64 protein-coding genes, 1 tRNA gene and 1 pseudogene (1 of these 66 running past the window's edge) are annotated in these 55,499 nt (G+C 50.4%); 6 read left to right on the forward strand and 60 right to left on the reverse strand.

Annotation, left to right across the window (positions count from 1 at the left end; genetic code table 11):
* Positions 1-314 precede the first annotated feature (314 nt).
* From ABD931_RS13700 to ABD931_RS13725, 6 genes and pseudogenes are all read right to left on the reverse strand, one after another.
* Positions 315-1,514, reverse strand: a complete 1,200-nt coding sequence (locus ABD931_RS13700) for a DNA cytosine methyltransferase (protein WP_345268022.1) — start codon at positions 1,512-1,514, stop codon at positions 315-317.
* Positions 1,515-1,706: 192 nt separating this feature from the next.
* Positions 1,707-1,973 (reverse strand): annotated as a pseudogene (locus ABD931_RS13705) (transposase); the annotation flags it as partial.
* A gap of 49 nt (positions 1,974-2,022) precedes the next feature.
* Positions 2,023-3,033, reverse strand: coding sequence for a restriction endonuclease subunit S (locus ABD931_RS13710; RefSeq protein WP_345268026.1), 1,011 nt, complete (start codon positions 3,031-3,033; stop codon positions 2,023-2,025).
* Positions 3,030-3,938 carry an Abi family protein gene (locus tag ABD931_RS13715; protein ID WP_345268028.1) on the reverse strand — a complete coding sequence of 303 codons (909 nt, stop codon included), beginning with the start codon at positions 3,936-3,938 and terminating at the stop codon, positions 3,030-3,032. Before ABD931_RS13715 ends, ABD931_RS13710 begins: the two co-directional genes overlap by 4 nt.
* A gap of 207 nt (positions 3,939-4,145) precedes the next feature.
* Positions 4,146-5,906: a type I restriction-modification system subunit M gene (locus tag ABD931_RS13720; RefSeq protein WP_345268030.1), complete on the reverse strand. Its 1,761-nt coding sequence runs from the start codon at positions 5,904-5,906 to the stop codon at positions 4,146-4,148.
* A 97-nt stretch (positions 5,907-6,003) separates the two neighbouring features.
* Positions 6,004-7,905 (reverse strand): malate synthase, encoded by a 1,902-nt coding sequence (locus ABD931_RS13725; RefSeq protein WP_345268032.1) that lies wholly within the window; start codon positions 7,903-7,905, stop codon positions 6,004-6,006.
* Between the two features lie 269 nt (positions 7,906-8,174).
* On the opposite strand from ABD931_RS13725, the gene ABD931_RS13730 reads away from it, so the two are divergent.
* Positions 8,175-8,594 carry a hypothetical protein gene (locus ABD931_RS13730; RefSeq protein WP_345268033.1) on the forward strand — a complete coding sequence of 140 codons (420 nt, stop codon included), beginning with the start codon at positions 8,175-8,177 and terminating at the stop codon, positions 8,592-8,594.
* A gap of 74 nt (positions 8,595-8,668) precedes the next feature.
* Here ABD931_RS13730 and ABD931_RS13735 read toward each other — a convergent pair whose 3' ends face one another.
* Both ABD931_RS13735 and ABD931_RS13740 read right to left on the reverse strand, forming a co-directional pair.
* Positions 8,669-10,021, reverse strand: a complete 1,353-nt coding sequence (locus ABD931_RS13735) for a Gfo/Idh/MocA family protein (RefSeq protein ID WP_345268034.1) — start codon at positions 10,019-10,021, stop codon at positions 8,669-8,671.
* A 106-nt stretch (positions 10,022-10,127) separates the two neighbouring features.
* Positions 10,128-10,700, reverse strand: a complete 573-nt coding sequence (locus ABD931_RS13740) for a hypothetical protein (protein WP_345268036.1) — start codon at positions 10,698-10,700, stop codon at positions 10,128-10,130.
* 177 nt (positions 10,701-10,877) lie between these two features.
* Here ABD931_RS13740 and prfA point away from each other — a divergent pair, with 177 nt between their 5' ends.
* On the forward strand, positions 10,878-11,951 hold the full coding sequence (prfA, locus tag ABD931_RS13745) for a peptide chain release factor 1 (protein ID WP_345268038.1): 1,074 nt from the start codon (positions 10,878-10,880) through the stop codon (positions 11,949-11,951).
* 29 nt (positions 11,952-11,980) lie between these two features.
* On the opposite strand, the gene ABD931_RS13750 is transcribed toward prfA, so the two are convergent.
* Positions 11,981-12,769 (reverse strand): SDR family oxidoreductase, encoded by a 789-nt coding sequence (locus ABD931_RS13750; RefSeq protein ID WP_345268039.1) that lies wholly within the window; start codon positions 12,767-12,769, stop codon positions 11,981-11,983.
* 85 nt (positions 12,770-12,854) lie between these two features.
* Here ABD931_RS13750 and ABD931_RS13755 point away from each other — a divergent pair, with 85 nt between their 5' ends.
* The 4 genes from ABD931_RS13755 to ABD931_RS13770 all read left to right on the forward strand — a co-directional run bounded on the left by ABD931_RS13755 (position 12,855) and on the right by ABD931_RS13770 (position 15,751).
* On the forward strand, positions 12,855-13,616 hold the full coding sequence (locus tag ABD931_RS13755; RefSeq protein WP_345268041.1) for a DUF547 domain-containing protein: 762 nt from the start codon (positions 12,855-12,857) through the stop codon (positions 13,614-13,616).
* Between the two features lie 212 nt (positions 13,617-13,828).
* Positions 13,829-14,410 carry a LemA family protein gene (locus tag ABD931_RS13760; RefSeq protein WP_345268043.1) on the forward strand — a complete coding sequence of 194 codons (582 nt, stop codon included), beginning with the start codon at positions 13,829-13,831 and terminating at the stop codon, positions 14,408-14,410.
* Between the two features lie 103 nt (positions 14,411-14,513).
* A complete protein-coding gene (locus ABD931_RS13765; protein WP_345268045.1) occupies positions 14,514-14,951 on the forward strand; it encodes a TPM domain-containing protein in 438 nt (145 codons plus the stop codon).
* Positions 14,948-15,751 (forward strand): TPM domain-containing protein, encoded by an 804-nt coding sequence (locus tag ABD931_RS13770; protein WP_345268047.1) that lies wholly within the window; start codon positions 14,948-14,950, stop codon positions 15,749-15,751. Before ABD931_RS13765 ends, ABD931_RS13770 begins: the two co-directional genes overlap by 4 nt.
* 101 nt (positions 15,752-15,852) lie before the next feature.
* On the opposite strand, the gene ABD931_RS13775 is transcribed toward ABD931_RS13770, so the two are convergent.
* The 51 genes from ABD931_RS13775 to tuf form a co-directional block, all read right to left on the reverse strand.
* Entirely contained in the window at positions 15,853-16,419 is a 567-nt protein-coding gene (locus ABD931_RS13775; RefSeq protein ID WP_345268048.1) for a hypothetical protein, read from the reverse strand.
* Between the two features lie 91 nt (positions 16,420-16,510).
* Positions 16,511-18,043: a 2,3-bisphosphoglycerate-independent phosphoglycerate mutase gene (gpmI, locus tag ABD931_RS13780; protein ID WP_345268049.1), complete on the reverse strand. Its 1,533-nt coding sequence runs from the start codon at positions 18,041-18,043 to the stop codon at positions 16,511-16,513.
* Positions 18,044-18,118: 75 nt separating this feature from the next.
* Positions 18,119-18,652, reverse strand: a complete 534-nt coding sequence (locus ABD931_RS13785) for a low molecular weight protein-tyrosine-phosphatase (protein ID WP_345268050.1) — start codon at positions 18,650-18,652, stop codon at positions 18,119-18,121.
* Positions 18,653-18,703: 51 nt separating this feature from the next.
* Complete coding sequence (locus tag ABD931_RS13790) at positions 18,704-19,015, reverse strand: FtsB family cell division protein (protein WP_345268051.1); 312 nt, start codon at positions 19,013-19,015, stop codon at positions 18,704-18,706.
* Between the two features lie 74 nt (positions 19,016-19,089).
* Entirely contained in the window at positions 19,090-20,367 is a 1,278-nt protein-coding gene (gene eno / locus ABD931_RS13795; protein ID WP_345268052.1) for a phosphopyruvate hydratase, read from the reverse strand.
* Positions 20,368-20,476: 109 nt separating this feature from the next.
* On the reverse strand, positions 20,477-21,580 hold the full coding sequence (gene carA / locus ABD931_RS13800; RefSeq protein WP_345268053.1) for a glutamine-hydrolyzing carbamoyl-phosphate synthase small subunit: 1,104 nt from the start codon (positions 21,578-21,580) through the stop codon (positions 20,477-20,479).
* 87 nt (positions 21,581-21,667) lie between these two features.
* Positions 21,668-22,339, reverse strand: coding sequence for a 50S ribosomal protein L17 (rplQ, locus tag ABD931_RS13805; RefSeq protein ID WP_345268054.1), 672 nt, complete (start codon positions 22,337-22,339; stop codon positions 21,668-21,670).
* Between the two features lie 65 nt (positions 22,340-22,404).
* Positions 22,405-23,394 (reverse strand): DNA-directed RNA polymerase subunit alpha, encoded by a 990-nt coding sequence (locus ABD931_RS13810; RefSeq protein ID WP_345268055.1) that lies wholly within the window; start codon positions 23,392-23,394, stop codon positions 22,405-22,407.
* Positions 23,395-23,491: 97 nt separating this feature from the next.
* The gene (rpsD, locus tag ABD931_RS13815; protein ID WP_345268056.1) at positions 23,492-24,097 is read right to left on the reverse strand and encodes a 30S ribosomal protein S4; all 606 of its coding nucleotides are present in this window, start codon (positions 24,095-24,097) and stop codon (positions 23,492-23,494) included.
* Between the two features lie 97 nt (positions 24,098-24,194).
* Positions 24,195-24,590 (reverse strand): 30S ribosomal protein S11, encoded by a 396-nt coding sequence (gene rpsK, locus ABD931_RS13820; protein ID WP_345268057.1) that lies wholly within the window; start codon positions 24,588-24,590, stop codon positions 24,195-24,197.
* Between the two features lie 85 nt (positions 24,591-24,675).
* Positions 24,676-25,053, reverse strand: a complete 378-nt coding sequence (gene rpsM, locus ABD931_RS13825; protein ID WP_345268058.1) for a 30S ribosomal protein S13 — start codon at positions 25,051-25,053, stop codon at positions 24,676-24,678.
* 6 nt (positions 25,054-25,059) lie between these two features.
* Positions 25,060-25,176, reverse strand: a complete 117-nt coding sequence (gene ykgO, locus ABD931_RS13830) for a type B 50S ribosomal protein L36 (protein WP_018618719.1) — start codon at positions 25,174-25,176, stop codon at positions 25,060-25,062.
* Between the two features lie 11 nt (positions 25,177-25,187).
* Complete coding sequence (gene infA, locus ABD931_RS13835) at positions 25,188-25,406, reverse strand: translation initiation factor IF-1 (protein ID WP_345249131.1); 219 nt, start codon at positions 25,404-25,406, stop codon at positions 25,188-25,190.
* 7 nt (positions 25,407-25,413) lie between these two features.
* A complete protein-coding gene (gene map, locus ABD931_RS13840) occupies positions 25,414-26,226 on the reverse strand; it encodes a type I methionyl aminopeptidase (RefSeq protein WP_345268059.1) in 813 nt (270 codons plus the stop codon).
* Positions 26,227-26,240: 14 nt separating this feature from the next.
* A complete protein-coding gene (gene secY / locus ABD931_RS13845; RefSeq protein ID WP_345268061.1) occupies positions 26,241-27,554 on the reverse strand; it encodes a preprotein translocase subunit SecY in 1,314 nt (437 codons plus the stop codon).
* Positions 27,555-27,587: 33 nt separating this feature from the next.
* Positions 27,588-28,067 carry a 50S ribosomal protein L15 gene (gene rplO, locus ABD931_RS13850; RefSeq protein WP_345268063.1) on the reverse strand — a complete coding sequence of 160 codons (480 nt, stop codon included), beginning with the start codon at positions 28,065-28,067 and terminating at the stop codon, positions 27,588-27,590.
* 11 nt (positions 28,068-28,078) lie between these two features.
* Positions 28,079-28,258, reverse strand: a complete 180-nt coding sequence (gene rpmD / locus ABD931_RS13855; protein ID WP_345268065.1) for a 50S ribosomal protein L30 — start codon at positions 28,256-28,258, stop codon at positions 28,079-28,081.
* 15 nt (positions 28,259-28,273) lie between these two features.
* Positions 28,274-28,789 carry a 30S ribosomal protein S5 gene (rpsE, locus tag ABD931_RS13860; protein ID WP_345268067.1) on the reverse strand — a complete coding sequence of 172 codons (516 nt, stop codon included), beginning with the start codon at positions 28,787-28,789 and terminating at the stop codon, positions 28,274-28,276.
* A gap of 8 nt (positions 28,790-28,797) precedes the next feature.
* Entirely contained in the window at positions 28,798-29,151 is a 354-nt protein-coding gene (gene rplR, locus ABD931_RS13865) for a 50S ribosomal protein L18 (RefSeq protein WP_345268069.1), read from the reverse strand.
* A 33-nt stretch (positions 29,152-29,184) separates the two neighbouring features.
* Positions 29,185-29,742 carry a 50S ribosomal protein L6 gene (gene rplF, locus ABD931_RS13870; protein WP_345268071.1) on the reverse strand — a complete coding sequence of 186 codons (558 nt, stop codon included), beginning with the start codon at positions 29,740-29,742 and terminating at the stop codon, positions 29,185-29,187.
* A gap of 15 nt (positions 29,743-29,757) precedes the next feature.
* Positions 29,758-30,156, reverse strand: coding sequence for a 30S ribosomal protein S8 (rpsH, locus tag ABD931_RS13875; RefSeq protein WP_345268073.1), 399 nt, complete (start codon positions 30,154-30,156; stop codon positions 29,758-29,760).
* 110 nt (positions 30,157-30,266) lie between these two features.
* Entirely contained in the window at positions 30,267-30,536 is a 270-nt protein-coding gene (rpsN, locus tag ABD931_RS13880) for a 30S ribosomal protein S14 (protein ID WP_345268076.1), read from the reverse strand.
* Between the two features lie 30 nt (positions 30,537-30,566).
* Entirely contained in the window at positions 30,567-31,124 is a 558-nt protein-coding gene (gene rplE / locus ABD931_RS13885) for a 50S ribosomal protein L5 (protein WP_345268077.1), read from the reverse strand.
* A 41-nt stretch (positions 31,125-31,165) separates the two neighbouring features.
* A complete protein-coding gene (gene rplX, locus ABD931_RS13890; protein WP_345268079.1) occupies positions 31,166-31,501 on the reverse strand; it encodes a 50S ribosomal protein L24 in 336 nt (111 codons plus the stop codon).
* Positions 31,502-31,503: 2 nt separating this feature from the next.
* Positions 31,504-31,872, reverse strand: coding sequence for a 50S ribosomal protein L14 (gene rplN, locus ABD931_RS13895; RefSeq protein ID WP_345249105.1), 369 nt, complete (start codon positions 31,870-31,872; stop codon positions 31,504-31,506).
* Positions 31,873-31,875: 3 nt separating this feature from the next.
* Positions 31,876-32,136 carry a 30S ribosomal protein S17 gene (gene rpsQ / locus ABD931_RS13900; protein ID WP_345268082.1) on the reverse strand — a complete coding sequence of 87 codons (261 nt, stop codon included), beginning with the start codon at positions 32,134-32,136 and terminating at the stop codon, positions 31,876-31,878.
* A gap of 27 nt (positions 32,137-32,163) precedes the next feature.
* Positions 32,164-32,367 (reverse strand): 50S ribosomal protein L29, encoded by a 204-nt coding sequence (rpmC, locus tag ABD931_RS13905; protein ID WP_345249101.1) that lies wholly within the window; start codon positions 32,365-32,367, stop codon positions 32,164-32,166.
* 29 nt (positions 32,368-32,396) lie between these two features.
* The gene (rplP, locus tag ABD931_RS13910) at positions 32,397-32,825 is read right to left on the reverse strand and encodes a 50S ribosomal protein L16 (protein ID WP_345268084.1); all 429 of its coding nucleotides are present in this window, start codon (positions 32,823-32,825) and stop codon (positions 32,397-32,399) included.
* Between the two features lie 40 nt (positions 32,826-32,865).
* Entirely contained in the window at positions 32,866-33,717 is an 852-nt protein-coding gene (gene rpsC / locus ABD931_RS13915; RefSeq protein WP_345268086.1) for a 30S ribosomal protein S3, read from the reverse strand.
* 6 nt (positions 33,718-33,723) lie between these two features.
* Positions 33,724-34,113: a 50S ribosomal protein L22 gene (gene rplV / locus ABD931_RS13920; protein ID WP_345268088.1), complete on the reverse strand. Its 390-nt coding sequence runs from the start codon at positions 34,111-34,113 to the stop codon at positions 33,724-33,726.
* An 82-nt stretch (positions 34,114-34,195) separates the two neighbouring features.
* Complete coding sequence (gene rpsS / locus ABD931_RS13925) at positions 34,196-34,474, reverse strand: 30S ribosomal protein S19 (RefSeq protein WP_345249093.1); 279 nt, start codon at positions 34,472-34,474, stop codon at positions 34,196-34,198.
* A gap of 7 nt (positions 34,475-34,481) precedes the next feature.
* Positions 34,482-35,306: a 50S ribosomal protein L2 gene (rplB, locus tag ABD931_RS13930; protein ID WP_345268090.1), complete on the reverse strand. Its 825-nt coding sequence runs from the start codon at positions 35,304-35,306 to the stop codon at positions 34,482-34,484.
* A 31-nt stretch (positions 35,307-35,337) separates the two neighbouring features.
* On the reverse strand, positions 35,338-35,625 hold the full coding sequence (rplW, locus tag ABD931_RS13935) for a 50S ribosomal protein L23 (RefSeq protein ID WP_345268092.1): 288 nt from the start codon (positions 35,623-35,625) through the stop codon (positions 35,338-35,340).
* A gap of 2 nt (positions 35,626-35,627) precedes the next feature.
* The gene (gene rplD, locus ABD931_RS13940; RefSeq protein ID WP_345268094.1) at positions 35,628-36,257 is read right to left on the reverse strand and encodes a 50S ribosomal protein L4; all 630 of its coding nucleotides are present in this window, start codon (positions 36,255-36,257) and stop codon (positions 35,628-35,630) included.
* A gap of 4 nt (positions 36,258-36,261) precedes the next feature.
* Entirely contained in the window at positions 36,262-36,882 is a 621-nt protein-coding gene (rplC, locus tag ABD931_RS13945) for a 50S ribosomal protein L3 (protein ID WP_345268096.1), read from the reverse strand.
* A 268-nt stretch (positions 36,883-37,150) separates the two neighbouring features.
* Positions 37,151-37,456 carry a 30S ribosomal protein S10 gene (rpsJ, locus tag ABD931_RS13950; RefSeq protein WP_345249083.1) on the reverse strand — a complete coding sequence of 102 codons (306 nt, stop codon included), beginning with the start codon at positions 37,454-37,456 and terminating at the stop codon, positions 37,151-37,153.
* 120 nt (positions 37,457-37,576) lie between these two features.
* Positions 37,577-39,679 (reverse strand): elongation factor G, encoded by a 2,103-nt coding sequence (gene fusA, locus ABD931_RS13955; RefSeq protein ID WP_345268098.1) that lies wholly within the window; start codon positions 39,677-39,679, stop codon positions 37,577-37,579.
* 245 nt (positions 39,680-39,924) lie between these two features.
* Positions 39,925-40,392, reverse strand: a complete 468-nt coding sequence (rpsG, locus tag ABD931_RS13960; protein ID WP_345249079.1) for a 30S ribosomal protein S7 — start codon at positions 40,390-40,392, stop codon at positions 39,925-39,927.
* Positions 40,393-40,460: 68 nt separating this feature from the next.
* Positions 40,461-40,892, reverse strand: a complete 432-nt coding sequence (gene rpsL / locus ABD931_RS13965; RefSeq protein ID WP_345249077.1) for a 30S ribosomal protein S12 — start codon at positions 40,890-40,892, stop codon at positions 40,461-40,463.
* 112 nt (positions 40,893-41,004) lie between these two features.
* The gene (locus ABD931_RS13970; protein WP_345268100.1) at positions 41,005-41,325 is read right to left on the reverse strand and encodes a DUF3467 domain-containing protein; all 321 of its coding nucleotides are present in this window, start codon (positions 41,323-41,325) and stop codon (positions 41,005-41,007) included.
* 121 nt (positions 41,326-41,446) lie between these two features.
* Positions 41,447-45,772 (reverse strand): DNA-directed RNA polymerase subunit beta', encoded by a 4,326-nt coding sequence (rpoC, locus tag ABD931_RS13975; protein ID WP_345268102.1) that lies wholly within the window; start codon positions 45,770-45,772, stop codon positions 41,447-41,449.
* 35 nt (positions 45,773-45,807) lie between these two features.
* On the reverse strand, positions 45,808-47,556 hold the full coding sequence (locus ABD931_RS13980; RefSeq protein ID WP_345268104.1) for a hypothetical protein: 1,749 nt from the start codon (positions 47,554-47,556) through the stop codon (positions 45,808-45,810).
* Positions 47,557-47,639: 83 nt separating this feature from the next.
* Positions 47,640-51,485 (reverse strand): DNA-directed RNA polymerase subunit beta, encoded by a 3,846-nt coding sequence (rpoB, locus tag ABD931_RS13985; RefSeq protein ID WP_345268106.1) that lies wholly within the window; start codon positions 51,483-51,485, stop codon positions 47,640-47,642.
* A gap of 211 nt (positions 51,486-51,696) precedes the next feature.
* Positions 51,697-52,080: a 50S ribosomal protein L7/L12 gene (rplL, locus tag ABD931_RS13990; RefSeq protein ID WP_345268108.1), complete on the reverse strand. Its 384-nt coding sequence runs from the start codon at positions 52,078-52,080 to the stop codon at positions 51,697-51,699.
* A 63-nt stretch (positions 52,081-52,143) separates the two neighbouring features.
* Positions 52,144-52,680 carry a 50S ribosomal protein L10 gene (gene rplJ / locus ABD931_RS13995; protein WP_345268110.1) on the reverse strand — a complete coding sequence of 179 codons (537 nt, stop codon included), beginning with the start codon at positions 52,678-52,680 and terminating at the stop codon, positions 52,144-52,146.
* Between the two features lies 1 nt (position 52,681).
* Positions 52,682-53,380, reverse strand: a complete 699-nt coding sequence (gene rplA / locus ABD931_RS14000; RefSeq protein WP_345268112.1) for a 50S ribosomal protein L1 — start codon at positions 53,378-53,380, stop codon at positions 52,682-52,684.
* Between the two features lie 27 nt (positions 53,381-53,407).
* A complete protein-coding gene (rplK, locus tag ABD931_RS14005; RefSeq protein ID WP_345268113.1) occupies positions 53,408-53,854 on the reverse strand; it encodes a 50S ribosomal protein L11 in 447 nt (148 codons plus the stop codon).
* A gap of 85 nt (positions 53,855-53,939) precedes the next feature.
* On the reverse strand, positions 53,940-54,497 hold the full coding sequence (gene nusG / locus ABD931_RS14010) for a transcription termination/antitermination protein NusG (RefSeq protein ID WP_345268115.1): 558 nt from the start codon (positions 54,495-54,497) through the stop codon (positions 53,940-53,942).
* A 24-nt stretch (positions 54,498-54,521) separates the two neighbouring features.
* Complete coding sequence (gene secE, locus ABD931_RS14015) at positions 54,522-54,713, reverse strand: preprotein translocase subunit SecE (protein WP_345268117.1); 192 nt, start codon at positions 54,711-54,713, stop codon at positions 54,522-54,524.
* Positions 54,714-54,726: 13 nt separating this feature from the next.
* Positions 54,727-54,800 (reverse strand) — tRNA-Trp (locus ABD931_RS14020).
* A 176-nt stretch (positions 54,801-54,976) separates the two neighbouring features.
* Positions 54,977-55,499, reverse strand: partial view of an elongation factor Tu gene (gene tuf, locus ABD931_RS14025; RefSeq protein ID WP_345268118.1) — the end only. Its footprint extends 665 nt past the window's final position; the window shows 523 of its 1,188 coding nt (coding positions 666-1,188); its start codon lies off the right edge, out of view; it ends in the stop codon at positions 54,977-54,979.

Genomic DNA, 55,499 nt, shown 5'->3' on the forward strand with positions numbered 1-55,499 from the left:
CTTACATTCGGGACTGGGGTATCAATGTCCGGCCAGTTTCTTATCGAAGCAGGGCATAAGGCTGCCTAGACTCAAAATAAAATCCGTAATAATAGAATCTGTGTCCAACTTATAGGGGGCTAAACCAAAATTATTTAATCTATGTTCCAGCTATTATAAAAGCTGAGGCCCCTAATAGTTTCAGCCTTCAACCATTTATAAATATAGAAGGGCCAATATCAAAAGAAAGATTACCTACTAATGATAAGTTATGGCCAAATCCTGACTACATAAGGGAATACAATAGAATAGCCCCTTAACAAGAAGCTATTCTATTAGGCCAACTCTGTTTCTAAACGCTCACTACTTTTAGTAACCGTTTGATCCACTGAGTTAAGGTATGCTTTTATACGTTGAGCAAGCCAATAAGCAACAGGCGGAGTTACGGCGTTTCCTAAGGCATGATAGCGGGCAGAATCAAGTTGATCTTGGTCAAGATGCAGCTCATTTAATTTTGTCCAGTTCTCAGGAAAAGCCATTACTCCTTCGCACTCTGCAGGTGTAAGCCTTCGGATTTTCCCTACACTTGGGTAGCAGACATAATTACGGCTCCAGTCAGTTCCTGTATGCCTAGCCGATGTAGCATACAAACAATATGCTATCGATTGAATTACTGGTCCTGTTCCGCCAATATCTCCAATGACTTCCTGAAATGGGGACGAAGGTTTCGGCCCATCCTGTCTGCTCTCCTTAATATTCCCCTCGCTGCGTTCGGGCTCAAAAAGTATCGATCCGGGACCTCGTTGGTCTCTATAACACCCGATAATGTACACTCTTTGGCGTGATTGGGGAACTCCGAAGTATCTGCTGTTAAAAGTACGCCATCCAACTGCATACCCGAGTTGGGCCAACGTTTGAAGGAGAACTCCAAAATCTCGTCCTCCATGGGAGCTGAGTAAACCCGCAACGTTTTCGATAACAAGAACTCTGGGCTTGTTTTCTCCAACCAGTCTAGCAAACTCATGAAAGAGTCGAGACTTAGATCCTCTAAGTCCTTCTCTTTTACCCATTCTCGCAAGAGAGAGGTCTTGACACGGGAAGCCTCCGACCCATACATCGGAAATAGGGATTGTTGCATGATCTAAGGTTGTTATATCTGACCACTTAGGCACATCTGGCCAATGTTGTTTTAGAATACTTGTACAAAATGGTTCAACTTCACATTGGAAATTTATTTGGTATCCAGCCTGCTGAAACCCTAAGTCAAAGCCACCAATTCCACTAAAAAAAGAAGCTAATGAGTATCCGCACAACTCTTCAAAAAGGTTAGGTTGTTGCTTAAGACCATTGTCAGGATAATTGATGCTATCGGCGTAAAGCCTGATCCGGGCAATATCTGAATCTGTAAAAACCCGCCATCCATTTCTATCCCGGCCCACATCTTCTACCTTCCCGTCCTTTATCCAGCGATCTAGAGTAGCATATGAAATACCTATCTTCTTTGCCGCTTCTCTAAGAGTATGGCCTTTATTCATATATTATGACTTAAAGTTTTAGCAACCTTTATCAACTTACTCCAGCAAACATACAAAAAAGCCTTACAGTTAATTGAAACGCCGATTTTTTATTTTTTTTTGGTCGCCAACGGGAACATTCATAAGGTCTGATTTTCATAGGTTTAGGAACTTAAAATTTTATGGTTATAGGGTAAATTTTACTTTTCTTCTACCTGTACGGTCGCGTGGTGTTTGCAGATCAAGCAAGCCAGCGCTACTTTTGACGCGCTTAGTGGTCTTGCCGTTACGCCGGTTCTGTTGAGTCGAGCGAGTTTCGCTTAGGTGCTTGTCCATCTCGCCCTCTAGAGCAGACTCCAAGAAGTGCTTAAGCAGGGGAGCGAACAGGCCGTTTTCGCCCGTCAGCGGCTTACCCTCATAGAGGCCCTTGATGGCTGCCTGCTTGAAGGCGTCGAAATCAAAGTTGTTGTGATCAGTCATAGTGGTGAATATAAGGTTTGTTTTTATTCACCCGCAGACCTGACACAGTTCAGCGTGCAGCCTCTTTTCCAGGCCCAAAGCCATCAGGGATGAAGTAACAACGCCCGATTGATGCACCTGTTATATTGATCAATACGTCTCCTGCCTGAACGCGACTGTTCCGCATGGATTCATCTACCTCTTCGGTTATATAGGCTACATCATCCAGCCGTAACCCATCAAAGTGAATATTCTGGCTACGTAACAAAGGAATGCCTTCTGTTTTGTAAACAGACGCCCCGCCTGAAGGTGTTACTCCACTGCCTACTTTCAACACTACATACCTCAGCTTCTTCAGATTCCAATGAGCTGGTATATCCCCCAGCCACTCAATGCCGGATGGCTTCATCGGGACGTCAGGGTTGATGCCTTTGGTAACGGCTTCGTTGATGAGGGTGGCTTTCTCCTCCCGCAGCAGGTCAATCAGCCGCCGTTTGCGGTCGATGAGCGTGTCGATTTTGGCGGTTTTGTCATCAAGGTAAGCGGCAATGGCGGTTTGTTCACCTTCACCGGGCAAGACCACTCTCAGGTTTTCCAGTACGTTCATTCCAATATTAGGTTGTGTACCGAATGACCAAGAAAGTTGAATATTCTTCTGAAAGTACTCTGATGAAAGTGCGTAGAATATAAATGCTGAACTATGCTCTGGCTTCACTCTTACTAATGCCAAGGGAGACCATATGTTAAAGTCATCATCAAAATCAACCAACGCAATTTTACCAGTTGTAGAACCTGATTTCACGATGAAGATGTCACCCCGCTTAGGTTTACACTTTTTGGCATAGAGCGCGTCTACGTCCGGTTTGATATTGCCGCGACGATAATTGAAGTTGATACGCCCTTCTTTTACAGCCTCTGCCGAGACAAATGGTACACCTTCTTCAACAAACTCAGGAGTCTCATGTGGCCCGTCTGTTATCTTTGTTTCCACAACATATTTTAAGGCTACTGCTCTCCAACCGGCCGGAATCTCGCCGAGCCAGTCGATGCCAGTGGGTTTATAGGTATCGTATGTAGTCATGATTGCCAAAGAGGTTCATTTTGCCAACTGGACGGAAGGCCCAGCGCGTTGATGTCAATATTTGGGTATTTGCTCAGCAACCCGGAAAGCTTCTGCGTGAAGCGATTCCCGGGAACGATTACGTTCAACATGTACTTCATGCAACACAGGTGAACATACAGCCTGTGGTGTTCGGTGACGGGTGGCACCCACGTCAGCCAGGGTGCCGGCGGTTTCGGCAACAGTTTGGGCCGTCCGGGCAGATTCTTGTTCCACAGCCTGCCGTGATGGGCGCAAATATTACGAATTTGCGTAAACGTCTGCATCCAGCTCGGCATAAAGGTCTGATTAACCAGCTTCAGGTCTGCCGCAATCCGGTCCTTCGAGCGTACCGATGATTTCAGGTTGCCGTACAGCTTGGACAGATTCCCCAGGCTCACCACCTCCAGCGACTTCCAGGCGGGTGGCAGCCGGGAGTCGGTATTGTATGTCTGGCGGTGATGTACCAAGAATGTATCTTCTGAACGAGCTATCTCTTTGCGGATGGATTCAAGCGTCCTTTGATGCGCGGATACGTCTTTAAATAACTTCGGATCAGTAAACCACCAGGGGTCAAACTCATGCGAAAGCTGGTAGATCATTCGGGTTCGTACCCCAATCTCAATCCGTTCGATGATGCCGAAGACCAGCAGCCGTAGCTCCCGGTCGAAGTTGTACAGACTGACAGCGTTTTCGAAAGTACTGCCCGGCTTAAAGGTATGCTGTTGTTTATCGTCCTGCATGGCCCACCAGTACCCGGCCAGCCGGTAGTAGCTGATGTTCAGAAGCTGGCGTTCGGCCTCCGCTATATCTGTTATTAGCAGGCCCCGTTGCTTGAGCTGCTGTATTTGTTGTGGTATGGTAAGGGCAGGTTTTGTGTATTTCATCGACCCAATACGGCATAAAAAAAGCCCCCTGAGGTGCTCATGTACGAGCCTGGGAGGCTGATAGTTTCAATCGAAAAACCTTATAAAAGCAAAAGACTCGCCCTGGGACGCTGATCTGACGGGTAGCGTGGCGAGTACTGTTGATGCAAAAGTACAACGTTTTCCGGAATAAACCAAGTTCACCTGCATCTTTTTCATGTGTTACACTTATTGCGTGTCCAGAATCGTGTGAATCAGGCCTTCTGTCTCTTCCTCCAGGGCCAGTATATCCGCCCGGATGTCGGCCAGGGACCGCAGCGGCTTGTACTGGTAGAAGTACTTGGTAAAGTTGATTTCGTAGCCCACCTTCGTCTTGCTGTGGTCAATCCAGGCATCTGGTAGGTGTAGTAATACCTCACTCTGGAAATAGAGGTCAATGTCGTCCAGGAGGGGCACGTTCTCGGCATCACGCAGGTTCGCATCCGGCTCGTACTGTACGGCAGCACCGGTACCGTCAAACAGGCTGGGCTGGTTCTTTTTGCCTTTCTTCACCACGGGCCTGCCGTGTTCATCACGCAGCGGCCGTTCTACCGTAATGCGGCTGTAGCCAAAGAAGGCGTTGGGGTAGATCTTGACGTAATCACTCTCCTGAAAAGCTCCATAGAGTTCGGTGATCTGCCGGATCTGCGCCGGTGAAATCTCGTTGCGCTTGTTGCCCAGGCTGCGGCTCATCTTCTGGAAGAAACCGGTGGCGTTGATAAGCTGCACTTTACCCTTGCGCCGGGGCGTTTTGTGGTTGGTGACAATCCAGATGTAGGTACTGATGCCGGTATTGTAAAAGAGCTGGTCGGGCAGGGCGACAATGGCTTCCAGCATATCGTTCTCGATAATCCACTTCCGAATCTCGCTTTCTCCGCTACCGGCTCCACCGGTAAACAAAGGCGAACCGTTAAGCACAATACCCAGCCGGGAGCCGCCTTCCGGTACAGCTTTCATCTTGGAAATCATATGCAGCAGGAACAGCAGCGATCCGTCGTTGATCCGGGGTAAACCCGGCCCAAAGCGGCCTGCGAAACCCCGCTTTTCGTGCTCGGCTTTAACCACCTTCTCCGTTTTCTTCCAATCTACGCCAAACGGCGGATTCGCCAGCATAAAGTTGAACCGCTCGTCGGGGTGCTGATCGTCCTTCAGCGTATCCCCGAAGCGAATGTTGCCGGGCTCCTGCCCCTTGATGAGCATATCGGCTTTACAGATGGCGTATGACTCCGGGTTGATTTCCTGCCCAAACAGTAGCAGTGTGGCATCGGGGTTCTGGCGTTTGATGAAGGCATCGGCGGTAGAGAGCATTCCACCAGTACCGGCAGTGGGGTCGTAGAGGGTTCGGATGGCTCCTTTCTTGTAGATGTCCTGCTCGTCCATGAACAGCAGATTTACCATCAGCTCAATGACCTCACGGGGCGTAAAGTGCTCCCCTGCGGTTTCGTTGGAGATTTCGGCAAACTTCCGGATCAGCTCTTCAAAGATGTATCCCATCGTGAGGCTATCCACCCCAGCCAGGTCGATCTCCGAGAACCGCCGAACGACGATATACAGCAGGTCGGCCTTATCCAGCCGCTCGATCTGCTCGTCAAACCGAAACTGCTCCATGATGTCGCGGACGCTGGTGGAGAAGCCGTTGATATACGTCCGCAGGTTAGCGGCTATGTTGTCCGGGTCTGCTATTAACCGACGGAAGGTGTAAAGACTACGGTTGTGGAACTTGTAGCCGGTGGCACGGTTCAGCACCCGGTCGATGATATCGTCGGATTGTCCTTTGTATTTATCGTATTGGGTTAATACTTCGTCTTTGGTGGGTTCCAGCAGGCCATCCAGTCGCCGTAGGATGGTGAGCGGCAGGATAACCTTGCCGTACTCGGCCTGTTTGTAATCGCCCCGCAGCAGATCGGCTACGGACCAGATGAAGTTCGCTTTCTCGCGGAAGTTTATCATAAATCAGAGGGTATGTCTATTCAGGCTGTCCTTGCCCTAACGGGTGCAGCCGTGAGACAGAGACAGCCCGCAATATACCTGTATTTGGGCGTACGTCTCAAACCACCCGCCCCGCCGGCCTAAAGTCCAGATTCTCGGTGATTCGTTTGCCCTCCTGGTTCAGTGTCTCCATATACAGGCTGATCCGCCGTTTGGCCTCGGCCAGATCCCCGTTGTTGAGGTTGATGTTCAACAGGTCGATGAACCAGGGCGGTTTTACCCCACTCAGAATGTAGGTATCGGCTATCGCCCGCGCAATGGGCAGCGTGGTGGTCTTGGAAGAGTCGAACACGTCTTTGCCGGATGCCTGCAAGAGCTTATCGTACTCCTCCTCCAGCAGCCGGCGGTATAGCGACTCGGTAAAGACATCCCCCGCCTGAACACCGGTGGCTGGGTCCGCTTCGGTTAGCCTGGCCTCTTTGTGCAGCCACTCCCAGAGGATGCTCAGCCGGATCTCGCCCGTGGCCATGTCTTCCATCAGGTACAGTATATCGTCGTTGCCGAAGAAGTCGGCCGGCTTCAGGGCGGCCGCCTGCATGCCCTGCCCAAAGGCGTTGCCGTACTGCAGGGCCACACTCAACAGGTTACGCGCTCCCCGGATGTCTCTGGGGGCCGGCTCCAGTTGGATCAGCCCGTCGGCATCCGCCTGCGTGTAGGTCAGCGGGGGGAACTGACGGCCAAGTTGATTGGCCTCACCCACCTTCTCCCAGACCGGCCTAACGATATGCACCATCTTCCAGTGAGCTACCCACTTGCCGCTGGCTCCTTCGCGCTGCTCCCGCTCGGCACCGGCCACGGCTTTGGCCATACTGGCGGCTACGCCTTCTGTGGAGCCTACGGGTATGTTGGGCTCCATGCCGCCCTGCCAGAGCGCATAGTTCCCGTTGCGGTCGGGCGTGTTCACCGCCCGGCGCACCCGGTCCTCGTAGTGGCGCATGTAGCCGTAGGTCATGGTGATGGCTTCGATGTTGGGGTTGATGAAGCTATCGTCCCAGGCCAGCGCATCCGACACGCTGTTGATGTAATCCCAGCGACCGGTGTTGAAGCCCACAAAGTGCGGGCTCAGTGCCGCCCGGATCTCCATCAGTTGGTAGGTGGCTTCCAGTTGCTCCACCAGCACGTAGACCTTGATGGTTCCCTCAGCCAGGCCCAGGTGCTGCTCCAGGGCCGTCAGCATCTGGTTCCACAGGGCCGCTTCGCCGGCGGTCTGGATCTTGGGCAGGTAGAGCACCACCGAAGAGCCGGCCTGTTGCAGGGCCCGGTAGTTGTTGGTCACGTACAGCGTCAGGTCCACGATGGAAGCGGCCATCGCCACTCCCTCGGCATCGCGGATGTGGCGGTCGTCGAGGTGCAGGCCGCGGGCGCGGAAGATTTTGGTGGTGAAGTCCAGTTGTGCCTGCCAGTCGGTGATGGTCTCGCGACCCAGGAAGCCTCGTGCCCAGGTGTTCATCTCCCCGGCCACCTGCTCGGCTACCTTCAGGAACAAGGGGTCGCGGTGAATAGCGAGCTTGAGGTTGCGCTGGTTGTCGAGGGACATGGTAGTAATCTGGCCCAGGGCATCTTCGCCGTCGAACATCCAGCCGTCGGCGCCGGAGAGCAGGGCGTAGGCCACGTTGCGGATGCTGTTTTCGACGGGGGCGTTGGGTTTGGTGGCCGGACCGGTGCCCTGAATCCACTGGCGCTGCAAATCGGGGGGGATCAGGGCGCCGTCGAAGTTGCCGTCGCGGGCATCCTGCACGCGGATCTGGGTGTGGGGTATGAAGCGCTGCGGGTCCAGAAAAGCAATGCGCTGGTTGAGTCGCCGGCGTTCGGCCCGGCGGTGCAGGCGATCGGCCATGGCGGCTTTGATGCGCTGGTTAAAGGGGGCTAATGCGGATAAAGCCGCCAGGGCTTCAGACGTATACACGTCTGCATAAGTCTGGTTCAGATTGTCACGAATCGTAAGAGCAACGTCAGCCATATTGAGCAGGTAAGGGAATAAGGGATTAGATAAAAACAGGTAGGGGTTACCAGAAACGCTTGCTAAAAAAGCAATAACTAATCAGAAACTATTCATGCCGCCCAACAAATGGGCAGGCGCTAACCCTGGCCGGATACGTGTTGGACTAATTATGTTTCTATTTAGGATTATTCGATAAAAAATTTTTCGATTAGCAGTGTATTTTGTTTTAATCAGTTTACTAAAAAGTATATTTGCTTGAATTTGTTATAACCTACCGTACATACTTCATGAAAACCATTGTTTGCCTATTGCTCATAGGCATAGCCGTATCGGGTTGTGCCCCCTCTCACTACTATATTGCAACCGCTCCGGTACGTATCTACGCCGACGATCACATGACCAGTCGGCGGCTACAGGACATTCCGGCGGGTGCCACCCTGTCGGTTTCTGATAAGTCTCTCTTCCGCTCAAGGTACCTGATACCGGTTCAATACAGTGGATTCCGGGTATATGCCTATCTGCCGGAAGCCGAATTTCAGCGCACCGAACGGGGGAAAATGACCATGTATAAATCAGCGAAACACTTCCCGTCTTATACCGAGCCGATTGCCAATTCGGCAAATGCCCAGAAGCACAAAGCATCTGTATACCGGAGCTATCCGGGCGGGCGTGTATTTTACAGCAGCACCCCGGAGATCAACCGGTAAGCGTTGTCTGTCTTTCCTGTAAAACCAAAAGGCCGCACCCGATCAGATGCGGCCTTTTGGTGGATAAACCTATACTACATGGCCCACCCCTGACGGTATTCGCGTTTCAGGTATTGATTCAGTTCCGGGGCGTTGGGAAACTGCATTGCCTGCGGATCCCAATTGATTTTAGTGCCCTGCTTGTAGAGTGCCACCACCCCGAGCACCATGGTTTCATTTAGTGGACCGGCGTACTCAAACGGGCATACGGCCTTTCCGTTTCCTTTGCAGGCTTCGGCCCAGTTGCGCTCGTGGCTCATGCCTACGCGGGGGATAGTCTGCGCCGGTTTTTTGTAAGCATCCATCCGCTCCTTAGGTAGCAACCGTGGCTTGGCTCCGTAGGTTTCGTGCATCAGTTTGCCTTTGGTACCCACGTACAATACACCACCGCCTTTATTTACCGGCTCGTCGCCCAGTTCCAGCGGCTTGGGCGGCAGAATACCGCCATCGTACCAGGTCATGGTGATCACCGGATTTTTTTTATCGTTGGTTGCAAATTCATACGTCACCATAGAGGCCAGCGGGTAACTCTGCGCCGGACCTTTCGGATCGTTTTTACCAAAGGGTGTCGACGAGGCTTCTATACTGATGGGAGCCGTCAGCCCCAGCGCCCAGTACGGGTGGTCGATTAGGTGAGCGCCCATATCGCCCAGCGCTCCTACGCCGTAATCAACCCAGCCGCGCCATTTGAACGGGGTGTAGGCGGAGTGGTAGGGCCGGTACTGAGCCGGTCCTAGAAACTTATCCCAGTCCAGCGTATCGGGTACGGGCATAGCTTCGGTAGGTGCCGGCAGGCCCTGCGGCCAGATGGGTCGGTTGGTCCAGACATGTACTTCCTTTACTTTACCAATAGCGCCGTCGGCAATCCACTCGTTAATGGAGCGGGCATCGTCGCTGGAGTGGCCCTGATTTCCCATCTGCGTCACCAGCTTCGGGTTTTCTCTGGCCAGCCGCGCCAGTTCACGCGATTCCCATACGGATGTAGTCAGGGGCTTCTGCACATATACGTGCTTGCCCAGCTTCATGGCCGTAGAGGCCTGAATGGCGTGCAGGTGGTCGGGCGTGGCAATAATTACGCCTTCAATATCCTTTTGCTCCTCCAGCATTTTGCGGTAGTCTTTCCACCGTTTAGCATTCGGGTAGGTATTATATACAGGTCCGGCATAGGCATCGTCGATGTCGCAGAGCGCCACAATATTTTCGGTGGGTGCCAATGCCCGGATATTGCTTTTACCCATACCGCCGATACCAATAGCGGCTACGTTCAGCTTGTCGGAGGGAGCGATAAACCCTTTGCCGCCCAGCACGTGCCGGGGCAGAATGGTAATACCGGCAAAAGCCAGCGAGGCTCCTTTGACGAAGTCCCGGCGTTTGATGTTGTTCTTCATGGTCAGTTAGCTAAGGAGAATGGATTCTAAGCAGAAAAGGAATAAAGGCGAAATCTATACTCCTATCTAAGGTAGACAGAAACCACCGGCAAACCCATAGCCCGTCTTACTTTTTTATGGTGATATGCCTGACTACCTCCCGCTTGGGGAACGCGATGCGCCAGACCGCCAACGGCTGCGTTTGCCCGGCAAAGCACTGCCGGCAAATAGGGTTCTCCGTTGGAATGGGTGCGTTGTAAACAAACAGGGTGTCGCCAATTCGCTGGATGTTGCTGGTCTGCGGCAGCTTGTTTTCAACATTGTACAGATAGGCATCCAGCACTTCGCGTTCTTTGGCAGCCAGGTTTGAGTTTTTAATGTCGGCGGCCCCCAGCAGGCTGATCCTGGCTCCGTATTTGGTGGCGATAGCCTGGGTTTTGGGTAAATTCTGTAACTGGCATACCTCCGCAGCCGCCCGGGTAGCCATAGTCTGTTGCAGCTTACTGCTTAATTCATTCTGGACGACTCTGGCAATTTGTTCGCCCCATTCATTCACGGCCTCGTTCATCTGAACAGCCGTTACGCGTTTTACCTTTTTATCAGCCATCTCCTGCTTCAGTTTGTCGGTATACTGAATCCGATCTGTGTTGCAGGAGGCAATCAGTACCAGTAGGGCCAGTGGAAGAATACAGCGGTTCATGGACAGGAACTTAATGGATTTATAAAGCGTATAACAAAGGTATATCTGCCCTCGTTACCGAACCATCGGAATTTTGTACTTTTGTCATTGATAAGACCTTGGACGTCGACACTAGATTTTGCTACCAAACCGGCCCATCTAACGTCTGATGTCTACCATCTAAAGTCTGGAAAGAATATGATTGAGCAGTTAGAAGCTATTCGGGAACGCTTCGAGGAGGTGTCTCAGCAAATTGTGCAGCCTGAGATCGTCTCCGACCAGAAGCGTTTCATGAAAATCAGCAAAGAATATAAGGACCTGGAGAAGATTGTTCAGCAATACCAGGCCTATAAACAACTCCTGGCCGAAATTGACAACGCGAAAGAGATCATTGCTACCGAAAAAGACGAGGATTTCCGCGAGCTGGCCAAAGCCGAACTGGATGAGCTGCTCCCCCGCCGGGAATCGCAGGAGGAGACGCTGAAAGATATGCTGACGCCCAAAGACCCGAACGACAGCAAGAACGTTATTCTGGAAATCCGGGGCGGTACGGGTGGCGACGAAGCCTCTATCTTCGCCGGTGACCTCTACCGCATGTACCAGCGCTACTGCGATAAAATGGGCTGGCGCATGTCGCTCATGGATTTTACGGAAGGCACCTCCGGTGGCTACAAAGAAATTATCTGCCAGATCGAAGGCGAAGACGTCTACGGTAAACTGAAGTTTGAATCGGGGGTGCACCGCGTACAGCGCGTACCGGCTACCGAGTCGCAGGGACGTATTCATACCTCAGCGGCCACCGTTGCCGTACTGCCCGAAGCCGAAGAGGTAGACGTTGAGATCAACATGAACGACGTTCGCAAAGATACCTTCTGCTCGTCGGGGGCAGGTGGGCAGTCGGTAAACACCACCTACTCGGCCGTGCGCCTGACACACATTCCGTCGGGTCTGGTGGTGCAGTGTCAGGACGAGCGTTCGCAGATCAAGAACCTCGAAAAAGCGCTGACCGTACTCCGCTCACGGCTGTACGAAATTGAGTTGCAAAAGCATAATGATGCGATTTCGTCGCAGCGCAAATCGATGGTGGGCAGTGGCGACCGCTCCGATAAGATCCGGACATACAACTACCCCCAAAGCCGCGTCACCGACCACCGCATTGGCCTTACGGTGTACAACCTGCCGGCGGTAATGGACGGCGACATCGACGAATTCATCGAGCAACTCCGCATCGCCGAGAACGCCGAGAAGTTGAAGGAAGGGGTGGCTGCGTAAGTGTTTGTAAAACGGAATACAATTCCGTTCTACAAACTCCCCGTCTTCCCCCCATCTACGGGCACATTAATACCATTAATGGACGCGGCCGCTGGTGTGCAGAGAAACGCAACGGCGGCCGCTACCTCTTCCGGCTCGGCAAAACGCCCCGTCGGCATTTCGGCCTCCATCTGCTGCTCCACATCCTCCCGCGATTTGTTCTGCGCCTTCGAGCGCATGTTGAATACGCCTTCCAGCCGGGCAGTACGCGTATAGCCGGGCAATACGTTATTGACCGTAATGCCATCCCGCGCAATCTCCAGCGATAAGGTTTTGGCCCACTGCGCCACCGCCCCCCGAATGGTGTTCGACACGCCCAGCCCCACGATCGGCTGCTTGACGGAGGTAGAAATGATGTTGACGATGCGGCCGTATTGTGCCTTCTTCATGGACGGCACTACGGCCTGCACCAGGTTCTGGTTGTTAATGAGGTGTGCAGCAAATGTCTGCATAAATACCTCCGGCCTGGCATCAATAAGTGGACCTCCCGCTGGTCCACCGGTATTGTTGATCAGGATATGAACATCCGGGAATTCACTCAGGTATTGGTCGATAGCCGCTTTTACCTGCTCTGGGTGGGAAAAGTCGGCCACGAGGTAGCGGTGGGTCTGGCCTTTGCTGCTGTCCAGTTCCTGCACCACTTCACGGAGTTTTTCTTCGTTTCGGGCAAACAGGGTTACATTGGCACCCAATAAAGCGAGTTCTACGGCCGACGCTTTGCCGATACCCTGGGTGCTGCCGCAGACAATGGCGGTTTTGCCGGTGAGGTCGAGATTCATAGTTTTTCGTTGGTATGTCGATGACCCGACAAAGACTGAAATCTTTTGGGCCTATTTTGCGTATGTATTCAAAAGCCTTATTCCGATGAAACGATATTCAACACTGGCAGCCCTGTTCATCTTAGTGGCGGCATTCACTGCCTTTCGTCCTTTAATGAACCCCCTGGTGGTTGACCATAGCGGCTGGAACCGACTGCTGAAAGAGCATGTCGATGAGCGCGGCCTTGTCGACTACAAAGGTTTCAAAAAAGATGAAAAAGAGCTAAAAAAATACCTCGATTTACTCAGCAAAAATCCGCCTTCGGACAAATGGAGCCAGGATGAGCAGATGGCGTACTGGATCAATGCCTACAATGCCTATACCGTTCAGCTTATTCTCGACCATTATCCCGTGAGCAGTATCAAAGACATCGGCTCCAAGATTAAGATTCCGTTTGTCAACACGCCCTGGGATATAAAGTTTATTGAAATCGGCGGGCAAAAGTATGACCTGAATAACATTGAACACGGCATTCTGCGCAGGAAATTCAACGATCCGCGCATTCATTTTGTGCTGGTCTGCGCGGCCGTTTCCTGCCCGCGCCTGCGAAACGAGGCCTATACCGCCGATAAACTCGACCGCCAGATGGATGAGCAGGGCCGCGACTTTCTGAACAATCCAGCCCGGAACGACATAAAAAAGGGAGAGGCCAGCTTATCGAAACTATTCGACTGGTATAAGATGGACTGGAATAAAGATGGCAAATCGGTAGCGTACTGGGTGAATCGCTACGCTAACACGAAAATTGATAAAAATACCCGTATTGCTTACCAGGATTATAACTGGTCGCTGAATGAGCAGAAGTAAGCGTTCTCCTCGCCATTCCTCCGGTCAGTTAGCCGCTCTCCGGCCTCTGTAGAACAAGACGTCTGATGCGTTGTTATAGGAAAAGATAATTCTTTGCCGGTCTTCCATGCCAGGAAAGGACCAAGGCAGGAAATCGTCCTTTCATGTAGATTTGTTCGGACTAATCTTTAGTTTTGAGCAGATTTGCTTAACCAATAACTCTATCGAAGACCATGTCAAGAGGCTTACTTATCATTGTTGCGTTGGTACTCATCTTCAGCTTTTTTGGCTGCAGCACGTACAACGGGATGGTACAGAAGGACACAAACGTTCAGGAAAAATGGGCGAATGTTCAGACGCAATACCAGCGCCGGGCCGACCTGATACCCAACCTTGTCAGGACGGTACAGGGTGTGGCCAATTTTGAAAAAAGTACGCTACAGTCTGTGATTGAAGCACGGGCTAATGCTACGTCTATCCGGTTAAACGCCGATCAGCTAACACCTGAGAACGTAGCGCGTTTCCAGCAGGCGCAGGAGCAGCTTGGCGGGTCTCTGTCGCGACTGCTGGCTGTCGCCGAGAATTATCCACAGTTACGCGCCACCCAGAACTTCTCAGAACTACAAGCCCAGTTGGAAGGCACTGAAAACCGCATAGCCGTTGCCCGCAACGACTTTAACACTGCTGTGCGGGACTATAACCAGTCGGTGCGAACCTTCCCCAACAACATCTTTGCGGGTATGTTTGGCTTCAACGTCCGTGGCTTCTTCGAGGCTTCCGCAGCCGCCCAGCAGGCCCCAACGGTTCAGTTCTAATGAATAACAGATAATGAATCGCAACGGCGAACCGTAATGAATAGACTCCGGCAACCTTTATTCATTACGGTTCACCATTGCCGTTTATTATTCATTAATCCCTATGTCAGCAATCAATCTGTTTACGGCGGAGCAACAGCAGCGCATTATTGCGGCTATCCAAAAGGCCGAACTGGCTACTTCGGGCGAAATTCGGGTGCATATTGAAAAGAAATGTTCCGGCGATAACCCGATGGAAAGGGCCATTGAAATCTTTGGTAACTTAGGGATGCACCAGACGGCGGAACATAATGGCGTTTTATTTTACCTCGCCACCGAAGACCGTAAGTTTGCTGTTATCGGCGACAAAGGCATTAACGAACGGGTACCGGCTGGGTTTTGGGACAGCACCAAAGAACTGCTGCGTACGCACTTTGCCGCCGGCAATCATACTGAAGGGTTGTGCCAGGGCATTGCCGAAGCCGGCCGGCAACTGAAGCAATTCTTTCCGCGCGCCCACGACGATACCAACGAGCTATCCGACGAAATATCGTTTAAATGACCCACCTCCGAGTAACATCCACTACCCACCGTTGGCTTTCAACCCTGCTGCTTTTTCTGGTTTCACTGGCAGTTTTCGCGCAGGACAATATCCCCGACCGGCCAAACCCACCCCGGCTGGTCAATGATTTTGTCGGCATTCTGAACCCCAGCGATCGGGCACAGCTTGAACAGAAGCTCCGCGCTTACAACGATTCTACCTCTACGCAGATAGCTATCGTTATTGTCCAGACTACTGAGCCTTACCCCATCGGCGACTATGCCTTTCAGATAGGCCGCAAGTGGGGTGTAGGCCAACGGGAAAACAACAATGGCTTAGTGCTCTGCTGGGCAACCGGCACCCGCAAAGTATTTATCGCCACTGGTTATGGCCTGGAAGGTGCCATTCCCGACGCTATTGCCAAGCGTATTGTCAGCGATATCATTGTGCCTAATTTCCGGCAGGAGCAGTATTATCAGGGTTTAGACCAGGCCACTACCGAGATTATCCGCCGGGCCAGTGGCGAATACAAAGCCGATAGGAACCAGAATGAAGATAGTGGCGGTGGCAGTGCTCTCTTTGTTGTGATCTTTGTTTTCTTCATCATCATGTTCATCATCAGCCGGCGCAACCGTGGGGGGGGGGGCGGTTTTGGCGGACGGCGTCGGGGTGGTGGCTGGTTCTTTCCGTATACAACCTATTCCGGCTGGGGCAGCTCATCTGGGAATTGGGGGGGCGGAGGAGGTTTTGGCGGTGGTGGCGGCTTTGGCGGCTTCGGGGGCGGCAGCTTCGGGGGCGGTGGTGCCGGAGGGAGTTATTGATTATTTAATGATGAATGCATAATGATGAATGGTGGCTTCATAGCAGCAGCAGCGTAAGGACGCGTCAGCCCATTCATCGTTCATCATTATACATTCATCATTCATTCAACCACCCTTCCCTCTACCGAAAAAGTATTGCGATCAAAGAAGGTCAGTTGCTGAAAACCGTCGATGCGGTAATGTCTGAGTTGCCAGTGCTGGCCGGCACCGGCATCACTTTCCAACAGCAAACGACGTTCTGATTGATACAGCGGGTTATCGGTTACCAGTAGCGCTTCAATACGGGAGGGTTTACGGTAAAGCGAATCCAGTACAACCGTTAAGGCCTGTACAGGCAGTTTTTCGCCCGCTTTTAGCCGGTATTGCCACGTAAGGGGGTTCGGTTGATTAATTATATAACTGTTGCGGTAGGCTGGTTTATTGATATCGGCCTGCAGAAAAAGCTCCAGTTCTCGTCCCCAGTTAATATCATTCACCTGTTTCTGGTTTACCTCACCTTCAACCAATAGCCGCTTCATGACCGTCGGCTTCTGCTGCGCCAATGTATCAATCTGGCGCTGAATATAGCCGGCTACATCGAAGTAGCGGTTCGTTTGCGATTGTTTGGCGGGATTGTCACAGGATGTCAGAAATCCGAAAATGCTAAATAGGACAAAAGCTTGCTTCATAATCTAAAAAAGCACCCTCCGCTGGTAAACGGAGGGTGCGTTACAAAAGTGAACAGCACTGATGTGCCAACACTAATTTTCAGCAATGAGTTTACTGATCGGCCAGAATCAGGTTATCGCCGGTCATCTCCACTGGCTTTTCAATACCCATCAGGTACAGAATGGTTGGGGCAATATCGGCTAACTTACCGTCCTGCAAACGCGGATGGTACTCGTTATCCACCAGAATGCAGGGCACCAGGTTGGTAGTATGGGCCGTGTTTGGCGTGCCGTCTTCGTTAATCATGTAATCGGCGTTACCATGGTCGGCAATGATAATGGAGGTATAACCATGCTCCAGCGCCGTAGTCACCACTTCGTTCGCACAACTGTCAACGGCTTCGGCAGCGGCTACGGCAGCTTCAAACACGCCGGTATGGCCAACCATATCCGTGTTGGCAAAGTTCAGACAGATAAAATCCGGCTCCTCGCTCTGTAGTTCTTTTACGATAGCATCGCGAATGTCGTAGGCGCTCATCTCCGGCTTCTGGTCGTAGGTAGCCACTTTGGGCGAAGGACATAAAATTCGCTTTTCGCCCTCAAAAACGGTTTCCCGACCGCCCGAGAAGAAGAACGTAACGTGCGGGTATTTCTCGGTTTCGGCAATCCGGATTTGCTTCCGACTGGCTGCTGATACTACTTCGCCCAGTGTATTCTGTAGGTTATCCTTGTCAAATATGACTTTTACGCCTACAAACTCATTATCGTAGTTTGTCAGGGTTACGTAATACAGGTTTAGCTTGTGCATGTCCTGCTCCGGAAAATCCCGCTGCGTCAGCGCCTGCGTAATTTCGCGGCCCCGGTCGGTCCGGAAATTAAAGCAGATCACCACATCACCCGGCTGGATAGTAGCCACGGGTGAGCCATCCGCTTTTACGGCAATGATGGGTTTAATGAATTCGTCTGTTGCGCCTTTATCATACGATTCTTCAACGGCCGCTAAAGGATTCTGCGTATGCACCCCAACCGCATTAACCATAGCATCGTAAGCCAGTTTTACGCGCTCCCAGCGGTTATCCCGGTCCATGGCGTAATAGCGGCCAATGATGCTGGCCAACTGCCCTGTACTCGATGCCATATGCTGCTGGAGTTCTGTCAGGAAACCGATGCCACTGCGGGGGTCCGTATCCCGGCCGTCGGTAAACGCATGGACATAGACGTCGGTTAAGCCTTGACTGGCAGCAATTGAACACAGCCCTTTCAGGTGATTGATATGCGAGTGTACGCCACCATCCGACACCAGACCGATAAAATGCACGGACTTACCGTTCTGTTTCGCATAGCTCAGTGCATCCACCAGTGTAGGTTCGTTGTCTAGGGTATGCTCTTCTACCGCTTTGTTGATCTTCACCAGATCCTGGTACACAATCCGGCCGGCACCCAGGTTCATGTGGCCCACTTCAGAGTTGCCCATCTGCCCTTCCGGCAGGCCCACAAACAGGCCGGAAGCCTGCAGCCGGCTATGCGGATACTGAAGCAGCAGCGAATCGTAAAAAGGGGTGTTGGCCTTATCAATGGCCGAAACATCGGGCTTCTGGGCGATGCCCCAGCCGTCGAGAATAATCAGAATAACTTTCTTGTTCATAGTCTCATCAAGTAAGCAAGGGCCTGTTTATCAGCAGCTTTCTTATAGAATCAGGCGATACCATAATCGGGTTATTTACTTTCGAACCGATGTTGACGCAGAGGGAGAATCATTGGCAGGAATCAGCTCGTGCCGCTCGATGAGGTACGTTAAAAACTGGAGACAACAGCGATGCACAATCTGATAGACCTGCTCAAATACTTCAGCATCTTCGTAATAAGGGTCCGGCACGCTGGGCTCGTCGTTTACGACCGGATCAAATTCACGCAGCAGAAACGTATTTTCGTCGCTGTACAGACCCAGGCTCCGATGGCTGAGGTTCTGGATAGCCTCAAAATTAGCCTCGTCCATAGCCACCAGATAATCAAACTGAGCCAGGTCCTCGCCGGTCATGCGCCGGGCGCGGTGGGTCAGGGTGAGACCGTGTTCCAGTGCGTTTTCGCGAGTGCGCCTGTCCGGCAGATCACCAATATGATACGAGGAGGTACCGGCCGAATCGCACGTAATCTGACTGCTTAATCCGTGTTCCTCCACCAGCATCCGGAAGACCCCCTCTGCCACGGGCGATCGGCAGATATTTCCGAGGCAGACAAAGAGAACGCTTATCATAGCAGTGAGCAGTTGGCAGTAAACAGGTTATATCAGGCAGTGGCCCAGGCACTACTTCTCAATGGGTTCGTTGTTTTCGTCAACGATCACGTAAACCGTTTCGGTTGATTTTTTCATGAGATACTTCTCACGGGCAAATTTCTCCAGACGACGGTTATTCCCCAGGATTTCTTTCCGCTGCGCTTTTACCTCCTCAATCTTTTGCTCGTAATAGGCTCGTTCACTTTCCAGCTCACGCAGCTTGAGCCAATGGCGCGTTTGTGACACCAGGTCGTTTGCATCAAAAAACAAAACCCAGACCAGCAGCCCTAACCCTGAGGCTACATAGAAGTTCTTACCGAAACGAAGAATCCGCTGCCACATGGTTAGTTTGAGGTTTGTAGGTTGAGGTTTGAAGTTGAGCATATAACTTCAAACCTCAGACTACAGACTAAACATTAAAACTTCTTACCGGGGAAGTAGGCCATTTCGCCTAATTCTTCCTCAATACGGAGCAATTGGTTGTATTTCGCCATCCGGTCGGAACGGGACGCCGAACCGGTTTTGATCTGACCGGTATTCAGGGCTACCGCCAGGTCGGCAATGGTAGCATCTTCGGTCTCACCCGAACGGTGCGACATAATGTTTTTGTACGAGTTCCGCTTTGCCAGGTTTACGGTGTCGATGGTTTCCGTCAGCGAGCCAATCTGGTTTACCTTCACCAGAATAGCGTTGGCGATATTATCATCAATACCCTGTTGCAGGCGGGTTACGTTGGTTACAAACAAGTCGTCACCAACCAGTTGAATTTTGTTCCGGAGCAGATCGGTCATTTCTTTCCAGCCAGCCCAGTCATCCTCGCCCATCCCATCTTCAATTGAGATGATGGGATATTTATCGCACCACTCTTTCCAGTAGCCGGCCATCTGCGACGAGGTCAGCTTATCACCAGTCGACTTCTTGAAGTGGTACTGACCGGCTTCGGCATCGTAGAATTCAGACGCAGCGGCATCCATCGCGATAAAGATGTCTTCACCGGGCCGGTAACCTGCCTTCTCAATGGCCTGCAACACGACCTGGATGGCCTCTTCGTTTGACTGAATATTCGGCGCAAAACCACCTTCATCGCCAACGTTCGTAGAGAGCCCTTTCGACTTCAACACTTTTTTCAGGGTGTGGAATACTTCCGTTCCCATCCGCAGCGATTCCGAAAAGCTCGTTGCGCTCACCGGCATCACCATAAACTCCTGGAAATCGATAGAATTGTCCGCGTGGCTACCACCGTTCAGAATGTTCATCATCGGTACGGGCAGTGTATTGGCATTCACACCACCGACGTAGCGGTACAACGGCAGCCCCGCTTCCTGAGCAGCGGCTTTGGCCACTGCCATCGATACACCCAGAATGGCGTTTGCGCCCAAATGACCTTTGTTTGAAGTACCATCCAACTCCAGCATAATCCGGTCAATCACCCCCTGCTCGAATACTGAAAGCCCAACCAGTTCGGGAAAGATTAACTCGTTTACGTTTGATACTGCTTTCAATACGCCTTTACCAACGTATACTTTGTCGTCGTTATCGCGCAGCTCAACAGCCTCGTGGGTTCCCGTCGAAGCACCGGATGGTACAGCCGCCCGGCCCAGAAAGCCGTGCTCGGTACGTACATCAACTTCAACGGTAGGATTGCCTCTTGAATCCAGAATCTGTCGGGCATGAATGCTTTGAATGGTACTCATTGCGTCTATGGAGGGGGTTAACTATACTAAAAATAATGGTTGCCTTTTGCTTCTATAGAAGCAGCATATGGTATGTACGGGCACAAAGTAACAAAATCCCAGTTACTTTTTAGGCCTGCTTAATTAACTTAATGAACTCATCAAACAGGTAGTGCGAATCGTGCGGACCCGGCGAAGCCTCAGGATGGTACTGCACCGAAAAAGCCGGTTTATCCTTCCGTCGAATACCTTCAATGGTTTTGTCGTTCAGGTTCAGGTGTGTCACCTCAACCTTACCGTGGTCCTGCAACTCGTCGGCTCTCACCGCAAAACCATGGTTCTGCGACGTTACTTCGCACCGGCCGGTAATCAGGTTCTTTACCGGGTGATTCAGACCACGGTGGCCGTTGTGCATTTTGTAAGTTGAGATACCACTGGCAAGCGATAAAATCTGGTGACCCAGGCAAATACCAAACAAGGGTTTATCGGTATCCAGCGCCTGCTTCACCGTCTCTACGGCATAAGGCATAGCCGCCGGGTCGCCAGGGCCGTTGGAGATAAAGAACCCATCCGGATTCCAGGCTGCCAGCTCAGCAAACGAGGTCTTGGCCGGAAATACGCTGCAATATACACCCCGATTAGCCAGATTGGTCAGAATGCTCTTCTTAATGCCTAAATCAAGCACCGCTACTCTAAACCGGGCATCTTCGCTACCTACCTCATAGGTGTTTCGGGTAGAGACTGTCGACGATAGCTCCAATCCTTCCATATCGGGGACGTTGTTTAGCTCCAGCAGCAGTGCCTCCGGGTCCAGGATTTCAGATGAGATTATGCAGTTCATAACGCCCTTATCCCGAATATGGCGTACCAGTTCCCGCGTATCTACTCCGTGAATACCGACAATATTTGCCTTCTCAAAATACTCCTGTAAGGAGCTATCAGCCGTATGGCGGGAGTGAATGGGCGAGAAATAGTTACAAACCATACCCATGATCTTCACGCCGTCCGACTCCTCTTCTGAATGAAGTTGCACCCCGTAATTACCGATATGCGAAGTCGTATTGACAATTACCTGCCCGTAATACGAAGGGTCCGTATAAATTTCCTGATACCCTGTCATGCCGGTGTTAAAGCAGATTTCTCCGCCAGCCGTACCTATTTTTCCCAGTGCCAAGCCTTTAAAAACTGCACCATCCTGCAAGACCAGCAATGCCTCCCGCTGTGTTAGGTTCATGTGTTGCCCGATGTTTGTTTAATAGTTAAAAAAAAGGGGCTAAACCTTACGGTTAACCCCTCCTGTATCAATAAGAAAAGAACTTCATTAGCCCTGCTTCGACTCATCGGTTGTATCATCCGTGTTCGTCGTTTCGTCGGCTGCCGGTGCTTCAGGAGCAGCTTCGGCAGTGGGTTGAGCGTCTGTTGGCGTATCAACTACAGCAGCATCGGCTGCCGCAGCATCGGCTGCCGCAGGTTCATCGGCTACTACTTCGGCAGCAGGTGCCTCAGCGGCCGGTGTTGCAGCAGCTGCAACAGGAGCAGCCGTTTCGGCACCGCCTTCGGATGCCTTGCGTCCACCACCCCGACGGCTCCTGCGCGTACGGGTTGCTTTTTCAGGAGCAGCCGTCAGCAGCACTTCGTTGAAGTCGACCAGTTCCATCAGGCAAGTCTCGGCATTATCACCGGCGCGATTGCCCAGCTTGATAATGCGGGTATAACCACCCGGACGGTCGGCGATTTTATCCGCCACATTCCCAAAAAGCTCTTTCATCGTCTCTTTATTGTTCAGCGTTCTGAACACAATCCGACGATTCTGGTACGTGTCATCTTTCGCCCGGGTCAGGATCGGTTCTACGTATTTACGCAGTTCCTTCGCCTTTGCCAGAGTCGTTTCGATACGCTTGTGCAGGATAAGCGAAGCGGCCATATTCGACAGCATCGCTTCCCGGTGCGAGTGCGTACGGCTCAGGTGATTATCTTTCTTTCCGTGTCTCATTGTTTGTTAGAATCAGGGCCGGCGCAGCATAGTTTCCCAACCTGCCGCCTAACCAAATCGATCATTTAATCCTCTTCCAGTCTGTATTTTGCAACGTCCATGCCGAACGTCAGACCTTTTTCTGCAACAAGTTGCTCAAGCTCCGTCAGCGACTTCTTACCGAAATTGCGGAACTTCATCATATCCGAGATCTCCAGCCTCACCAGGTCACCCAGCGTCCGCACATCTGCCGACTTCAGGCAGTTGTAGGCCCGTACCGACAAATCGAGGTCAGATAAGGGGGTCTTCAGCAGCTTACGCATATGCAGCATCTCCTCATCTACCACATTATCTTCCTCGGGCTTAGCCGTCTCGAAAGTCATAGTTTGGTCGGAGAACAGCATGAAATGCTGAATCAGGATGTGAGCCGCACTTTTCAGCGCTTCTTCCGGGTGAATTGAACCATCCGTTTCGATGTCCAGCAACAAACGCTCATAATCAGTCTTCTGCTCAACCCGCGTATTTTCTACGCTGTAGCGAACATTCTTTATGGGCGTATAGATGGCATCGATAGGAATATGACCGAATGGCAACTCGTTGGCACGAGGCTCGTCGGCCGGCACATATCCCCGACCTTTCTCTACAATAATTTCCATTTCCAGTTCACGCGTATCATCCAGGTGACAGATTTCCAATTCAGGATTCAGTACCTCGAAGGATGCCGAGAACTTTGATATATCCCCCGCCTTCAGTACCGGCGAGTTCTTTATAGTAACCGTAATTTTGTTGTCAATCATGTCGGAGATCTTCTTAAAGCGAACCATCTTCAGGTTCAGAATGATTTCCGTTACATCCTCAACAACACCCTCGATTGACGAAAACTCGTGCAGCACGCCCGGAAACTTAACGCTTGTGATCGCGTAGCCTTCCAGCGACGAGAGCAGAATCCGACGGAGTGCATTACCAATCGTTACACCGTAACCCTTTTCGAGAGGCTTAAACTCAAATAACCCGTGAAAATCGTCGGATTTTTCCATGACGACTTTATCGGGCATTTGGAAAGCTAATATTGACATACGTTTTTGTTTTTACAGCAGTTTTCTGCCAATGGAGTGAATGATCCCAGCAATATGGCATAAAGTGGCAGAACCCGATTGAGTTCTGCCCCCTGAATTACTTCGAATACAATTCGACGATCAACTGCTCGTTGACATTCTCCGGAATCTGATCACGCTCTGGGTAGCTGATAAACTTACCCGTATATTGCTGATTATCCCATTCCAGCCAGTTGTAACGCTTAGCGTTACGTGCCGATAAGCTGGTGGTAATGGCTTCCAGAGATTTAGATTTTTCGCGAACACTAATAGTTTGGCCCGGACGCAGCGCGTACGATGGAATGTTTACCACTTCTCCATCAACAACAATATGCTTATGGCTTACCAACTGACGGGCAGCACGACGCGTCGGCGCAATACCCAGGCGGTAAATGGTATTATCCAGGCGGGCTTCGCAGAATTTGAGCAAGTTCTCACCGGTAATTCCCTCTTTAACAGCGGCCCGGTGGAAAATGTTCCGGAACTGGCGCTCCAGAACTCCGTAGATATACTTAACTTTTTGCTTCTCCAGCAACTGCTGAGCGTATTCCGATTGCTTGCGCTTGCGGCCGCGCCCGTGCATACCCGGAGCGTAATTCTTTTTTTGCAGCGCTTTGCTTGGGCCTAGAATCGGCTCTCCAAACTTGCGCGAAATTTTGGCTTTTGGTCCAGTGTAACGTGCCATTGGTACTTGAAAAGAATGAATAAAGTGACCTGCATGGACAGACACAACTTAATGTCGCCTGCCCGTATTCATTGCTACAGTCGATTGAAAAATACGATTATACGCGACGGCGCTTCGGCGGGCGGCATCCGTTATGCGGCAGCGGGGTCAGATCACGAATGGCCATAACCTCAATACCCGTGTTCTGAATGGTCCGAATCGCTGATTCACGACCAGCACCAGGGCCTTTCACGAATACTTCTGCTTTGCGCATTCCCAGATCATGCGCCACCTGAGCACAGTTCTGAGCCGCCGTTTGAGCGGCATACGGCGTATTTTTCTTCGATCCTCTGAAGCCCATCTTACCGGCCGATGCCCAGGAAATTACCTGACCATTCATATTGGTGACCGATATGATGATGTTGTTGAAGGTAGCCTTGATGTGTACCTGGCCTACCTGCTCAACAACTACTACTCTTTTTTTCGCTTTGTCTTTGCGTTTTGCTTGAGCCATTTTCTTAGGGTTTGAAGTTTGTGGTTTGACGTTTGTAGTTAACTATACCACAACCTCAAACTACAAACTACGAACTTCAAACTAATTACTTCGTTGCTTTCTTCTTGTTAGCAACTGTCTTACGCTTGCCTTTCCGGGTACGAGAGTTGTTCTTCGTCTTCTGACCACGGACAGGAAGACCTTTCCGGTGACGCAGACCACGGTACGAACCAATGTCCATCAAACGCTTAATGTTGAGTTGCACTTCTGATTTCAGCGCACCTTCTACTTTAAACTCATTCGCGATGATCGAACGAACAGCACCTGACTCTTCATCGTTCCACTCGCTTACCTTCTTGTTTACATCCACACCAGCGCCCGTTAAGATTTTCTTAGCTGAGCTCCGGCCAATGCCGAAAATGTACGTGAGCGCAATCTCGCCCCGCTTCCGATCCGGAATATCAACACCTGCAATCCGTGCCATAGACGATTATCCTTGTCTTTGTTTGTACCTGGGGTTTTTCTTGTTAATTACGTAAAGCTTGCCTTTACGCCGGATCACTTTACAGTCCTCGCTGCGTTTCTTGATCGATGCTTTGACTTTCATGGTCAGTAAACTTATTTATACCGATACACAATTCGTGCTTTACTCAAATCATAAGGTGACATTTCCAGCTTTACGCGGTCACCAGGTAAGATTTTAATGTAGTTCATTCGCATCTTACCGGAGATATGCGCAATCACTTCATGCTTGTTTTCCAGTTCTACCCGGAACATCGCATTGGAAAGTGCCTCTACAATAGTGCCGTCCTGTTCAATCGAGGATTGTTTTGCCATATCAGGATTAAGCCGCCGTTTTTTCGTTCATTATTATCGCCATATTCGTATTGGCCGTTACCTCTTCGATGTACTTGAATGTAGTCAAGATCTCGGGCTTACCTTTACGAACAGCTACCGTATGTTCGTAATGAGCAGACGGCTTTCGGTCGGCGGTCCGAATTGTCCAACCATCACGCTCCTGAATGATACCTTTACGGCCAAAGTTCACCATCGGTTCAATAGCTAGCACCATGCCCTCTTTCAGCTTAGGACCCTGGCCCCGGCGTCCATAGTTCGGCACCTCCGGGCTCTCATGCAAGCTCTTGCCTACTCCATGTCCGACTAACTCCCGAACAACTGAGTAACCGAAGTGCTCCACATACGACTGCACCGCGTAGCCTATATCGCCTATCCGGCTACCTTCTACCGCCTTCTCGACACCCAGATAAAGGGACTCTTTTGTGCGGACGAGCAGTTTCCGAATGCCTGTGGTGATTTCACCAATAGGGTATGTATAAGCACTATCGCTATGATACCCATTTAGCTGAACGCCACAGTCGATGGAGATAATATCGCCTTCCTGCAACTCATAGCGACCAGGAATTCCGTGAACCACCACATCGTTTACGGAGATGCACAGCGAAGCGGGAAACTTGTTATACCCCTTAAATGAAGGAATACCGCCGTTATCTCTAATAAACGTTTCTGCTACCTTATCGAGTTCCAGCGTAGTTATACCTGGCCGAATCACTTTTGCCACTTCGGCATGAGCCCGACCCAGCAGATCTCCGCTGATTCTAATCAACTCGATTTCCTGATCACTTTTCAAATATACCATGGTGCCTTCTAACTTCAGGCAGCCACACTTTCAGTGCGGCCTTTTACCCGACCAGACTTCATCAACCCTTCGTACCGGCGCATCAACAGATAACTTTCAATCTGCTGGAGCGTATCCAATACCACACCAACCATAATCAGCAACGACGTACCGCCAAAGAATTGGGCAAAGCCGCTGGTCATACCGAGCAGGTTAGCAATAGCCGGCAAAATAGCTACTACCGCCAGCATAACGGCTCCCGGTAATGTAATATGGTCCAAAACAGTACCGATATACTCGGATGTCTGCAAGCCCGGTTTTACTCCCGGGATGAATCCACCACTGCGCTTCATATCATCGGCAATCTGATTCGGATTTACCGAGATGGCCGTGTAAAAGAACGTAAAGATGATAATCAGCAGGGCAAACAGCAGGTTGTACTGCCATGAGGTATAGGTCTGGAAGACACTTTGTATGTTTGCAGCGAAATCACTCTTCTCCGCAAACAAACCAGCCATAAATGCCGGAATAAACATCAGCGCCTGGGCAAAGATGATCGGCATTACACCAGCCGCATTCAGCTTGAGCGGCAGATACTGACGCTGTCCACCAACCACCTTATTACCAACTACCTGCTTAGCGTACTGAATCGGAATGCGACGTACTGCCTGAGTCAGCAACACAGCTCCCATCACCACAAAGTACAGTGCCACCAGCTCCAGTACGAAAATCAGCAATTGTGAGGTTCCCCGCGACATGGCCTCTCCGGCAATCGCACCCGGAAAACGAGACACGATACCAATCATGATCAGCATGGAGATACCATTACCAATGCCTTTGTCGGTGATGCGCTCACCCAGCCACATACAGAAGATTGTTCCGGCAGTCAGAATGAACACAGAGGTAATGGTAAAGAACCCACGGTCAACCAATAAAGCTTCCGCCGGAATGGTAGTCCGCAGATACGTTAAAGCCTGTACTGCCGTAACAAAAATGGTCAGTACGCGTGTGATCTGATTCAGCTTTTTACGACCTGACTCACCCTCTTTCTGCATTTTCTGAAAATACGGTAACGCCAGCGTAAGCAACTGAATGGCAATAGAGGCCGAGATATACGGCATAATACCCAGTGCAAAGATAGATGCGTTACTGAACGCCCCTCCGAGAAAGGTATCCAGCAGCCCCAGGAGACCTGATGGGCGCAGATTTAAGCGATCCGGATCAACGCCCGGCAGCACGATGTGCGTACCCAGACGAAAAACCGTGATGAACAATAGCGTGTTGAGAATACGGGTTCTCAACTCCTCTATTGAGAATATATTCTTCAGAGTGGTGATGAATCGGTTCATAAATGATCGGTTCGATCGGTGCCTTTATCAGAATTATTGATTCGGCGTTTCTGCTTTTGCTGAACGCTGTAATACGGTTGTTTTACCGCCTGCTTTTTCAATCGCTTCCTTGGCAGATGCAGAGAATGCATTAGCCTGCACTTCTACGGCAGCCGTCAACGTACCACGGTTCAAAACTTTGATCAGGTCGTTCTTGCCGGCCAGACCGTTCTTCTGTAACAACGCAACATCAACCACAGTTGCATTTGTTTTCTCTACCAGGGTTTGAATAATGTCGAGGTTAATCGGCTTATACTCCACGCGGGTCGGGTTGTTAAAACCATACTTTGGAACCCGGCGCTGTAGCGGCATCTGACCACCTTCAAAATGTAATTTCTGGCTATAACCAGACCGGGAGCCGGCCCCTTTGTGACCGCGGGTAGATGTACCGCCCATTCCTGAACCCTGGCCGCGCCCGACTCGCTTGCGCTCTTTAACGGAACCCTTAGCCGGTTTTAAGGTGCTTAAATTCATTGTTCGTCTGATTAAATCTCTTCTACTTTTACCAAGTGCTGTACTTTGCGGATAACACCGGCAGTCGAGTCGTTATACTCCAGCTCGATACTGCGGTTGATCTTCCCTAAGCCCAGCGCCTTTATCGCCAACTTCTGCGTCTGCGGACGCTTAATTGTACTCTTAACCTGCGTAATTTTTACCCGTGCCATTTTTGCTGCGGAAATTTACCCGTTAAAAACCTTGGCCAGTGATACCTGACGCTGGAAAGCTACCTGATGCGGAGCACGCATCTTCAATAAAGCATCAACTGTTGCCTTTACTACGTTGTGCGGGTTAGATGAACCCTTGGATTTTGCCAATACGTCGCGGACTCCGGCACTTTCCAGAACCGCACGCATAGCACCACCAGCAATTACACCTGTTCCCGGAGCGGCCGGCTTCAGCAGCACGAAACCACCGCTGAATTTACCGTGCATTTCGTGCGGTACGGTATGCTTCAGCAGAGGAACCTGAACCAGGTTTTTCTTTGCATCTTCTACCCCTTTGGCAATAGCGTCGGTTACTTCGTTGGCTTTACCCAAACCGAAACCAACCACCCCGTTACCATCTCCAACCACCACGATTGCCGAGAAACTGAATCGACGACCACCTTTTACCACTTTGGCTACCCGATTGATAGCTACTACGCGTTCTTTAAGGTCAGCCTCGTTTACTTTTGAAGGTCTTGCGTTCGTTACCATTCTATTGCTTAGAATTTGAGGCCACCCTCACGGGCTCCGTCGGCCAATGCTTTTACTTTACCGTGGTACAGATACCCGTTCCGGTCGAATACAACAGCGTTGATGTTGCCGGCCATTGCTTTCTCCGCCAGCCGCTGACCTACCTTCTTGGCAGTCTCTACCGTAAAGCCTTCTACTTCGCTTTTCAGATCCTGCGATGAGGCACTTACCAGCGTACGGCCCTGTACATCATCGATCAATTGAGCATAAATTGCTTTATTCGAACGAAAAACGGATAAGCGAGGGCGCTCGGCCGTTCCGGATACTTTAGACCGGATTGAGTATTTAACCCGTTGTCTTCTCTCTTGCTTTGTTGTTGCCATGTTATTTGATACCAACCAAATTGGCTTACTTTATTACTTCTTAGAAGCTGATTTACCAGCTTTCCGACGAACGTTCTCACCGACGAACCGAATACCTTTTCCTTTGTAAGGCTCAACCTTACGCAGCGAACGGATTTTAGCGGCTACATCACCGATAAGTTGCTTGTCAATGCCTTCCAGAATTACTTTCGGGTTCTGACCTTTTTCCGTAACCGCCGTTACTTTTACTTCCGACGGCACAGCTACAAACACGTTGTGCGAATAGCCAAGGTTCAGTTCCAGAACATTATTAGTAACTGAGGCTTTGTAACCTACCCCAATAATCTCCAGATCGGTACGGTAGCCCGTACTCACACCAACAACCATATTGTTTACCAGTGCCCGGTATAAGCCATGCAGCGCTTTGTGGCGCTTCTGCTCGGTTGGGCGGGTAACTTTTATCTGGCCATCTTCGGCTACAACCTTAATATCCGGATCAACCGGTTGGGTCAGGGTGCCTTTCGGTCCTTTTACCGTCACAACGTTGCTGTCGTCAACGGACAACGAAACGCCGGAAGGTATCGCGATTATTTTCTTTCCTACGCGTGACATAATGCTAACTTCACATTAATAAACGTAACACAATACCTCGCCACCTACATTCATGGTACGGGCTTCTTTGTCGGTCATTACCCCTTTTGAGGTAGAGACGATAGCCACGCCCAAACCGTTCAGGATGCGGGGCAGGTGATCGGCCCCCCGGTACTGACGCAAGCCAGGACGGCTTACCCGCTGTAAATCTACAATGGCGGGCTGTTTCGTAACCGGATTGTACTTCAGGGCTATTTTGATAACGCCCTGAGGACCGGTTTCGTCAAATTTGTAGTTCTGTATGAACCCTTTGTCGTACAGAACTTTGGTGATCTCCTTCTTTATATTGGAAGCAGGGATTTCCACAACCCGGTGCTTAGCCCGGATGGCGTTTCTGAGACGGGTCAGATAGTCTGCTATGGGATCTGTATTCATTTCAGCAAGAATTTACCTGCAAACCCCTGTTTCTTAAAAGAGTTTGCAAAATTACGGAAACTGAATTACAAAAGAAAATGATTGGTGCCTACACTTCAGGAAGCGTGTGCTTACCAGCTTGCTTTTGTTACGCCTGGAATTTTACCGGCACCGGCCATTTCCCGGAATGTTACCCGGGAGATACCGAACTTACGCATATAGCCCCGAGGGCGGCCTGTTAGCTTACAACGGTTGTGTAACCGGACCGGAGAGGCATTGCGCGGCAGTTTGTCCAGCCCAAGGTAATCACCGGCAGCCTTCAACGCAGCACGCTTTTGAGCGTATTTGGCAACCAGTCGTTCCCGTTTGCGCTCTCTTGCTTTTACTGATTCTTTAGCCATAAAAAGTTATGCCTTTACAATTTCTTTTAGTTATTTTTTGCTGCTGTCGGCAAAGGGAAGTCCCAGGGCTTTCAGCAGTTCCAGACTTTCGGCGTCGGTTTCAGCGGTGGTCACAAATGTGATGTCCATACCCGAAATCCGGTTTACCTTTTCAATACTGATTTCGGGGAATATGATCTGCTCCTTTACCCCAAAGGTATAGTTACCGCGTCCATCGAACCCTTTGTCACTGATGCCCCGGAAATCACGCACGCGCGGCAGAGCAACTGACGTTAACCGATCCAGAAATTCATACATCCGGTTGCCACGCAGCGTTACTTTCGCTCCAATAGGCATTCCTTCACGCAGTTTGAAGTTAGATACGGCTTTCTTAGAGATGGTAGCAACGGCTTTCTGACCCGTAATCATAGTCAGCTCCTCTACCCCTACGTCTACTAACTTCTTATCAGCTACGGCAGCCCCGATCCCTTTGTTGATAACAATCTTGCTCAGTCTCGGTACCTGCATCACAGATTTGTACTGAAACTTGTTACTCAACTGAGGGACTACCTCATTTACATATTTTTCTTTTAATCTTGGCGTTGCCACGTTCTGATGTCGTTTAAAGATGTCAGCTAACCAAACTCCGATTAGATGAAGTTGCCGGACTTCTTTGAGTACCGCTGCAATTTCCCTTTATCATTCAGGCGACGTCCCGTACGGGTTGCCTCACCGGTGGCGGGATCTACAACCATCAGGTTACTGATGTGGATAGAGCCTTCTACCTTTTCCAGGCTGCCCTGCGGATTAGCAGCCGTCGGCTTCAAATGCTTGGTTATCATGTTGACGCCTTCTACTACCGCCCTGTCTTTCTCAACCAGGACCTGCTTTACAACACCAGTCTGACCTTTTGAGTTGCCGGAGATTACTTTTACCGTATCACCGGTCTTGATATGAAACTTATGACGTTCTGTCTTCTTTTCCATACTTAAAGCACCTCCGGAGCTAACGATACAATTTTCATAAACTGCTTCTCACGCAATTCGCGGGCTACCGGTCCGAAGATCCGCGTACCGCGTGGTTCGTCGTTGTTGTTCAGCAGAACAGCCGCGTTATCCTCAAAACGGATATACGAACCATCTTTCCGACGAACTTCTTTCTTCGTCCGCACGACTACGGCTTTTGATACCGTACCCTTTTTCATGTTGCTGGACGACAGCGCCGACTTGACCGTGACCACGATTTTATCACCCACCGAGGCATACCGCTTGCCCGTTCCGCCCAAGACGCGGATAACAAGCACTTCTTTGGCGCCACTGTTATCGGCTACACTTAGTCTTGATTCTTGCTGTACCATGGCTTATTTCGCCTTTTCAATGATTTCGACTAATCTCCAACGCTTGTTCTTGCTCAGCGGACGAGTCTCCATGATCCGGACCGTATCGCCAATGCTACAATCGTTATTCTCGTCATGCGCCATAAACTTCTTCGTCTTGTGCATGAACTTTCCGTACATCGGATGCTTTACCTTCCGGTCAACCGACACCGTGATGGTTTTCTCCATCTTGTTGCTGACCACGCGCCCGATCCGCTCTTTTCTTACGTTTCTCTCTTGTTCCATAATTCAGTACAGGAATGAGTGAAGTCCTTAGCTGTTTTGTGTCTGGCGCGTCTTCAGAGTCAACTCCGTGTACAGACGAGCGATGAGTTTGCGGCTCTCACGGATGCGCATCGGATTTTCGACGGGGGAGATCGCGTGGGCAAACTTCAGTTTCAGCAGTCGTTCTTTCTCTGCATTAATCTGCTCCTGCAGTTGCTCTACAGATAATGCTTTAATTTCGTTCTTTTTCATGACAACCGATTTGGAAAAAGTACGCTGGGTTAATCTTCAACTTCTTGGTAATCCCGGCGTACGACAAACTTGGTTCGAACCGGCAGTTTCTGAGCCGCCAAACGCAGCGCTTCACTCGCCGTGGCCAAGTCAACTCCGGTTGCTTCAAACATTATGGTTCCTGGTTTTACAACCGCTACCCAGTACTCGGGAGCTCCTTTACCTTTACCCATCCGAACTTCGGCCGGCTTCTTGGTAATTGGCTTATCAGGGAAGATACGAATCCAAACCTGACCTTCCCGTTTCATCGCCCGCGTTACAGAAATACGGGCTGCTTCAATCTGACGTGCCGTAATCCAGCCTGCCTCCAGGGATTTGATGGCGAATGTACCAAATGCTATCTGGTGACCCCGCGTGGCAAGTCCTTTAACCCGGCCTTTGTGCTGCTTACGAAACTTGGTTCTTCTTGGCTGTAACATCGCTACTCAATGCTTATGATAGGGCTATCAAGCCTTTCGGTTATCTTCTATTACCACCGCCACGGTTTCCACCACCACGGTTGTTTCCACCGCCACCACGACGGTCTCCGCCACGGTCACCACCGCGCTCGTTGCGGTTCCGGCCACGGTCACCACCTTCGCGGTCACCGCGTCCACGGCGATCGCCACGGTCGCCACCACCACGCTCGTTGCTACGCTCGCCGGCTGCGGCTGCAGTCGCCATTGCGGCAGGAGTCAGGTCACGCTTGCCATACACTTCACCTTTGAATACCCAAACCTTTATACCGATTTTACCGTATACCGTTTGTGCTTCAGAGATAGCGTAGTCGATGTCGGCCCGCAGAGTATGCAGAGGCACCCGACCTTCTTTGTACTGCTCAGTACGTGCCATCTCGGCACCACCTAACCGACCGGATACTTTCACTTTGATACCCTGAGCACCAACCCGCATGGCGGAGTTGATGGCCTGCTTCATAGCCCGACGGTACGAAATCCGCGCTTCCAGCTGCTGAGCAATGGCTTCGCCGATCAGTTTGGCATCAATCTCCGGACGCTTAATCTCAAAGATGTTGATCTGAACGTCCTTGCCGGTAATCTTCTTGAGCTCTTCTTTGATCTTATCGACCTCACCACCGCCTTTACCGATAACAATACCCGGACGAGCCGTATGAATCGTTAAGGTGATCCGCTTCAGTGTCCGCTCTATAACTACCCGGGCGATAGCCCCTTTCGGGATACGCGCCTGGATATATTTTCTGATTTTTTCGTCTTCAATCAGTTTATCGGAAAACTCCTTGCCGCCATACCAGCTTGACTCCCATCCTTTGACGATGCCAAGCCGAAGGCCTACCGGGTTAACTTTCTGTCCCATTCCGTGTTATTCGTTTTCAGATGTTTCCGTATTCAGTTCGATTGCGGGCTGAGCATTCGCGCTGTCAATCACAATAGTGATGTGATTTGACCGTTTCCGGATCCGGTGACCACGTCCCTGCGGAGCAGGCCGCAGACGCTTCAGCATCGGACCTCCGTCTACAAAGATGGTCTTGATGAACAAGTCAGCTTCCTCAATACGAACATCTTCATTCTTCTGCTGCCAGTTAGCTACTGCCGAAAGCAGCACTTTCTGCAGCGTGGCAGCTCCGGACTGGGGCTGATACCGCAGGATACCCAAAGCCTGGCTTACTCTCTGGCCGCGGATCAGATCGGCAATCAACCGCATCTTACGGGGAGAGGTGGGTACATTTCTCAGCTTTGCTATTGCTTCCATTTTAGTCTTCAGTTTGCAGTGGGCAGTCTGCAGTAAAGCGTAGGTCTACTGCCTACTGTCTACTGCCTACTGCCTACTAACTTTATCTCTTGCCCTTGTCTTTCTTCGCAACGTGACCCCGGAAATTACGGGTAGGTGCAAACTCGCCGAGCTTATGCCCTACCATGTTTTCCGTTACGTACACCGGAATAAATTTATTGCCGTTGTGGACAGCAAACGTGTGACCCACGAAATCCGGTGAAATCATCGAACGGCGAGACCAGGTCTTGATAACTGACTTTTTGCCCGAGTCATTCATGGTCTGAACCTTGTTGTCCAGACGAAAGTCTATATAAGGGCCTTTCTTTAGTGAACGTGCCATTTATCTGTTACTTTTTCCTTCTGCTAATAATCAGCTTGTTCGATTGCTTCTTCGGGCTGCGGGTTTTCTTACCCTTCGCATACAGACCAGTCCGTGAACGCGGGTGACCACCGGATGCCCGGCCTTCACCACCACCCATTGGGTGATCGATCGGGTTCATGGCCACACCCCGTACGCGGGGACGAATACCCAGCCAACGATTCCGACCGGCTTTACCAATCGTTACGTTCATGTGGTCGGGGTTCGATACGGAACCAACCGTAGCCTGGCAGACAGACAGGACCATCCGCATTTCGCCTGACGGCATTCGCAGAACGGCATACTTATCTTCACGAGCTACTAACTGAGCGTATGTACCGGCACTACGGGCCAGCACGCCACCTTTACCGGGCTGCATTTCGATATTGTGTACGATGGTACCAATCGGCATAGAGCCCAGCGGCAGCGCATTTCCTACATCCGGCGTAGCCTCGGCACCCGCCAGGATCTGCTGACCCACGGTAAGGCCCTGCGGAGCCAGGATATAGCGCTTTTCACCATCGGTATATTCGATCAGGGCAATACGCGCCGAACGGTTCGGATCGTATTCGATCGTCGCTACAGTACCTGGAATACCCGTTTTATTACGTTTGAAGTCGATAATCCGGTAGTGCCGCTTGTGACCACCACCAATGTATCGCATGGTCCGACGGCCCTGGCTGTTCCGGCCACCCGATTTCTTCAACGGGGCCAACAGGCTCTTCTCCGGCTTGTCGGTTGTTATCTCCGCGAAGTCAGGGGCAACCCGAAAGCGCTGACTCGGCGTTGTTGGTTTAAGTTTCTTAACTCCCATGGTTCTATATTACATTGTCCAACCAACCTGCTTATACTTCAGCGTAGATATCGATTACTTCGCCTTCGGCAACGGTAACGATAGCTTTCTTGGTGGTTGAGGTGGTACCTGTTACAATACGACCGTTTACGTTCTTCGATTTTTTCTTACCAAGCTGACGTAGGGTACGAACACCCTCTACGCGTACGCCGTACATTTTTTCAACTGCCTTGCGGATCTCTACTTTGTTCGCTTTCAGATCAACTTCGAAGGCATACTGACCTTTCTTATTCAGGTCAGTCATTTTCTCTGTCAGGATCGGTCTCTTTAATACGCTCATGATTATTTCTCCAGTAGAGTTTGCAGTCTGTTCAGCGCTTCCGTGCTGATCAGCAGTTGATCGGCATTCATCAGGTCGTAGGTAGTTACCTGAGTGGCGGTAGTTACTTTCGCTTTCGGTACATTCCGGCCCGACAGCACTACATTCTTGTCGACATCCGGCAGAATCAGCAGCGTCTTCCGATCAGCGGCCGACAGGGCGTTCAGCATCTCGATATATGACTTGGTCCGGGGTGCTTCAAACGTAAAGTCTTCCAGCACTGATACATTGTTGGCCTGCGCCTTTGCGGCCAGCGCCGAGATCCGCGCCAGTGATTTTACTTTCTTATTTAGCTTAAAGCTATAATCGCGGGGACGGGGACCGAAAATCCGGCCACCACCCACAAATACCGGTGATTTAATGCTACCGGCACGGGCTCCACCAGTACCTTTCTGCTTCTTGATCTTGCGGGTAGAGTGATTGATTTCTGCCCGCTCTTTCGCCTTATGAGTTCCTTGACGCTGGTTAGCCAGATACTGCTTAACGTCCAGGTAAATCGCGTGCGTGTTGGGTTCGATACCGAAAATTTCTTCCGGCAGCGTTACCTTCTTGCCCGTATCCTCCCCCTTGCTGTTATATACGACTACTTCCATGACCTTACTTCTCGATAATTACGAATGAATTCTTGGCACCCGGAACTGAACCACTAATAACCAGCAGATTTTGTTCGGGCAACACTCTCAACACACGGAGGTTTTGCACCTTTACCCGATTACCGCCCATGCGGCCGGCCATACGGATGCCTTTGAATACGCGCGAAGGGAACGAGCACGCACCAATAGAACCTGGGTGACGCTGGCGGTTGTGCTGACCGTGTGTCTGGCCACCAACCCCACCGAAACCATGACGTTTAACTACCCCCTGGAAGCCGCGGCCTTTGGCAGTGCCCACAACATCCACGAAGTCGCCTTCGCCGAATACATCAGCTACCGCTAATGTATCGCCTAAGTTGAACTCCCGGTCGAATTCCTTAAACTCAACCAGTTTGCGCTTTGGGGTCGTACCGGCCTTCTTGAAGTGGCCCAGCAGCGGACCATTCGTGCGCTTCTCTTTCTTTTCGCCGTAACCCAACTGAACAGCGGCATAGCCGTCTTTATCTTCAGTTTTTACTTGTGTTACGACGCAGGGACCCGTTTCGATAACTGTACATGCCAGAGCCTGCCCGTCCGCATTGTACACGCTGGTCATCCCTATCTTTTTTCCAATCAAACCAGACATATTTGTTTGTTACTAAAAAGCAGGTAAAATGAATAAATGTTAAGTCCGTAAAAACGGAGTGCAAAGTTAGACAGATTAAAACTAGTATCCAAGCTGTATCTGTCTTATTCTCAACTAATCCGGCGTAAACAAAGAAGGTCAGGTGTAGTACACCTGACCTCTTGTGGCAGCACACACTCCCGAAGGAGTTCGCTTACCTAAAAGTCAGATGTGGTTTCCCGAAAGACCTTCATCCGAATATGTCGGAAGCCGTTGAGACGGCCGTTACTTACACTTTTATCTCTACGTCGACACCGCTGGGCAGTTCCAGCTTCATGAGGGCATCTACTGTCTTGGCACTGGTTGAGTAAATGTCTACCAGCCGCTTATAGGTGCAAAGTTGGAACTGTTCCCGCGACTTCTTGTTCACGTGGGGAGACCGCAGTACCGTGTAAATTTCTTTGTCGGTCGGCAAAGGAATCGGACCGCTTACAATAGCACCCGTAGCTTTTACCGCCTTTACAATTTTCTCCGAAGATTTATCAACCAGGTTATGGTCGAACGACTTCAGCTTAATGCGAATTTTTTGGTTCATGATAATTAGTGAGATTCCGAAACGACTATGTCCCCGAAAGAACCATTTGCTCCGTTGACATAAAAATCGGGTGGCGAAGTTAGCTATTTGCCACCCGATTGTCAAATTTATTTTGGTGCTTTACGCAGTTACTGTGCCTTTCGACTTAGAAACTACCGTTTCAGCAATGTTCTGCGGTACTATTTCGTAGTGCGAGAACGTCAGGTTAGCCGTGGCCCGGCCGGAAGACATCGTCCGCAGGTCAGTTACATAGCCGAACAGTTCCGACAGCGGAACGTCTGCCTTAATAACCTGTGAGCCGGCGCGGGAGTCCATACCTTTCATGATACCCCGGCGACGGTTCAGGTCACCCGTGATGGGGCCAGTATATTCTTCCGGTGTCAGTACTTCAACGGCCATGATTGGCTCCAGCAGTTTCGGACCGGCATGACGGGCAGCCTCGCGGAAACCGATACGAGCGGCCAATTCGAACGACAGTGAGTCGGAGTCAACATCGTGGTACGAACCGTGGAACAGACGAACTTTCATAGAATCCAGCGGATAACCAGCCAGCGGGCCATTTACCATCGCTTCCTGAAAGCCTTTCTGTACCGCCGGAATGAATTCGCGGGGAATTACACCACCCACAATCGCATTCTCAAATTCCAGACCAGGCTTACCCTCTTCGCCCGGCATAATTTCAAACACGATATCGGCAAACTTACCGCGACCACCCGTCTGCTTTTTGTATACTTCGCGATGCTCAAATTTCTTGGTCAGCGTTTCTTTATAAGCCACCTGCGGAGCACCCTGGTTTACTTCCACCTTAAACTCACGACGCATACGGTCGATGATAATTTCAAGGTGCAATTCACCCATACCCCGAATAATGGTCTGACCTGTCTCTTCGTTACTCTCGACTTTCAGCGTCGGATCTTCTTCGATCAGCTTACCGATAGCTTTTGAGAAGTTATCCTGATCGGCCGACTTCTTCGGCTCGATAGCATAACCAATAACCGGATCCGGGAAGAGCATAGACTCCAGGACAATCGGGTTCTTCTCTTCACACAGGGTATCGCCGGTTTTAATATCCTTGAAGCCTACAACGGCACCAATATCACCTGCCCGTAGTTTATCAATCTGGTTTTGCTTGTTGGCGTGCATCTGGAAGATACGGGAAATCCGCTCTTTGTTACCAGAACGCGTATTCAGTACGTAGGAGCCGGAGTCAAGCGCACCGGAGTACACTCGAACGAAGCACAGACGGCCCACGTAAGGGTCAGTAGCAATCTTGAACGCCAGCGCTGCAAACGGATCTGACTCCGACGGGTGACGCACTACTTCCTGATCCGTATTGGGGTTTGTACCTTTGATTTCGGGCTTGTCGAGCGGTGAGGGCAACAGGGCCATCACATAATCGAGCATCGTCTGAACGCCTTTGTTTTTAAATGAAGACCCACAAAGCATCGGTACCACCTTCATGGCAATAGTTGCTTCGCGGAGCGCTTTCAGGATTTCGTCTTCGGTAATGGAAGTCGGGGCCTCAAAGTATTTCTCCATCAGCGTATCATCAAATTCAGCAACGGCTTCGAGCAGCTTTTCGCGCCATTCCGTTGCTTCTTCGATCATATCGTCAGGGATGGGAACCTCCGTGAAGGTCATGCCTTTATCGTGTTCATTCCAGACAATACCACGGAAGTTAACCAGATCAACTACGCCTTTAAAATTGTCTTCGGCACCAATCGGCAACTGAAGAGGAACAGCGTGGCTACCCAGCATTTCTCGTACCTGCTTTACTACATTCAGGAAGTCAGCACCGGCCCGGTCCATTTTATTAACGAAGCCCAGACGGGCTACGTTGTAGTTGTTAGCCAGACGCCAGTTGGTTTCTGACTGTGGCTCAACACCATCCACGGCACTGAACAGAAACACCAGCCCATCCAATACACGCAGTGAACGGTTAACCTCAACCGTAAAATCCACGTGACCCGGCGTGTCAATGATGTTTACATGATAGTTTTCATCCCGGTACTTCCAGTTAACGGTAGTAGCAGCAGAGGTGATGGTGATACCACGCTCCTGCTCCTGCTCCATCCAGTCCATGGTAGCGGCACCTTCGTGTACTTCTCCGATTTTGTGGCTTACCCCGGCGTAGTACAGAATACGCTCCGTCGTGGTCGTCTTGCCAGCATCGATGTGGGCAGCGATACCGATATTACGTAGGTATCGAAGATCAGTTGCCATATAGTTTTGTGTTACTTGATTTTGCTTGTTGAGACAAAAAGTGGAAGCTGGTTGATCAGCATAAACACTTTTGTAAATCAGGACGCAAAATTACTAAAAATCAATGAAAAAACAAATGCCTGATTCGAATCTACCTGAAGATTAATGTATAGTTAATCAAGCTCTTTGGCATTCCTTACCAGTTTTACGTAAAAACAAAAGCCTCCCGAGGTGGAAGGCTTTTGTACAGTATTTTGCCTACTAAATTAGAAGCGGAAATGAGAGAACGCTTTGTTAGCTTCTGCCATCCGGTGCGTATCGTCCTTCTTTTTCACAGCAGCGCCTTCACCTTTTGAAGCGGCAATAATTTCGGCAGCCAGCCGATCGACCATGGTTTTTTCTCCACGTGACCGGGCATACTTGATCAGCCACTTCATGCCTACTGACACTTTGCGATCCGGACGCACTTCCGTCGGAACCTGGAAGGTAGCACCACCTACCCGGCGGCTTTTTACCTCTACCGATGGCATTACGTTATTCAGTGCCTTTTTCCAGATCTCCAGACCATTGTCGTTCGTCCGTTTTTCAACAACGGCCAATGCATCATAGAAAATGGTATAGGCAATGCTTTTCTTGCCCTCATACATGAGGTTATTCACAAACTTGGTTACCAGCACTTCCTTGTATTTAGGATCCGGCAACACATATCTTTTGGGCGGTTTAGCCTTTCTCATGGATCTTCAGATTTTTGATCTTACTCTGGGCGCAGCGGTCCTGCACTCAGTTTAAACCTTGTTAATGATTACTTCTTTTTACCTTTTGCCGGTGCACCTTTTCCACCTTTCGCAGCTGGTGCCTGACCTGGCTTCGGACGCTTGGTTCCGTACTTAGAGCGAGCCTGCAAACGGCCGTTTACACCGGCAGTATCCAGGGCTCCCCGGATGATGTGATAACGCACACCCGGCAAATCTTTTACCCGGCCACCGCGAATCAGCACGATCGAGTGCTCTTGCAGGTTGTGACCTTCGCCCGGTATGTAGGCGTTCACTTCTTTCCCGTTCGTCAGGCGAACACGAGCTACTTTGCGCAGAGCCGAGTTCGGCTTCTTAGGGGTCGTGGTATATACCCGCGTACATACGCCCCGGCGCTGCGGGCACGCATCCAAAGCCGGTGATTTAGACTTAAATTCCAGCTTCTCTCTGCCCTTTCTAACTAATTGTTGTATGGTAGGCATTTAACTTGATTGTTTACAAAAACGATAGTCCTCTCGAATTTCGGACTGCAAAATTAGACAAAATGTCTTGAAAACCAAAAGCAAACCGGCGAATTAATTTGCTCGTGTTGCTTTATGCTTCCCCTACCGGCCCGCCAAAACCGGTCGGGAACCGGAACGAATCGTCTGCCTGGCGAATGGTCCCGAAGTTTTCTTCATACTTCCGGATGTTCTCCTTCAACGCGGCCAACAGCCGTTTGGCATGCTCCGGCGTCAGGATGATCCGCGACTTCACTTTCGCTTTCGGAATACCCGGCATCAGCCGGATAAAGTCCAGAATAAACTCACTGTTAGAGTGAGCAATCATGGCCAGATTGGCGTAAATGCCTTCGGCAATGTCTTCTGACAACTCAACATCAATCGATCCTTCGGGATTAGGCTGCTCCATTTCCATAATTACGTGTCTGTTTAGGACTGATTAGCAAAAACAGAGGTCAGGTATTTACACACCCGACCTCTGCGCTATAGTGTTGGTTGAGGTCTAACCGACGGTGTCGCTTCAGACCCTGCCTTGTTTATACAGTTGCCCGACGCTTGCGGGTGTACTGCTCTCTCGACTCAACCAGGCTCTCATATTCTTCTTTCGAGCCGACGACAATATCGCTGTACCGGCGCAGACCAGTACCAGCCGGCACCAGATGCCCTACGATGATATTCTCCTTCAGCCCTTCCAGCGTATCTGTCTTACCACGAATCGAGGCTTCGCTCAGAACCTTGGTCGTCTCCTGGAAGGAGGCTGCCGACAGGAAGCTTTCAGTTCCGAGAGAGGCCTGCGTGATACCCAGCAGGGTCGGCTGCGACACGGCGGTCATGGCGTCACGCACCTGCACCAGCCCCATATCACGACGCTTCAGGCTGGAGTTCTCATCCCGCAGACGACGCGACGAGATAATCTGGCCCGGCTTCAGCGTTTCGGAGTCGCCAGCGTCAATTACCACTTTGGCATCCATCACCTTCTCGTTCTCCTCGCGGAAAGCCCACTTATCAACTACCTGTCCTTCGAGGAAGTTGGTGTCGCCCGAGTCAATGATCTCTACTTTCTGCATCATCTGACGCACGATAGCTTCTATATGCTTATCGTTGATCTTCACACCCTGCAAACGGTATACTTCCTGAATTTCGTTCACCAGGTATTCCTGCACCGCCGTTGGCCCTTTGATGGCCAGGATGTCGGATGGGGTAATAGCACCGTCAGAGAGTGGGTCACCGGCCCGTACGAAGTCGTTGTCCTGTACCAGGATGTGCTTCGACAGCGGTACCAGGTACTTCTTCTTCGTACCGTCTTTCGACTCAATGTAAATTTCTCGGTTACCACGCTTGATGGCTCCGTAGGTAACTACACCGTCGATTTCGCTTACCACCGCCGGGTTCGACGGGTTACGCGCTTCGAACAATTCCGTTACCCGTGGCAGACCTCCCGTAATATCGCGGGTCTTACCAACGTTCCGCGGAATCTTGGCGAGCGGCTGACCAGCCTGGATTTTCTGACCGGCTTTTACCACCAGTCGAGCACCTACGGGCAGGTTATAGCCTTTTTCATCTACATCTTCCAGCAGCGTACTGGTACCTTTCACCACAATGGCCGGGTTCTTGGTTTTGTCGCGACTTTCGATGATTACCATCTCCTGGAAGCCCGTCTGTTCATCAAACTCCTCGCGGTAGGTGATACCCTCTTCAATCGCGTCGAACTCAAGCGCACCCGTCAGTTCCGAAAGAATTACAGCATTATAAGGATCCCAGGCACAAATCTCGTCGCCTTTGCTGATGTGCTGACCTTCTTTGACGCGGAGGAAAGCACCATACGGTACGTTGTGGCTAATCAGCACGACACTCGGCTCATCCGTCTTTACAATACGCACTTCACCCGAACGACCCATAACGACCGTCTGCGGATTACCTTCGTTATCGACCGATTCAACCGTACGCATTTCCTCAAACTGAACAGTACCTTCAAACTTGGCGCGGATAGACGCATCTACCGCAATGTTTGAGGCCGTACCACCCACGTGGAAGGTACGAAGGGTCAACTGCGTACCCGGCTCACCAATGGACTGCGAAGCAATTACCCCAACAGCCTCACCCATGTCGACCATGCGGCCCGTTGCCAGGTTCCGGCCGTAACACTTGGCACAGATACCTTTCTTAGCTTCACAGGTCAGTACCGAACGAATCTCAACAATTTCAATGCTGGTTTCGTCGATACGGGCAGCAATCTCTTCCGTAATCTCTTCACCGGAAGCGACAATCAGTTCTTTCGACAGCGGATCGTAGATATCATGTACCGTTACCCTGCCCAGGATACGCTCCGACAGCGGCTCAACAATATCCTCGTTGTCCTTCAGCGCAGCACTCTGAATACCGCGTAGCGTACCACAGTCTTCTTCCGTTACAATCACATCCTGCGCAACGTCGTGCAGACGACGGGTCAGGTAACCGGCATCGGCCGTTTTCAAGGCCGTATCGGCAAGACCCTTCCGGGCACCGTGCGTCGAGATGAAGTATTCCAATACGTCGAGACCTTCTTTGAAGTTCGACAAAATCGGGTTTTCAATGATTTCACCCACTGAACCCTGCAGGTTTTTCTGAGGCTTAGCCATCAGACCCCGCATACCGCCCAACTGACGAATCTGCTCCCGGGAACCACGGGCTCCGGAGTGCATCATCATGAAGATGGAGTTAAACCCTTGCTGGTCGGCCTCCAACTGCTTCATCAGCGTCTCTGTAATCCGCGAGTTCACCCGCGTCCAGATGTCAATCACCTGGTTGTAGCGCTCATTCTCGGTAATCAGACCCATGAGGTAGTTTTGCCATACGCCTTCCACCTCATTCTTGGCTTCTTCAATCAGGCCGTTTTTGGCATCCGGCACTTTTACATCGTTCAGACCGATGGACAGACCTCCTTTAAACGCCATCTGGAAGCCAAGTTCCTTAATGTCATCCAGGAAGTGAGCCGTCTTGGATACACCGGCAATCTTGAAGATGTAGGCAATGATTTGCTGAAGCTTCTTCTTCGTCAGCAATTCGTTAATATACCCTACCTCTTCCGGTACATTCTGGTTGAACAGTACGCGACCAGCTACCGTATCAATAACTTTTGTTTCGAGTTCACCGCTTTCCGTACGCACCTTCACACGGCACTTGATCAGCGCGTGCTTCGATAGCTTGCCTTCGTTGATAGCAATAATTACCTCTTCCGGTCCGTAAAAGGTCATCCCTTCACCAATTATTGGATACTCTGGCGTGCTCTTGCGGCCTTTGGTCACATAGTACAGACCTAACACCATGTCCTGCGATGGTACGGTAATAGGCGCACCGTTGGCCGGGTTCAGAATGTTATGCGACGCCAGCATCAGCAGCGATGCTTCCAGAATAGCTTCCTGTCCCAGCGGCACGTGAACGGCCATCTGGTCACCGTCAAAGTCGGCATTAAAGGCCGTACAGACAAGCGGGTGCAACTGGATTGCTTTTCCTTCGATCAGCTTCGGCTGGAACGCCTGGATACCGAGACGGTGCAGTGTCGGAGCCCGGTTCAGCAGGACAGGGTGACCTTTCAATACGTTTTCCAGAATATCCCAGATAACCGGGTCTTTCCGGTCGACGATCTTCTTGGCCGACTTCACCGTCTTGACAATACCCCGCTCGATGAGCTTGCGGATAATAAACGGCTTAAACAATTCAGCCGCCATATCTTTAGGCAGACCGCACTCGTGCAGTTTCAGCTCAGGACCTACCACGATTACGGAACGACCCGAATAGTCGACCCGCTTACCCAGCAGGTTCTGCCGGAAGCGGCCCTGTTTTCCTTTCAGCATATCCGACAGGGACTTCAGCGCCCGGTTACCTTCCGAACGAACGGCGTTTACTTTCCGTGAGTTGTCGAACAGCGAGTCAACGGCTTCCTGAAGCATCCGCTTTTCGTTACGGAGAATCACCTCAGGAGCTTTAATTTCAATCAGACGCTTCAGGCGGTTGTTCCGGATAATAACCCGACGATACAGGTCGTTCAAATCGGAAGTCGCAAACCGACCACCATCCAGAGGAACCAGCGGACGCAGTTCGGGCGGGATAACCGGCACCATGCGAATCACCATCCACTCCGGACGGTTCTCCACGCGGCCATTGGCTTCGCGGAATGCCTCAACAACTTTCAACCGCTTCAAGGCTTCGGCCTTCCGCTGCTGCGAGGTATCTGTGGCAGCCAGGTGACGAAGCTGATACGACAGTTCGTCAAGGTTCAGCCGCGACAGCAGCATTTCCAGCGCATCGGCCCCCATTCTGGCGATAAATTTATTCGGGTCTTTATCGTCGAGGTGCTGATTGGTACTCGGCAATTTGTCGATTATATCCAGGTATTCATCTTCCGTCAGAAAATCAAGCTCCTGGATACCGTCTTCTGCTTTGATCCCTGGCTGAACAACTACGTACCGCTCATAGTAAATTATCTGATCAAGCTTCTTGGTTGAAAGCCCCAGCAGATAACCAATTTTATTAGGAAGGCTCCGGAAGTACCAGATATGCGCTACGGGAACCACCAGTTCAATATGGCCCATACGCTCCCGGCGTACCTTCTTCTCGGTCACTTCAACTCCACAGCGGTCACAGATAATGCCTTTGTAGCGAATCCGTTTATACTTTCCGCAATGACATTCCCAGTCTTTTACCGGCCCGAAGATACGCTCGCAGAACAACCCCCCCATTTCGGGTTTGTACGTACGATAGTTGATCGTTTCCGGCTGAGTTACTTCTCCATAGGAACTCTCCAGAATCGACTCGGGCGACGCCAGACTAATCGTCACTCTGGAGAAGTCGCTGTTGAGTTTTTTGTTCTTCTTAAAAGACATACGTTTATGGATTTATTGGGCTAACCACCGAACTATTAAACAATTTGTATGCGACTAACATTCACGGAATCGTTATGAACCGTTACTAAAAAACACTCATTTGAATTTATCTCATCCAACCAGCCCGCATTGAGCCAGAGCTTTACGCCTGGTTTCAGCCAGTTTCCCTTCTTCAGCAGTTGAGAAACAGAGTTTCGTTCCGGTGATGCGACTAACCAATCCCAGGATGCGGTACGTAAATTCCAGGTCACTATATAATTTCCATTAGCGCCCCAGTAACTGGTTGTAACTACATCTGGATTACTCAGGATAATACTTTGATCAGGTAATTGTTGAATTTGCCATCCGTCAATACCCTCTGTTGCTTTATCCTTATTTTGTAAAAACTTACGCTGAATTTGTTTAGCTACGTCAGGAACCTGGTAAATATCTGCTTCAATTATTTTGTGCCAGTAACGCCGGGCAATCTCACTAACCCCGCCTTCCGGGAAATACTGAGACCTGGCTGAGCCAGCCATCCATGTCAATGTAGCCGCGTAATGAGCTTTATTGAAATTCTGGCTTGGCACAAAGTATTCTACAAATGAGAAAACACTCAACAATAGGGCACCAGACAGGCCTACAGCCCACATGAGTTTTTCTGCTGGTTTGCTTTGCCAACACTTAACCAGAATTGTATATGAACAAATAAGCAGCAGAATAGACTGCAGCTTATAGCGACTTACAAATAAGCCCATCAGCGTTGGCGGCCCATTTAACCGAAACAGCGTAGCGGACAAGGTTAAGCAAAACAGAAGGCCAATTAAAGCAGTTAAAAAAACATTACCGGCAGATAAGGGTCCCTTACGAAAAAAAGAGAACACCATATAGGCTGCATACGACCCTGTTATGGCAACTATCAGAAGGCCGGCTATCAGCGCAAAAACTGAGTATTGAAATGGGAAACCAAAGGATTCACTCCCTACAAAGGAATGCGCCAGCGGATTCAGCAAAAAGGAAAAGACGCCACCAATCAGCCCAAAAAATCCCTTAAAATACAAGCTGCTCTCGGCAACCAACTTGTTTACCGAGAACTGGGCTGTCCAGGATGGCTTCTGATAAATAGCGAAAAACACAATCAGCGTTACCACGGTGAAAGCGCTCCATTTGCGTAAGTACTTCCAGTCTCCTTTTAAGAGCAACGCCCCAATTCCGATCAGCAGAAGAGTAGCCGCTCCTGAATTTGCAAACAGCAAAATAAGGCTCAATCCCATAGCCAGCAGTAGCGATCTGGTATCGGAACGATAAGCCAGTAAATAAATAACGGCAATGCTCAATCCAAACATCATAGTATGATTAAAGCATCCCATCATCAGCACAGCCTGGTAATAGTGTAACGAAAACAGCAGCACAACCGGTACAGCAATATGGTAAGCCGCTACTTGCTCTTTCTGATAAAACCGCCAAAGAACAACAGGTATAATCAGTAGCCATAAAGTATGAACCAGCGTAAACAAATAAATGCTAAACGGATGGGTAATGGCCGCAAACCCTATGGTCATTAGCCGCCCCGTCAGAATTATATGCTCCGCATGCGGCTCAAACAGCAGACTCAGCTTCTTACTAAATAGTGGCTCCGCATTGAATCGTACTAACCACTCTAAAAAGTGGAGATCGTCCCAGGTTGGTAAATTTTGAATGGATGCAGATACATACGTATAGAAAGCGAGAACATATAGCCCCAACGACCCAATTAGCAGTCCTGTACTTGTATCTTTTTTTACCAATCTCTGAGTAGCCAGCATCAAGTATCGGTATTCGTCTATAAAATAAACAAGAATATGACCGGGTGGTGATGTGTTCCTCACCACCCGGTACACTCATTGCCTTAATCCATTGTAATCTCCAGGGCAAGACCGCGAAGCTCGTGTACCAGTACGTTAAACGATTCCGGTATGTTCGGCTTCGGCAGGTTCTCGCCTTTTACAATAGCTTCGTAAGCCTTAGCCCGGCCAACAACGTCGTCCGACTTCACCGTCAGAATCTCCTGAAGAATATGTGATGCACCGAAGGCTTCCAGTGCCCATACTTCCATTTCACCGAAGCGCTGACCACCGAACTGCGCCTTACCACCCAGCGGCTGCTGCGTAATGAGCGAGTACGGGCCAATTGAACGGGCATGCATCTTATCATCAACCAGGTGACCCAGTTTCAGCATATAGATGATCCCCACCGTCACCGGCTGGTCAAAACGCTCTCCGGTCAGACCGTTGTATAGGTACGTGCGGCCGTACTCAGGCAGTCCTGCGGCAGCAAGCTCGGCAGACACCTGAGCTTCAGTAGCTCCGTCGAAGATCGGCGTGGCGTACTTGCGGCCTAATTTCTGACCAGCCCAGGCCAATACGGTCTCGTAAATCTGACCCAGGTTCATCCGGGAAGGTACCCCAAGCGGGTTCAAAACGATGTCAACCGGCGTTCCGTCTTCCAGAAACGGCATATCTTCGTCGCGCACGATCCGGGCAACAACGCCTTTGTTACCGTGACGACCAGCCATTTTGTCCCCTACTTTCAACTTGCGCTTCTTGGCGATGTAAACTTTCGCCAGTTTAACGATACCTGCCGGCAGCTCGTCACCTACCTCCAGGGTAAAGCGCTCACGCTTAAAGCGGCCGGTAATCTCGTTCCGGCGCGTATTATAGTTCTTGATCAGCTTAACGATTAACTGGTTTGTGTGATAATCGTCGGTCCAGCCCTCAATCACCAAATCACCCAGCAGGTTCACTTCTTCCGGCACGGAGTAGCTGCTTTCGTCGCGGTACGGGTTTCGATCCGGGAAGAGGTTATCAGTAATGTTCTTACGGTTGAACTTCACGCCTTTACTCATCACCTCATCGCCAAACTTATGCTTGATACCCTGACTGGTTTTCCCTTCCAGCAAGGTAACCAGCTTCTCGACCATCCGATCCCGGAAACCGTTCAGTTCACGACTGTAACGCTTCATGAGGACTTTAATTTCCTCTTTGTGCTTACCCCGGTCTTCCTTTGATGGACGGGAGAACAGTTTAGTGTCAATGACGACCCCTTTCAGCGATGGCGGTGCCTTCTTGGAAGCATCCTTCACATCACCGGCTTTGTCGCCGAAAATGGCACGGAGCAGTTTTTCTTCCGGAGTTGGGTCGCTCTCTCCTTTTGGCGTAATCTTGCCAATCAGAATATCACCTTCCTTCACTTCTGTACCGACCCGTACAATACCGCTTTCGTCCAGGTTGCGAACAGTCTCTTCGCTTACGTTAGGAATTTCAGAAGTCAATTCTTCTTCACCCCGCTTGGTATCGCGAACTTCCAGCTCAAATTCCTCAATATGGATTGATGTGAAAATATCTTCGCGTACCACACGCTCTGAGATTACAATAGCATCCTCAAAGTTATACCCCTGCCAGGGCATAAAAGCCACTTTCATGTTCCGACCAAGGGCCAGTTCGCCTTTCTCAGTCGCATAGCCTTCGCACAGCACCTCACCTTTCTTTACCTTCTGGTTTTTCAGCACGATTGGCTTCAGGTTAATACAGGTATCCTGGTTAGTCCGGCGGAACTTGATCAGGTTATAGGTCTTCAGATCTTCGTCAAAGCTCACGATACGTTGATCTTCTTCCAGATCATAGCGCACCACGATTTTGGTAGAATCAACAAACTCGATAATGCCGTCAGCTTCCGCTATGATCAGGGCGCGTGAGTCGACAGCGACGCGACCTTCCAGCCCGGTTCCGACGATTGGAGCCTGTGGACGAAGCAGCGGTACCGCCTGACGTTGCATGTTTGAACCCATCAGAGCCCGGTTGGCATCATCGTGCTCCAGGAACGGAATCAGCGAAGCCGCCACCGATACAATCTGGTTGGGGGCAATATCCATAAACGACACGTTCGACGGCTCGGCCATCGGGAAGTCTCCCTCAAAACGAGCTTTCAGACGATCGACACTGAAGTTACCCGAGTTATCGACACCCGAGTTGGCCTGAGCGATGTAGTGGGCATCTTCTTCTTCGGCAGTCAGGTACATCACCGGCTTTTCTACCGCTACCTTACCGTTTTCGATAACCCGGTACGGCGTTTCAATAAAGCCCATGCTGTTTACTTTGGCGTAAACGCAGAGTGACGAAATCAGACCGATATTCGGACCTTCCGGCGTTTCGATGGTACACAGACGCCCGTAGTGCGTGTAGTGTACGTCACGAACTTCAAAACCGGCCCGCTCCCGCGACAGACCGCCCGGTCCAAGTGCCGACATCCGACGCTTGTGGGTGATCTCGGCCAGCGGGTTGGTCTGGTCCATAAACTGTGACAACTGGTTGGTACCGAAGAACGAGTTGATAACCGAGGACAGCGTCCGGGCATTGATCAGATCAACCGGCTTGAAATCTTCATTATCCCGCACGTTCATCCGCTCCTTGATAGTTCGGGCCATACGAGCCAGACCCACGCCGAACTGTGCATATAACTGTTCACCTACGGTCCGGACACGGCGGTTGCTGAGGTGGTCGATATCATCGACAACAGCCTTGGAGTTAATCAGACCAATCAGGTACTTCACAATCGACACAATATCTTCTGTGGTCAGTACCTTCGTATCAGCAGCCACTTCCAGGCCTAGTTTTTTATTAATCCGGTAGCGACCTACATCACCCAGGTCATAGCGCTTATCGCTAAAGAAGAGGTTCTGAATGATTTCACGAGCGGTTTGCTCGTCTGGTGCCTCCGTATTCCGGAGTTGGCGGTAGATCTGCTCAACCGCTTCTTTCTCCGAATTAGAGCTATCTTTCTGAAGTGTATTATAAATGATATTGTAGTCAGAGACGTTCATATCTTCCTTGTGCAGGATGATTGACTTCTGACCAGAATCCATAATTACATCAATATCGTCAACTGAGATTACCGAGTCACGCTCCAGCAATACTTCATTCCGGCTGATGGATACTACTTCACCTGTATCTTCATCCACGAAGTCTTCCGTCCAGGTACGTAGCACCCGTGCAGCCAACCGCCGGCCAATAGCCTTCTTCAGGTTAGCCGGGGTAGCCGGAAGCTCTTCCGATAGACCGAACAAGTCCAGGATCTCTTTATCTGAGCCGAAACCAATTGCCCGCAGCAACGTCGTTACCGGAAACTTCTTCTTCCGGTCGATGTATGCGTACATGACGTTATTCACGTCGGTAGAAAATTCAATCCAGGAGCCTTTGAACGGAATGATACGTGCAGAGTATAGCTTAGTACCATTAGTGTGCTTGCTCATGGAGAAGAACACGCCCGGCGACCGGTGCAACTGCGAAACAATTACCCGCTCCGCCCCGTTAATGACGAACGAGCCTTTTTCGGTCATATACGGGATATTTCCTAAAAAGACCTCCTGCTCAATGGTTTCAAAGTCTTCGTTATCCGGGTCGTTACACGACAACCGCAACTTAGCCTTGAGAGGGACGGAATAGGTTAAGCCCCGGTCGATACATTCGTCAACCGAGTATTTAGGAGGATCGACAGAATAATCAATGAACTCCAGTACGAAGTTTTCGCGGGAGTCAGAGATTGGGAAGTTTTCCTGAAACACTTTAAACAGACCTTCCTGTGAACGGTGGTCTGAAGGCGTATCAAGCTGGAAAAAATCTTTAAATGATTTGACTTGAACATCCAGAAAGTCCGGATATTCGATCACTGGCTGAATCGTCGCAAAATTTTTGCGCATATTATTGGTGTTTGCGTTATTAGCCAAAGCTGTCTGCATTTAGTTGAGTGATCGATTAGATGAGCGCGTCCGTACTTGGGCTTTACGGAGAACACAGTTTACAGGAAATAAGTTTATTTCCGGAGCCTCAACAATAAAAGTCTCCAAACAGGAAAAGACCTGGCGAAAGCCAGGCCTACCCTGCTTGGAGCAATGTATCCAGGAGCGATGCTTATTTAACTTCTACTTCAGCACCAGCTTCTTCCAGTTGCTTTCTCAGCGCTTCGGCTTCGTCTTTAGCAACGCCTTCTTTCACCGGCTTCGGAGCGTTGTCAACCAGTTCTTTAGCTTCCTTCAGACCCAGACCAGTCAGGTCTTTCACCAGCTTCACCACAGCCAGTTTAGCTGCGCCGGCGCTTTTCAGGACAACATCGAACGAGGTTTTCTCGGGAGCTGCTGCGGCCGCTTCGCCACCTCCGCCACCACCGGCTACCATTACTGGAGCTGCGGCTGCGGGCTCGATGCCATACTCATCCTTCAGGATAGCTGCCAGTTCATTAACTTCTTTTACCGTCAGGCTTACAAGCTGCTCAGCGAACGCTTTTAAATCTGCCATTTTAGTATTCTTGATTAGGTTGTGATACGATTTGATTAATTATTCTTTGCCGGAAAGGGGCTGTCAAGCAGCTTCTTCACGCTCCGACAGCGTTTTCAATATGCCGGCCAATTTATTGCCACCACTCTGCAGGCCAGAAATAACATTTTTAGCCGGAGATTGCAGCAGACCGATAACGTCGCCAATGAGTTCGTTTTTGCTCTTCAGTGAGATGAGCGTATCGAGCTGATCGGCACCGATAAATAAGCTATAGTCTACAGAAGCACCTTTCAGTTGCAGCTTAGTGTTTACCGTCTTGCGGTATTCCTTAATCAACTGAGCCGGTGCCTTACCTGATTCCGGATGAAACATCACCCCCGAAAAGCCCTTCAGTACGCCATCGTTGAACGAAGCATAGTCGGCGTCCAGAGACTCCAGTGCCTTTTTGATCAGGGTATTCTTAACAACCCGGTATTCGATACCCCGCTCGAAACACATTCTGCGGAGCTTGTTTACCTCATCAACAGACATGCCGCTGGCATCTGTGATATAGAAGTACGGAGTCGTCTGAAACTTCTGACTCAGTTCTTCAATAATGACCGCTTTTTCCTCCCTTGTCATATTATATTCCCGCAACGGTGGCTTTGTCGATGTCTACACTAGGACTCATTGTACTCGACAAATGAATCGACTTCACATACGTACCTTTAGCCGACGACGGCTTCAGGCGCATCAGGGTAGAAATGACTTCCTGAGCGTTTTCTGCCAATTTATCCGGCGTAAACGACACCTTACCGACACTGGTATGGATAATACCAAACTTGTCGACTTTAAAGTCAATCTTACCTGCTTTTACTTCGCGGACAGCTTTACCCACTTCCAGCGTTACGGTACCCGACTTGGGGTTAGGCATCAGACCACGCGGACCCAAAATACGACCCAGTTTACCAACTTTGGCCATAACGTTCGGCATCGTGATGATGACGTCAACGTCGGTCCAGCCTTGTTCGATTTTCTGAATATAGTCGTCAAGTCCTACGTAATCGGCCCCGGCTTCTTTTGCTTCAGCTTCTTTGTCCGGCGTACACAGCACCAGTACCCGTACCTGCTTACCGGTACCATGCGGCAGTGTGGCGACCCCACGGACCATCTGGTCCGCTTTGCGGGGATCAACGCCCAGCCGGACATCGATATCTACGGAGGCATCGAATTTGGTGTACGAAATCTCTTTCAGGATTTCGGCCGCCTGCTGCAGCGAGTACTCCTTCGCTGCATCAAATTTCGATTGAGCTTCCTTTTGTTTCTTAGTTAACTTTGCCATTTGTCTTTAATGCTATCGGCAAGCCGCTTATTGGTTATCCCAGGGTGCTGCGCCAGTCACCGTTATACCCATACTCCGGGCCGTTCCGGCCACCATCTTCATTGCCGACTCAACCGTGAAAGCGTTCAGATCCGGCATTTTCGTTTCTGCGATAGTGCGAACCTGATCCCACGTTACTGAGCCAACTTTGTTGCGGTTTGGCTGCGCTGAACCACCTTTCAGCTTAGCCGCTTCCATCAGCATAATCGGTGCAGGAGGTGTTTTAATTACAAAATCAAAAGACTTATCTTTATAATATGTAATCAGCACCGGCAGTACCATGCCCATTTTTTCCTGCGTACGTCCGTTAAACTGCTTGCAGAATTCCATGATATTCAAACCCTTGGAACCCAGCGCCGGACCGATCGGAGGAGACGGGTTAGCCTGTCCGCCTTTCACCTGCAACTTTACGTAGCCAGCTACTTCTTTTGCCATTGTTTTCCTTTGTTGCTTCAGCCTAACCAGTCACTGCGTCTTCAATGGGAAGCAAAAACAACAGGACCTCTCAGCCAAATGTGCATCAACTCTCTTTTTCTACTTGTGCGTAACTCAGCTCTACCGGTGTATTCCGGCCAAATATTTTAACAACGACGTTCAGTTTCTTCCGTTCGTCGAATACTTCTTCAACGGTGCCGATAAATCCGCTGAACGGACCATCAACCACTTTGACAGACTCACCTTTCAGGTAAGATAATGTTGGCGAAGCCGCTTCCTGCGTTTCTTCGTTTACCTTACCTAGAATCCGATTCACCTCGGCCTGACGGAGCGGGACCGGTATTTTGGAGTTGCCACTGGTGTTACCCAGAAAGCCCAAAACGCCCGGCATACTGGTAATCAGGTGCAGCGCTTCGCCATTAGACAAATCAGCCGAGACGAGGATGTATCCGGGAAAAAATGTCTTTTCCCGCACGCGCTTCTTACCATTACGCATTTCGTACACCTTTTCCGACGGAATAAGCACCTGCGGAATTACTTCGCCTAAGCCCTGTCTAATGATCTCGTTGTCCAGGTAGGATTTAATTTTCTTCTCCTGCCCGGCAACTGCCCGAATCACGTACCAGTTTATACCACTGCTCATCGCTACTTGCTAAAACTCCCCCTATCAGAATGACTGATAAAAGGCGTTTAATCCGTTTTCAAATAAATAATCAATTAACCCGACTAAAAGCGCAAAAATCAACGATGCTACCAGTACCAGCGTAGAGCTTGACTGTAGATCTGTGAATTTAGGCCAAGTCACGTTATGCTGAACTTCCTCCCAGGAGTGCTTCAGAAACGAGGTTACCTTGTCCATGTGTTAAGGAGATTGGCACGGGTGGAGAGATTCGAACTCCCATCAACGGTTTTGGAGACCGCTATTCTACCCTTGAACTACACCCGTATATACGATTTTTTGATAGTAGACGCAGGACATTAGACCCGTAATAACATTAACTCTTTAGTCTAATGTCCTGCGCCCAGTATCCAATCTTCCGATTTCGGACTGCAAAGATACGCAATATTCAGAAAAAACAAATGCATTCCCCGAGAGAAATGCATTTGTTTTCAGCTAATTACTTAGTCAAGAATCTCCGTTACCTGACCGGCACCTACGGTACGGCCACCTTCACGAATAGCAAACCGAAGACCTTTTTCCATCGCGATTTTGTTGATCAGCGTCACTTCAATCGTGATGTTATCGCCCGGCATAACCATTTCTACGTTGGCCGGCAGCGTGATTTCACCCGTTACGTCTGTGGTACGGAAGTAAAACTGCGGACGGTATTTGTTGAAGAACGGCGTATGACGGCCACCTTCTTCCTTCGACAGTACGTATACCTCAGCCTTGAATTTGGCGTGCGGAGTTACCGAGCCTGGCTTACAGATTACCATACCCCGACGAATGTCGGTTTTTTCAATACCACGGAGCAGCAAACCCACGTTGTCACCGGCTTCGCCACGGTCCAGAATCTTCCGGAACATTTCAACACCTGTTACAACTGACTTCAGGTTTTCTGCACCCATACCCAGAATTTCTACCGGGTCACCTGAGTTGATAACACCACGCTCAATACGGCCGGTAGCAACCGTACCACGACCG

This window comes from Nibrella viscosa, from assembly GCF_039541875.1.
In the GTDB taxonomy this organism is placed as follows: domain Bacteria; phylum Bacteroidota; class Bacteroidia; order Cytophagales; family Spirosomataceae; genus Nibrella; species Nibrella viscosa.

Bases quoted from the DNA above. Each gene is read 5' to 3' on its own strand.
- ABD931_RS13715 (WP_345268028.1), bottom strand. From the start codon at position 3,938: ATGAAATACACAAAACCTGCCCTTACCATACCACAACAAATACAGCAG.
- rpsG (WP_345249079.1), bottom strand. From the start codon at position 40,392: ATGAGAAAGGCTAAACCGCCCAAAAGATATGTGTTGCCGGATCCTAAA.
- rplF (WP_345268071.1), bottom strand. From the start codon at position 29,742: ATGTCACGCGTAGGAAAGAAAATAATCGCGATACCTTCCGGCGTTTCG.
- ABD931_RS13720 (WP_345268030.1), bottom strand. From the start codon at position 5,906: ATGATAAACTTCCGCGAGAAAGCGAACTTCATCTGGTCCGTAGCCGAT.
- rplV (WP_345268088.1), bottom strand. From the start codon at position 34,113: ATGGAAGCAATAGCAAAGCTGAGAAATGTACCCACCTCTCCCCGTAAG.
- ABD931_RS13700 (WP_345268022.1), bottom strand. From the start codon at position 1,514: ATGAATAAAGGCCATACTCTTAGAGAAGCGGCAAAGAAGATAGGTATT.
- ABD931_RS13750 (WP_345268039.1), bottom strand. From the start codon at position 12,769: ATGAATCTCGACCTCACCGGCAAAACCGCCATTGTCTGCGGCAGCACC.
- map (WP_345268059.1), bottom strand. From the start codon at position 26,226: ATGGTATATTTGAAAAGTGATCAGGAAATCGAGTTGATTAGAATCAGC.
- rpsL (WP_345249077.1), bottom strand. From the start codon at position 40,892: ATGCCTACCATACAACAATTAGTTAGAAAGGGCAGAGAGAAGCTGGAA.
- rplO (WP_345268063.1), bottom strand. From the start codon at position 28,067: ATGAATTTAAGCACCTTAAAACCGGCTAAGGGTTCCGTTAAAGAGCGC.
- ABD931_RS13970 (WP_345268100.1), bottom strand. From the start codon at position 41,325: ATGGAAATGGAGCAGCCTAATCCCGAAGGATCGATTGATGTTGAGTTG.
- fusA (WP_345268098.1), bottom strand. From the start codon at position 39,679: ATGGCAACTGATCTTCGATACCTACGTAATATCGGTATCGCTGCCCAC.
- ABD931_RS13730 (WP_345268033.1), top strand. From the start codon at position 8,175: ATGAAAACCATTGTTTGCCTATTGCTCATAGGCATAGCCGTATCGGGT.
- rpsS (WP_345249093.1), bottom strand. From the start codon at position 34,474: ATGGCACGTTCACTAAAGAAAGGCCCTTATATAGACTTTCGTCTGGAC.
- rplN (WP_345249105.1), bottom strand. From the start codon at position 31,872: ATGGTACAGCAAGAATCAAGACTAAGTGTAGCCGATAACAGTGGCGCC.
- rpsJ (WP_345249083.1), bottom strand. From the start codon at position 37,456: ATGAACCAAAAAATTCGCATTAAGCTGAAGTCGTTCGACCATAACCTG.
- rplB (WP_345268090.1), bottom strand. From the start codon at position 35,306: ATGGGAGTTAAGAAACTTAAACCAACAACGCCGAGTCAGCGCTTTCGG.
- rpsN (WP_345268076.1), bottom strand. From the start codon at position 30,536: ATGGCTAAAGAATCAGTAAAAGCAAGAGAGCGCAAACGGGAACGACTG.
- ABD931_RS13760 (WP_345268043.1), top strand. From the start codon at position 13,829: ATGTCAAGAGGCTTACTTATCATTGTTGCGTTGGTACTCATCTTCAGC.
- eno (WP_345268052.1), bottom strand. From the start codon at position 20,367: ATGAGTACCATTCAAAGCATTCATGCCCGACAGATTCTGGATTCAAGA.
- ABD931_RS13770 (WP_345268047.1), top strand. From the start codon at position 14,948: ATGACCCACCTCCGAGTAACATCCACTACCCACCGTTGGCTTTCAACC.
- rplQ (WP_345268054.1), bottom strand. From the start codon at position 22,339: ATGAGACACGGAAAGAAAGATAATCACCTGAGCCGTACGCACTCGCAC.
- rpsD (WP_345268056.1), bottom strand. From the start codon at position 24,097: ATGGCACGTTACACTGGACCAAAAGCCAAAATTTCGCGCAAGTTTGGA.
- ABD931_RS13810 (WP_345268055.1), bottom strand. From the start codon at position 23,394: ATGTCAATATTAGCTTTCCAAATGCCCGATAAAGTCGTCATGGAAAAA.
- rpsM (WP_345268058.1), bottom strand. From the start codon at position 25,053: ATGGCACGGATTGCAGGTGTTGATATTCCGGATCGGAAGCGGGGCGAG.
- ABD931_RS13765 (WP_345268045.1), top strand. From the start codon at position 14,514: ATGTCAGCAATCAATCTGTTTACGGCGGAGCAACAGCAGCGCATTATT.
- rplW (WP_345268092.1), bottom strand. From the start codon at position 35,625: ATGAGCGTATTAAAGAGACCGATCCTGACAGAGAAAATGACTGACCTG.
- ABD931_RS13740 (WP_345268036.1), bottom strand. From the start codon at position 10,700: ATGAACCGCTGTATTCTTCCACTGGCCCTACTGGTACTGATTGCCTCC.
- ABD931_RS13790 (WP_345268051.1), bottom strand. From the start codon at position 19,015: ATGTGGCAGCGGATTCTTCGTTTCGGTAAGAACTTCTATGTAGCCTCA.
- ykgO (WP_018618719.1), bottom strand. From the start codon at position 25,176: ATGAAAGTCAAAGCATCGATCAAGAAACGCAGCGAGGACTGTAAAGTG.
- rpsC (WP_345268086.1), bottom strand. From the start codon at position 33,717: ATGGGACAGAAAGTTAACCCGGTAGGCCTTCGGCTTGGCATCGTCAAA.
- rpsE (WP_345268067.1), bottom strand. From the start codon at position 28,789: ATGGTAACGAACGCAAGACCTTCAAAAGTAAACGAGGCTGACCTTAAA.
- gpmI (WP_345268049.1), bottom strand. From the start codon at position 18,043: ATGAACAAGAAAGTTATTCTGATTATTCTCGACGGCTGGGGCATCGCC.
- rplK (WP_345268113.1), bottom strand. From the start codon at position 53,854: ATGGCAAAAGAAGTAGCTGGCTACGTAAAGTTGCAGGTGAAAGGCGGA.
- rplX (WP_345268079.1), bottom strand. From the start codon at position 31,501: ATGGAAAAGAAGACAGAACGTCATAAGTTTCATATCAAGACCGGTGAT.
- nusG (WP_345268115.1), bottom strand. From the start codon at position 54,497: ATGAGCAGTGGTATAAACTGGTACGTGATTCGGGCAGTTGCCGGGCAG.
- carA (WP_345268053.1), bottom strand. From the start codon at position 21,580: ATGAACCTAACACAGCGGGAGGCATTGCTGGTCTTGCAGGATGGTGCA.
- rpoB (WP_345268106.1), bottom strand. From the start codon at position 51,485: ATGCGCAAAAATTTTGCGACGATTCAGCCAGTGATCGAATATCCGGAC.
- rpoC (WP_345268102.1), bottom strand. From the start codon at position 45,772: ATGTCTTTTAAGAAGAACAAAAAACTCAACAGCGACTTCTCCAGAGTG.
- rpsK (WP_345268057.1), bottom strand. From the start codon at position 24,590: ATGGCTCAAGCAAAACGCAAAGACAAAGCGAAAAAAAGAGTAGTAGTT.
- rplC (WP_345268096.1), bottom strand. From the start codon at position 36,882: ATGTCTGGTTTGATTGGAAAAAAGATAGGGATGACCAGCGTGTACAAT.
- rpmC (WP_345249101.1), bottom strand. From the start codon at position 32,367: ATGAAAAAGAACGAAATTAAAGCATTATCTGTAGAGCAACTGCAGGAG.
- ABD931_RS13710 (WP_345268026.1), bottom strand. From the start codon at position 3,033: ATGACTACATACGATACCTATAAACCCACTGGCATCGACTGGCTCGGC.
- ABD931_RS13785 (WP_345268050.1), bottom strand. From the start codon at position 18,652: ATGATAAGCGTTCTCTTTGTCTGCCTCGGAAATATCTGCCGATCGCCC.
- rpsQ (WP_345268082.1), bottom strand. From the start codon at position 32,136: ATGGAACAAGAGAGAAACGTAAGAAAAGAGCGGATCGGGCGCGTGGTC.
- rplP (WP_345268084.1), bottom strand. From the start codon at position 32,825: ATGTTACAGCCAAGAAGAACCAAGTTTCGTAAGCAGCACAAAGGCCGG.
- rpsH (WP_345268073.1), bottom strand. From the start codon at position 30,156: ATGAATACAGATCCCATAGCAGACTATCTGACCCGTCTCAGAAACGCC.
- ABD931_RS13725 (WP_345268032.1), bottom strand. From the start codon at position 7,905: ATGGCTGACGTTGCTCTTACGATTCGTGACAATCTGAACCAGACTTAT.
- rplA (WP_345268112.1), bottom strand. From the start codon at position 53,380: ATGGCAAAGTTAACTAAGAAACAAAAGGAAGCTCAATCGAAATTTGAT.
- rplJ (WP_345268110.1), bottom strand. From the start codon at position 52,680: ATGACAAGGGAGGAAAAAGCGGTCATTATTGAAGAACTGAGTCAGAAG.
- rplD (WP_345268094.1), bottom strand. From the start codon at position 36,257: ATGGAAGTAGTCGTATATAACAGCAAGGGGGAGGATACGGGCAAGAAG.
- rplR (WP_345268069.1), bottom strand. From the start codon at position 29,151: ATGGCAACAACAAAGCAAGAGAGAAGACAACGGGTTAAATACTCAATC.
- secE (WP_345268117.1), bottom strand. From the start codon at position 54,713: ATGGACAAGGTAACCTCGTTTCTGAAGCACTCCTGGGAGGAAGTTCAG.
- ABD931_RS13980 (WP_345268104.1), bottom strand. From the start codon at position 47,556: ATGCTGGCTACTCAGAGATTGGTAAAAAAAGATACAAGTACAGGACTG.
- ABD931_RS13755 (WP_345268041.1), top strand. From the start codon at position 12,855: ATGAAACGATATTCAACACTGGCAGCCCTGTTCATCTTAGTGGCGGCA.
- rpmD (WP_345268065.1), bottom strand. From the start codon at position 28,258: ATGGCACGGGTAAAAATTACGCAGGTTAAGAGTACAATTAAGCGTCCG.
- infA (WP_345249131.1), bottom strand. From the start codon at position 25,406: ATGGCAAAACAATCCTCGATTGAACAGGACGGCACTATTGTAGAGGCA.
- ABD931_RS13735 (WP_345268034.1), bottom strand. From the start codon at position 10,021: ATGAAGAACAACATCAAACGCCGGGACTTCGTCAAAGGAGCCTCGCTG.
- prfA (WP_345268038.1), top strand. From the start codon at position 10,878: ATGATTGAGCAGTTAGAAGCTATTCGGGAACGCTTCGAGGAGGTGTCT.
- rplL (WP_345268108.1), bottom strand. From the start codon at position 52,080: ATGGCAGATTTAAAAGCGTTCGCTGAGCAGCTTGTAAGCCTGACGGTA.
- ABD931_RS13775 (WP_345268048.1), bottom strand. From the start codon at position 16,419: ATGAAGCAAGCTTTTGTCCTATTTAGCATTTTCGGATTTCTGACATCC.
- secY (WP_345268061.1), bottom strand. From the start codon at position 27,554: ATGAACCGATTCATCACCACTCTGAAGAATATATTCTCAATAGAGGAG.